The sequence below is a fragment of the Campylobacter sp. RM16704 genome, from assembly GCF_000816245.1.
Classification (GTDB): Bacteria; Campylobacterota; Campylobacteria; order Campylobacterales; family Campylobacteraceae; genus Campylobacter_D.
The window spans coordinates 1-57671 of the sequence record NZ_CP007769.1; the positions used below are offsets into that span (position 1 = coordinate 1).

Below are 57671 nucleotides of genomic sequence, written 5' to 3' on the forward strand. Positions count from 1 at the left end.
ATGAATATAAAAGATTTTTTACTTGAATTTAAAACAGAAATCAGCGATAATGAGTATAATGCTTATATTTCACATTTACAATTTAGTGAAAAATTAAGCAAAAATAATATTTTAATATTTATTGCACCTAATCATTTTTTAGCCAAATTTATACAAACAAAATATTCACAAAAATTAGCTTATTTTTATGAAATAAAAACAGGAATTAATCCCAAAATAAAAATAATTACTAATGATTCCAAAATAGAAAATAATAATTTTAATATAGATATTTCTCAAATTAAATTTCAAAGTACTATTTTAAATCCTTCTTTTACTTTTGAAAGTTTTGTTGTAGGGGATTCTAACCAATTTGCTTATGCAACTTGTAAGGCTATAACAGATAAAAATAAATTTGGAAAATTATATAATCCTATTTTTATATATGGTCCAACAGGACTTGGGAAAACTCATTTACTTCAAGCAGTTGGAAATATGTGTTTAGATAATGGATATAAAGTAATATATGCTACAAGTGATAATTTTATCAACGATTTTACTTCGCACTTAAATAATAAAACTATGAGTAAATTTCATGAAAAATATAAAAATTGTGATATTTTACTTATAGATGATGTACAATTTTTAGGTAAAACAGATAAAATCCAAGAAGAATTTTTCTTTACATTTAATGAAATTAAAGAAAAATTTGGACAAATTATTATGACAAGTGATAATCCCCCAAATATGTTAAAAGGTATAACAGAACGCTTAAAAAGTCGTTTTGCAAATGGAATTATTGCAGATATTACTCCACCTCAGCTTGACACAAAAATCGCAATTATCAAAAAAAAATGCGAATTTAATGCTATTTATCTTAAACCTGAAGTGATAAGTTATATTGCTACTTCAATGGGAGATAATATAAGAGAAATTGAAGGAATGATTACAAATTTAAATGCTCAAGCAAGATTATTTAACCAAGAAATCACTTTAGAAATAGTTAAAAGTTTTATGAAAGATCATATAAAAGAAACGAAAGAAAACATTAGTGTTGAAGACATATTAGCAGATGTTTCAAAAAGCTATAATCTTAAACCAAATGATATAAAATCAAATAAAAAAACACAAAATATCGTTATGGCAAGAAGAGTTGTAATATTTTTAGCAAGAGAACTTACAACTATGTCTATGCCACAACTTGCAAGATTTTTTAATATGAAAGATCATACTGCAATTTCACATAATATTAAAAAAATTCAAGAACTAATAAATAAAAATGATAATTTAAAGGTAATTATAGATGAAATAAGAAATAAAATTTTAGTAAAAATAAAAAATATGTGAATATATGTGAAAAATAAAAAAAATTATTCTATAAATAGAATTTTTATAAAAAAGGACTTTTAGAAAACATTTCACATTTTCACATTACCTATTATTATGATAAAATAAAATTTAAAAATAAAGGAAAAAAATGAAAATTAGCATTAATAAAAACACTTTAGAATCAGCCATAGTTTTAACTAACTCTTACGTAGATAAAAAAGACCCAAGTAATATAGCTTCTCACCTACTTTTTGAAGTAATAGAAGATAAATTAATTATAAGAGCAAGTGATTATGAAATAGGAATTAATTATAAAATTAAAAAAATTAAAGTTGAAAGCGAAGGTTTTGCAACTGCTAATGCTAAAAGTATTTTAGATATTATAAAAAATTTAAATAACGAAGATGTAGTTTTAGAAACTATAGAAAATTTTCTTTTTATTAGACAAAAAGGAACAAAATATAAACTTCCAATGTTTAATCACGAAGATTTTCCAAGTTTTCCAAGTACTGAAGGAAAAGATAAATTTGATATAGATTCAAGTGATTTAAGTAGATCTTTGAAAAAAATCCTACCTGCTATTGATACAAATAATCCAAAATACTCTTTAAATGGTGCATTACTTGATATAAAAACAACTCATATTAGTTTTGTAGGAACAGATACAAAGCGTTTAGCTATCTTTACACTAAATAAAACTAATGAAAAAGAATTTAATCTTTGTATTCCTAAAAAAGCTATTTTAGAAATGCAAAAAATCTTTTTTGAAAAAATTGAAATCTATTATGATGAAACTATACTTATCGCAAAAAATGATAATTTTGAATTTTTTACAAAACTTATTAATGACAAATTTCCTGATTATGAAAGAGTAATTCCAAAAAATATTACAAAAGAATTTATTTTTAAAACTGAAGAATTTATAGATGCACTTAAAAAAATTAATGTTATTACTGAAAAAATGAAATTAAATTTTTATAAAGATAGACTTGTTTTTGAAGGAATTAGTTTAGATAATATGGAAGCAAAAACTGAACTTGAAATAGAACTTAATATAGACGAAGAATTTAATCTTTGTGTAAAAAATAAATTTCTTACAGATTTTTTAAATTCTATTGAAAGTGAGACATTTAAACTTAGTATAAATGAGCCTCATATGGCATTTTTAGTTTCAAGTGAAGAATTACAAACTGTGATTATGCCAGTAATTTTATAAGGAAAATGAATGCAAAAAAATCAAAATTATAGTGCTGGAAATATTAAAGTTTTAAAAGGCTTAGAAGCTGTTAGAAAACGTCCTGGTATGTACATAGGTGATACCAATATAAATGGACTCCATCATATGATTTATGAAGTAGTAGATAATTCTATTGATGAAGCAATGGCAGGTTTTTGTGATACGATTAATATAGAAATCACTACAGAAGGTTCTTGTATAGTGAGTGATAATGGTCGTGGTATTCCAGTTGGAATTCATCCTACTGAAAATATTCCTACTTTAACAGTTGTTTTAACGGTTTTACATGCGGGTGGTAAATTTGATAAAGATACTTATAAAGTTAGTGGTGGTTTGCATGGGGTTGGTGTAAGTGTTGTAAATGCTTTATCAAAAAAGCTAGTTGCTACAGTGCATAGAGATGGAGAAATTTATAGACAAGAATTTTCAGAAGGAAAAGTAATAAGTAATTTTGAAACTATAGGAACTAGTAAAAAAACAGGAACAATCATAGAATTTTGGCCAGATGAACAAATTTTTGAAATAACTGAATTTGATTATGAAATTTTAGCTAAAAGATTTCGTGAACTTGCATATTTAAATCCAAAAATAACTATAAATTTTAAAGACAATCGTATAGGAAAATCAGAAAGCTTTCATTATGAAGGTGGTATAAGCCAATTTGTAATGGATATGAATAAAAAACAAGCTTTAACTAAAGCCATATTTTTTAATGTAGATGAAGAAGATGTAAATGTTGAAGTAGCATTGCTGTATAATGATGCTTATAATGAAAATTTACTTTCTTTTGTAAATAATATTAAAACTCCAGATGGTGGAACACATGAAGCTGGTTTTAGAATGGGCTTAACTCGTGTTATTAGTAATTATATTGAAGCAAATGCTAGTGCTAGAGAGAAAGATTCTAAAATAACAGGTGATGATGTAAGAGAAGGTTTGATAGCCGTTGTAAGTGTAAAAGTACCTGAACCTCAATTTGAAGGACAAACTAAAGGAAAATTAGGTTCAAGCTATGTTAGACCTATAGTTTCTAAAGCTTCTTTTGAATATTTGACAAAATATTTTGAAGAAAATCCTATTGAAGCAAAAGCTATTATGAATAAAGCTTTAATGGCAGCTCGTGGTAGAGAAGCGGCTAAAAAAGCTAGAGAATTAACCCGTAAAAAAGAAAGTTCAAGTGTAGGAACTTTGCCTGGAAAATTAGCTGATTGTCAAAGTAAAGATCCAAGTGAAAGTGAAATTTATTTAGTTGAGGGTGATAGTGCAGGAGGCTCTGCAAAACAAGGTAGAGAAAGGGCTTTTCAAGCAATTTTACCTTTAAGAGGTAAAATACTTAATGTTGAAAAAGCAAGACTTGATAAGATATTAAAAAGCGAACAAATTCAAAATATGATCACAGCTTTTGGTTGTGGGATAGGTGATGAGTTTGATATAGAAAAATTAAGATACCATAAAATCATCATTATGACAGATGCTGATGTAGATGGGTCTCATATACAAACTTTGCTTTTAACATTCTTCTTTCGCTTTATGAATGATCTTGTAACAAATGGACATATTTATTTAGCTCAACCACCTTTATACCGCTATAAAAAAGGTCAGAAAAAAGAAATTTATCTAAAAGATGAAAAAACTCTAAATGATTATTTAATTGAGACAGGTATAGAAAGTTCTACTTATGAGGGTATAGGATTAAATGATTTAAAAGATTTTCTAAAAATCGTTGCAGCTTATAGAAGTGTTTTAAAAGAATTAGAAAAAAGATTTAATGTAATTTCAGTAATTAGATATTTGATAGAAAATCCTGATTTGATAAAAGCTTCTAATGAAGAATTATTTAAAATTATAAAAGAATTTTTAGAAAAACAAAATCACAATATCTTAAATTCATATATCAATGAAAATGAAATTCGCGTATATGTACAAACTGAAAATGGTTTAGAAGAGCTTATCATAAATGATGATTTATTTACTAATCCTTTGTATGAAGAAGCAAATTATATTTATCAAAAAATTAAAGATAGAGATTTAAAATTTGATAAAGATATTTTAGAAATTTTAGATGAAGTAGAAAAAAACGCTAAAAAAGGTGCTTATATACAACGCTATAAAGGACTTGGTGAGATGAATCCTGAACAACTTTGGGAAACAACTATGGATCCAAACAATCGTCGTTTATTAAAAATCACCATAGAAGATGCCCAAAGAGCAAATGATACTTTTAACCTTTTCATGGGTGATGATGTAGAACCACGCCGTGAGTATATACAAGCTCATGCTAAAGATGTTAAGCATTTGGATGTTTAATCTTTTTAAATGATTTTTTTAATTGGAGGGCAAGGTCATAGTGGAAAGACCTTGCTTGCTCAAAAACTTCTTGAAAAATTTTCTTATCCTTATTTGAGTTTAGATCATCTAAAAATGGGCTTGATTAAAGGAATAAAAGATTTTCCTTTTAAAGTAGATGAGGATGAAAAAATAACTGAATTTTTATTTCCTATTGTAGATGGTATAATTCAAACTTGTATAGAAAATAGACAAAATTTAATCATTGAAGGAATTTATCTTACTCCAAAAAAACTACAAAAATTTCAAAATCATTCTAATATTAAAATACTTTATATCATTTTTTCAAAAGAATATATTTTGCAAAATTATGAATTAATTTATCAAAATGAAAATGTTATAGAAAAGCGTTTATTTAATGAAAAAGAAGAAATAAACATTCTTATTTTAAATCATCAAAAACTCAAAGCTCAATGTGAAAATTTAAATTTTTCTTTTATAGAAATTCAAAAAGACTATGAAATTGAAATTCAAAAAGCTTTTGATTTTTTTGTATAATTTTAATTTTAAATAGGAGAAATTGTATGAGATATGGTGAAAAAGAAATAAAAGAATTTAGCGTAGAAAATATGGAAGTTTGGCCAAATGATGCTAAAAATGATTATGTGATTAAAATCACTTTGCCTGAATTTATGTGTTGTTGTCCGCGTAGCGGATATCCTGATTTTGCTACTATTTACTTAGAGTATATTCCAAATAAATTAGTAGTAGAGCTTAAAGCTATAAAACTTTATATAAATACTTTCATGTATAAAAATATATCACATGAAGCAAGCATAAATGAAATTTATAATACTTTAAAAGAAAAATTAGATCCAAAATGGATAAAAGTTGTAGGTGATTTTAACCCTCGTGGTAATGTACATACTGTGATAGAATGTAGATCTGATTTAGTAGTGCCACAAAATTAAGTTTTATTAAAAAAATTAAGATATATATAGTCTTATAAAGGATAAAAATATGAGATTAAAATTATTATCTTTAGTAGCAAGTATGGCTTTGGTTTCAAATTTAGCTTTAGCTGATGAGAAATCAGGCTTATTTTTAGGAATTGATGCAGGATGGTTTCATACTCAAGTAAATAGTAGTATTAAACATATAGGTATATCCCAAGCAAATTTTAATGGCGATTTAAAAGGAAATATTCCTGTTTTTGGCTTAAAAGCAGGTTATCATTTTAATGATAATCATAGACTTTATGGTGCTTATAATTATTCAAGCGAATTTAGCGATGTAATTAATACAACAAGATTAAAAATTGATGGAGAATTTACTACACATAAATTCTTACTTGGTTATGATTTTACTCCAAAAATTTTTGAAAAAACAAGAGCAGTTTTAGGTATATATGGTGGTTATGCAAAGACAGATATTACTTTAAAGACAAGTTTTTTATCTTTATCTCAAAATTTTGATGGCTATACTTATGGGGCAAAAATAGGTGCTTTATATGAATTAACTCCATCAAATGAAATTGAGTTTGGTTTTAAAGCTGAACAAATTCATTATAATACAAGAAATTTTTATCAAAGTGCCGTAGGTTCGAATTTTTACGATCCTAAGCAAACAAATTATGGTTTATATTTAGGATATACTTATAAATTTTAAGGAGAAATGATGCCAAAAGATGCAAATGGAACTGAGCTTAACGCAGGTGATAATGTAAGCGTGATTAAAGATTTAAAAGTTAAAGGTGCAAGTACAACTTTAAAGCGTGGTACAACTATAAAAAATATCAAACTTACAAATAAAGATACTGAAATTGAAGCTAAGATTGATAAATTTGGTGTGATTGTTTTAAAAACTGAATTTCTTAAAAAGATATAAAATTCCCAATTAATCTTGGGAATTTTCTTCTTGATAAACACAATGTTTAAATATAAATTGATGTTCTTGAGGTAAATTTTTAAATAAAGCATTTGCTAAATTTCTTATCTCCCACAGAGCTGATTTTGAGCTTCTTAGAGTAATGAAATTTTGCAAACTTCTTGCATTAATCGTTAAAGTTAATTCTGTTTTATAGCTTTCTGGTAGGCAGTATTTTGCTATATCTAAACTAATGCTATTTTGTAAAATTAAACGCAGATTTTCTAAAGCTTTAATACTTGCATTATCTACTATTTCATTTCCAGTTAATACCAAATATCTTTTAGCATTTTCAAAGTCATTTTCTTTAAATTCGTTTTCATTTCTAAGTTCTTTTAGTGTATATCTTGTGCTCTTTACACTAGGACTGGTGTGACGGTGTCTTGCAACTTCTTGCAAACATGCCCTTGAAATACCTTGTATATAAAAAGTGTAATTTAAATGCTCTAAGGTTGAAGCATGTTTGAATTTATTTCCCACTCGATCGATTAATTCTTTATCTTTTTCGCCACCACAATCGCCTTTGTCAAAACTTTGCCAACATGTTCTTGTAGCGTGAGAACATATAGAAAGTGGAGTATGGTTTAATAATGTGATTTTCATTCAAAATTTCCTTCAAAAATAATTGAATTTTACACAAATGTTTATAAAAATAAAATTTTTTATTCGTTATAATTTCAAAAAAAGAAATTAAGGTTATTTTATGAAATTAAAACAAACTAAGTATATTTTTGTAACCGGTGGTGTTTTAAGCTCATTAGGAAAAGGTATAGCCGCAGCTTCCATTGCTACGATTTTAAAAAATTCAGGATTAAAAGTAAGTATTTTAAAAGCAGATCCTTATATAAATGTAGATCCTGGTACTATGAGTCCTTTAGAGCACGGGGAAGTGTTTGTTACAGATGATGGAGCTGAAACGGATTTAGATTTAGGACATTATGAGAGATTTTTAAATGAGAGCTTATCTCAAGATAACAATTTCACAACAGGTAGAGTTTATCAAAGTGTTATAGAAAAAGAAAGAAGAGGGGATTATTTAGGAAAAACTATACAAGTTATCCCACATATAGTAGATGAGATAAAAGATCGCATTAAAAAAGCTGGTATTGATAAAGACATTTTGATAGTAGAGATTGGAGGCACGGTAGGAGACATAGAAGGCTTACCATTTTTAGAAGCTATTAGAGCTTTAAAGCTTGAAGTAGGTAAATATAATGCTATTAATATCCACTTAACCTTAGTACCATTTATCAAAGCAGCAGGAGAACTTAAAACAAAACCAACTCAACATAGCGTTGGGGAATTACGCCGTATAGGTATTAGTCCTGATATGATTGTTTGTAGAAGTGAAAAGTCTTTAGACAGAGAATTAAAAGATAAAATTGCAATTTCATGTGGAGTTGAAAAAAACTGCGTTATAGAAAGCGTTGATGCGGCTAGTATTTATCAAATTCCACTTAATTTCTTAAAACAAGATATTTTAAATTCCATTGCAAATTTATTAGATCTTCAAAATTTAAAGCCAAATATGAATGAATGGGATTCTTTGGTAAAAAGAGTTATTGCACCAAGCAATGAGCTTAGCATAGCTTTTGTAGGAAAATATGTAGATTTAAAAGAAAGCTATAAAAGTTTAACAGAAGCTATTATCCATGCAGGTGCAGCACTTGATGCAAGAGTAAATTTAAAATGGTGTGATAGTGAAAAACTGGAAAATGCAAATATAGAAGAAGCTTTTAAAGATGTTAGCGGAATTTTAGTAGCAGGTGGTTTTGGATACCGAGGAGTAGAAGGAAAAATTAAAGCTATAAAATACGCAAGAGAAAATAAAATTCCGTTTTTAGGAATTTGTCTAGGTATGCAGCTTTCTTTGGTGGAATTTGCACGAAATGTTTTAAAACTTGAAGATGCAAATTCGAGTGAATTTGATAAAGGTTGTAAAAACCCTATCATTTTCTTAATTGATGAATTTATTGATGCAAACGGAGAAAAGCAAATTAGGACAAGTAAAACTCCACTTGGTGGAACAATGCGTCTTGGCGCTTATGAATGTCATATCAAACCAAATACGCTTTTAAGTAAGGTTTATCATAATCAAAAAAGTGTTAAAGAACGCCACCGCCACCGCTATGAAGCAAACCCAAAATACAAAGAAATGTTTGAAAAAAATGGACTTATCATAAGCGGAGAAAATGAAGGTTTGGTTGAAGCTATAGAGCTAAAAGATCATCCATTTTTCTTAGCAGTTCAATTTCATCCTGAATTTACTTCACGCTTAGTTAGGGTTAATCCTGCTATTTTTTCTTTTATTAAAGCATCTTTAGAAAATCATGTTAAATAAAGCCAAAATAAAAGAAATTCTACATCAGCGTTTTGTGAATGATACTCATGTAAAGCTTTGTGATTTGCCTATGCCATCTTGCTTAAAAGATGTCTATAAGGGTGCTTTACGTATTAAAGAAGCAATTGAAAAAAATCAAAAACTTGCTATCGTTGGAGATTATGATGTAGATGGTGTTATTTCTTGTGTGATTTTGTCTGAATTTTTTGATGATATTGGATTTGATTATATAGTAAAAATTCCAAATCGTTTTAAAGATGGATACGGCTTAAATGAAGAAATCATCAACGAGCTTGATGGAGTAGATTTAATCATTACTGTAGATAATGGCATAGCAGCATTTGATGCAGCAGAACTTTGCTTAAAAAAAGGAATTGATTTAATCATTACAGATCATCACATGCCTCCAGCTACTTTGCCAAAAGCTTATGCGATTATCAATCCTAAACAACAAGATTGTGAATTTCCTGATATTGAAATTTGTGGTGCTCAAGTGGCTTGGTATTTAGTTGCTGCGATAAAAGAAGTATGCAAGATTAATTACAATATGTGTAAATTTATAGAGCTTTTATCTGTTGCTATTATTGCAGATATGATGGAGCTTAGAGACTTAAATAGGGCTTTAGTTAGAAAAGGCATAGGATATATTAATGAATCTAAGCGAGTAGCATTTAAGGCAATTAAACAAAATTATGGAAAGGATAAATTTGGACTCGATGATATTAGTTTTTTAATTGCACCTTTGATTAATAGTGCTGGTAGAATGGATGATGCGATTATTTCTTATAAATTTTTACATTCTAAGAACTATGATGAAGTCAAAGGCTATTTAGAACAAATTATTACTTATAATAATAGTCGTAAAAATGAAGAACGCGAACTTTTTAAGCAATGCTTGGAGCAAGTCAATGAAAATGATCCTGTGGTTATTGTCAATGGACAAAACTGGCATGAAGGTGTTTTGGGTATAGTTGCAAGTCGTTTAGCAAAACATTTTAACAAACCTGCTTTTGTTTTTTCAGAATGTGAGCAAAAGGCTAAAGCTAGTGTTAGAAGTGTGGGTAAGATTGATATTTTAAATGTTATTGAGCAAGTAAAAGAATATGTTTTAAGTTATGGTGGGCATAAAGGTGCAGCTGGAGTTTTAGTAGAACTTGAACAATTTGATATATTTAAAAATAAACTCAATCAGATATGTAAAAATATTCCCAAAGAAGATTTTTACAATGCAGATGAAGTTTTAGGTAGTATTGACCCAAATGAAGTGGATTTTGAACTTTTAGAAATTTTAGAATTTTATGAACCTTTTGGACATAAAAATCCAAGACCATATTTTAAATTTAACAAACTTTTTGTTAAAAATAAAAAAATATTAGGAAAAGAAGAAAATCATATAAAACTTATTTTGACCCAAGGAAATAAAACTTTAGAAGCTTTGTTTTTCAACTTTGACTATGAACCTCAAATTGGTGAAAGTATAGATTTTATCGCGGGTGTTTTTAAAAATAATTTTAAAGGTTTAATCACACCACAACTTACAATCAAAGAAATTTTAAAATAAATTTATTTTTATAAAATATAATACACATATTAAAAGGAGAAAAATGATAAAAAAAATAATATTATTAGTTTTTTCTTTTAGCATTGCTTTTTCTTTTGAGACAAAAATTTTTATAGGAGATACTTATATACCTGAAAATTTTTACAAATATGATAAAGAATTTAAAGCAGCAGCAAGAAAATATAATATTCCTATGGCACTACTTAAAGCTATAGCTTTAACAGAAAATGCGGCATTTAATCATAATATTATTGGTAGAAATAAAAATCAAACTAAAGATTATGGTTTAATGCAAATAAATAGTATTCATTTAAAGCGATATAATATAAATAAAAATGATATTAAAAAACCTAGTGTAAACATTGATATAGCAGCTAAACTGCTTCATGAAATCATTCAAAAACATGGTTTTAGTTGGAATGCTATAGGGAGGTATCATTCAGTAAATGACAAATATAAAAACATATGGTTAAATAAAGTTACAAAGCATCTAATAGCTATTATTTTAAAAGATAGCAAAGAACTTTTTATAATGGAAAAATTTAGAGCTTTTAAACTTGTATCGCTATTGTTAAATGTTGATGAAAAACAATACAAACTTTTACTTGCCTATAAATATTAATTTTTTTGCAAAAATATAATAAAGCTATAAGAAATTTACAAAATAGTCTAATATTTTAGACTATTTTTTAACAGAAAATAAACTGATACCCCCCCCCCATTGCTATAATATTGGTATTTAGCACATATAAAAAATATTTAAGAAAAAATATTAGAATTTGCATAAAACAATAAAATTTTATGCAAAATAACTATATTGAAGGTAAAGTTATGTCAAAAAATAAATTATCAAATCAATTATTGTATTATAAAAAACTTACAAATCATATCTACCTTTCAGGTATAACAGTATCTTTACTTTTTTCTCCACTTATGGCAATTAATCCAAATCAATTACCAAGTGGAGGTAAATTTACTCATGGAACAACAGGTAGTATAAACATTAATGGTAATACTATGAATATTAATGGAACAACACCAAATAAAAATCATGTTATTCAATGGGGTGGTGGATTTAATATAGGTAAAGACGCACAAGTTCATTTTGGAAAAGGACAAAATGGGCATAATTATCTAAACATTGCTCATGGAACAAGTAAATCTACTATAGCTGGTTTATTAAATGCTAATGGTAATAATGTATTTTTAATCAATCCTAATGGAGTAATCATTACTAAAACAGGAACTATCAATGCTAATCGCTTTGTGGCTTCTACTTCATCTATGGATAGTGCAGCTATGCAAAACTTTGCTAATATGAATAATTTCAATGATGGTTTAAGCTTTTCACCTGTATTTAAACCTAATAAATTAGGTAATGTGGTTAATATGGGTAATATTAAAGCAGATAATATTACCCTACAAGGTAACAAGGTAGTATTAGGCTCTGAAAACTATAACAACATAAATAAAGTTATGGCTAAAAATATAAAACTAGAAGGTAATGAAGTTTATGTAGATGTAGCTAGTATAGATGGCAATACTTTACAAGGTCTAAATGTTGATGCAAAAACAAAAGGTAATGCATATTTAAATGCTAATGGATATTATTATAATCCATATTCTTTTAGTGTGTTTTCAAAGATTAGTGGAAATAATAACTTTAAAAAAGATGCATATGTAGGTATAGGTTCTGATGTAGATTGGTGGCATTTTGCTAAAGGGTGGAATGAAAACAAAGCAGGATTTAGAACTAGTGCTAGTGAATATAGACTTACTAAAGATATAGATTTTGGTGGTAATAACAATAAAAACTATGCTAATTATTGTATAGATGGTTTAGGTTGTACTTCTATGATAGTTGGCTATGATGCTTATAATGGTTTTACCAAGACCTTTGATGGACAAGGCTATACTTTAAAAAATATTAATATAGATACAAGCTCTTTAAGTAGTGAATCTGAATATGTTGGTATATTTGGTTATATTAATGATGCAACTATTAAAAATATTAATGTGGATTATATGGGTGGCGGGATAAGAACTAACACCTATGCTGGTGGTTTTGCTGGTAGTGCTAGTGGAACCTTTAGCAATATTTCTTTAAATAATATAGGTAATATTAGTGGTAATAGTAATGGTGATCAAAGCTTTGTTGCTGGTTTTGCTGGTTTTGCTGGTGGCACCTTTAGCAATATTTCTTTAAATAATATAGGGGATATTAGTGGTTATCATGCTGGTGGCTTTGCCGGTTGGCTTGCTGGAATTTTTACTAACATCTCTTTGCATGATATAGGAAATATTAGTGGTAATAAATCTCACGGCATTGCTGGTGGTTTTGCTGGTAGTTATGAAAATGATTCTACTTTTAAAAATATCTATATATTTTTTAATCCAAATGCAAAGATAAGTGGTAGAGCTCCTGGTAAATTTTTTGGTCAACCATTTTGGACTGCACACCTTAATAATATTCACATTTACCATAGCAGAAATGATTTAACTAATGCAATTACAGATAGAAATTACTGGGGTAATACCAATGATAAAATCCAAATTCACACTTACAATAACTCAAATCAACAAAGTTCATACCAAGACTTTTTATCTAAAGCAAATACTATAAGCAGACCTACCCCACCATCTAACCCAACTACCCCACCTAATCTTACAGATACTAATGTAAAATTAGATGAAAATGATTTACACCAAAACATAGTCAATGAAATCATAAATGATATTACCAATAATCATTATGAAATTAACATAGCTAATTTACTTAATATGCTTAAAGAAAAAACTAACTATACTAATATGAATGAGGAACAAAAAGCTAACTTTATAGCTAAATACTTTCTAAAAGGAAATACAACAAAAGCTTTAGAAGTAGTTCAAAGTTTAGACTTTCTTTTAGCTTATGAAAACAATGGCTTAAGTACTGCAAGTAATGATAAATTTGAAGCAAATGGTTTAAGTGTTAAAAACACTTTAGTAACTAATACTAAAAAAGTAATCAAAAACAAAAATGATTTATTTGATTTTTTAAGTGGTGATTTAAAAAATTTAGTTGTTGATTATAATCAAAACATAACAGATTTAAAAACAGCTCAAGAACAATTAAAAACAGCTATAGCTAAATATAATGACTATGTTAAAAAAGTCAATGAAAATCCTAGCTTAAAAAATGATGCAACTTTAAATTCTTTAAAAGCTGAAGTAGATAGATTAAACAATCTTAGTAAAGAACTTTTTGCTAGTATAAATGATAATCAAGAATTATTACAAACTTGGCAAAGCAAAACAAGCACTGATTCAAATAATCACTTTAAAATAAAAGGTGAGTTTAAAAACTTAGCCTTACTTACACCTAATTTAGATGAAGTAATAGTTAATGGTAATGAAAATGAAGACTATAAAAAAGTATCACGCCAAGTAGCTAATGCTCAAAAACAAACACCTACTTTTGAATATGAAGAAAACGAAAAAGAAGAAGTAGAAGAAACAGCCCTAATGCAAAAAGGAAAGATTTGTATAGTAAGTGATAATTTTAAAACTATGAATCCTTGCATAGTTAGAAGTTTTTAATATTTACACTGCTAATTTAGCAGTGTAAATCATACAAAATGTCTTTCTTTTAAAAGCAAAAACTATTTTCAAACTATGAAGTCAGTTTATTTTAAAATAAACAAAATAGATAGCATTTAATGTAAAATTCTAAACAGAAATTTATTTGATGATAACTATTTGATTGAAAATGATAAATTATAAATTTTCTTGTTTTAAAGCTTCAGCCTGATAGTAGGCAATCAAAGGTTCTATGATTTCATCAAAAAGCCCACCTTCTAAAATCGCATCAAGCCTATATAAGGTAAGGTTGATTCTGTGATCGCTAATTCGATTTTGTGGAAAATTATAAGTTCTTATGCGTTCGCTTCTATCGCCACTTCCAACTTGTGATTTTCTTGCCTCGCTTTCTTTAGCTAAGCGTTCTTGTTCTTGTATTTCAAAAAGTCTTGCTTTTAAGACTTTCATAGCACTTTCTTTGTTTTTGTGTTGGCTTTTACCATCTTGATTAACTACAACTAAACCTGTTGGTATGTGAGTGATTCTTACAGCACTATCTGTAGTATTTACACTTTGCCCACCATGTCCACTACTTCGCATTACATCAATTTTCAAATCATTTGGGTTGATTTGAATTTCTACATCATCAACTTCGGGCATAATAGCAACCGTTATAGCTGAAGTATGAACTCTACCTTGAGATTCTGTTTCAGGTACTCTTTGAACTCTATGTGTCCCACCCTCGTATTTTAGTCTCGAATAAGCCCCATTTCCTTTTATAAGAATGATAATTTCTTTAAATCCACCTACACTACCCTCGCTTGAGCTAACGATTTCGTATTTATAGTCACGATTTTCTGCATAGCGTATATAAGCTTTAACTAAATCTCCAACAAATAAAGAAGCTTCATCGCCACCTGTTCCTGCACGAATTTCTAAGAATATATTTTTATCATCGTTTGGATCTTTTGGTAGTAAAAGAATTTTTAATTCTTCTTCAAGTTGAGGTTTTAAAATTTCGAGATTTTTAAGTTCTTCTTTTGCTAACTCACCTAATTCTACATCAGATAATAGAAGTTTATTTTCCTCTATATCATCTAAAGTTTTAAGGTATTCTTGTGCTTTTGCTACTATAGGTTCTAAATTTTTTTGCTCTTTAGATAGAGCTGTCATTTTAGAAATATCATTAGAGATATTGACATCACTAAGAAGAGTGTTTAACTCATCAAAGCGTGTTAAAAAAGGTTTGAGTTTGTCAGCTAACATTAAATTATGCTAATTTATTTACCAGTAACGCTAGCCTGCTTACACGGCGTGATGCAGTTTGTTTTTTCAAAAATCCACGACTTACCATAGCGTGAATGCTTTTGTTGGCTACTTTTAGTGCATTTTGCGCAGCTTCTTTGTCGTTGTTTGCTGCTGCTTCACGAACTGCTTTTGTAATGTTTTTTAATCTTGTTCTATAAAATCTATTTCTTTCAGTTCTTTTGATAGTTTGTCTTGCTCTTTTTTCAGCAGATTTATGGTTTGCCATAATTTTCCTTTTTTATATAAATTAAATTGCTAATTATACAAAAATAAAATTAAATTTTAATTAATTTAAGTATTTCTAAAGTATTAATTAATACCTAATATCGTTTGTTTTTAAAAAATCACGCAATTTTTCATATTCTCCATTTTCTAGATAACGATACTTTCCCGCTTTTAACATACCAAGATCCAAAGCTCCAAAAGCTACGCGTTTAAGATCCATCACTTCCAAATCAAAATGTCCAAAAAAGCGTCTTAGCTCTCTATTTTTTCCTTCGTTAATGATAACTTTTAGTTTAGTATAACCTCCGCTTGAGCCAAAAATTTCAAAGCCTAAAAAAGGAGCAAAACTCATAGAAGTGATTTTTGTTTTAGCATGAGCTCCTTTTTTTTCGTTTTGAATTTCTAGGCCATTTTGCATTGCTTCGATAACATTTTTATCTATGTTGCCTTTTACTTTTAAGTAGTATTCTCTTTCTAAATCACTATGCATAAGTGCATCTGCTATCACAGGAGAATCAGTAAGTAAAAGCAAACCTTCGCTAGCAAAATCAAGTCTTCCTACGCTAAGCCATGTGCTAAATTGTTTTGGTAAAGAATGGTATATAGTTTTTCTACCTCTATCGTCTTTTTTGCTGACAATCTCGCCTTTTTGTTTATGGTAAATAATAACACTAAATTGTGTCTTTTTATGTAAAATTTTGCCCTTTATAAAGACTTTATCATCGAATTTAACTTCATCACTTAAAAGGGCTATTTTATTATTTATTTTAACCAATCCTTGTTTGACAAGCTCATCCGCTTCACGACGGGAGTATTTGCTATTATGTGAGATGAATTTATTAATTCTCATTTATTTTGCCTTGGTTTATTTAGAATTTAATCCATAATTGTAGCATTTTTATTATTTGCATTTGCTTTTTATAAGAAATTAAAAACATGAAAAGTATCAAAGAAATAATACAATTGAAATATATTCCATTAGAAAAAATATTGATTATGGTATTGATATTTTTTATATTATTTTGAGAAAAATAATATGGTAAATATATTAATGTATTTACCATAATGCTTATTAAAAATGTAAATTTAAAAAGTCCTAATGCATAAAAAATACACTTTATACTATAGCTTAAATGAAAAATAATATAAGCAAGATAAAGAGATTTTATAATGTTGGAGATTTGGTTATTTAAATTTAATCCTACTAAATTTGCTATGATATCGATATAAAAATAGCTTGTGATAAATAAAAATACAAAAATGTTATTTGTCAAAAATACAAAAATCAATTTATTTTTAAAAGAAATTTTATCTTTTCCTGCAATAATTTTTTGAATAATATTGCCAAAACTTAAAATCAAAGCAAGCATAATTCCCCAAAAATAAGCCATAGCTGTAAAGTATTCACTATTTTTGTGTATTAGATTTAAACCTGTTAAAATTACAACTATATAAGATGTGTTATCTAAGAGTTGTTCTATAGCTGGATACATATGTTCTTTTGAAAAGAATTGCTTTTTAATATACATACAGTAGATTTTGTAATTTTTTATTAAAGACTTATATATAAAAATTTTTGTTTGTACACAATAATATATACTACTTACTATTAATACTAAATTAGAAAAAATAGAGCTTGTATTTACAGAATACACGCCAAAAATTGTGTATTTTAACAAAATAAAATCTATTAAAAAAGCAATAATAAATTTAAGAAAACAAATAAAAATTAACATCTTTATATTTTCTTTAATCAAAAATAAAGTAATAAAAAATAATACAAGAAATTCTAAGCAACCGTTAAGCCATTGAAAATATAGAAATAAATAATGTGAATTTATATCATAATTAACAATTTTTGCAATTACCCAAATACCCCCCCCCCAGCCTATGCAGACAAATAATAAGCTAAAAAATGAAACAAAATAAAATGTTTTTAATGCATTTTCGTTTTTTTGTTCCAAAAGATAAAATAAAGGTGCAATTAAAAAAGCTTGTAATATTTCTAATGTAGCTTGAAGCCAAGTTATTTGAGAAAGAATATCTAGCTGGTTTATATCACTTTGTATGAAATGAATTCTAATCAATTCATTAATTTTTGGTAAAAAATATATAAGTATAAAAATTAAAAAATAAAATACATTGTTTCTTAATAAAATTAAAAAATCATTTTTTAAATTTTTTATCATTTTTAATCCTTTAAGAATCTTTCAAAGCTTTTTAAAAAAGCTTTGAAATTTCTACATCACAAAAATAGTTGGAACTATGGTTGGGTATTTTTTGATTTTTCTAAAAATATGCTTTCTTAGTACCTGTCTAATTTGGGCTTCTAAAACTTTTGGATTATCTAAAATTTCATCCTTTACATTTGGAAAAAATTGACTTAAAACATCACTCATTTCTTTTGAGAATGCCCCATCTTGTTTGTCAGCTACTAAACCATAGCTAAACACTCGTGGTTTGTTAATAAGCGTTTTGCTTGCTTTATCTAGTTGAGCGATAATCACTACTATACCGCTATCTGCTAGTTTTTGTCTATCAATTACCACATCATCTGCGATTTGTTTGTTGATTTGATTATCTACAAAAACCTTTCCTGTTTTAACTGTTTTTACGCGTTTGATGTATTTTTGACAAAGTTCTATTTGATCTCCATCGCTCATTAGGTAGATATTTCTTTCAGGTATGCCACATTTTAGTGCAGTTTCTTTGTGTTTGTTGATATGATTATACTCTCCATGCACTGGTAAGAAGAATTTAGGTTTTATTAAAGTTAGCATTAACTTTTGTTCTTCTATGCTAGCATGTCCGCTTACGTGAATTTCACTAAATTCTTGATAAGCAACCTTAGCTCCTGCTTTTAAAAGGAAATCAAGCACAGCAGAAACATTTGCTTCATTTCCTGGTATGGCTTTAGCTGAGATGATGACTTGATCGCTAGGCTTGATTTTTATAAATTTATGTTCATCTGTAGCCATTCTATATAAAGCACTCATAGTCTCGCCTTGACTTCCTGTGGTAACAATTAGTACTTCATTGTCTTTATATTTGCTAACTTCATCTGCATCAATGAAAATTTTTCTATCAAGTTTTATATAACCAAGTTCCATAGTAGTATAAAGGTTTCTTTCCATAGAACGCCCTATAACACATACTTTTCTACCATATTTTAAACCATAAGTTATAGCTTGATATACACGGTGGATATTAGAGCTAAAGGTACTCATAATCACCCTGCCTTTAGTTTTTGCAAAAATTTGATCAAAAGTAGGTCCAACTGAACTTTCGCTTTTTGTATAGCCTTCTTTATATGAGTTTGTGCTATCACTTAAAAGACAAAGAACACCTTCTTCACCATAATGAGCCAAGCGGTTTAAGTCGGTTGGGTAACCATCGATCGGTGTTTGATCTATCTTAAAATCACCGGTGTGAATGATTGTTCCCGCTTTAGTTTTTATAGCTAATGCTGAAGCATCAATGATGGAATGGGTAATATGAATCCACTCTAAATCAAAATCCCCTATTTCATAGACTTGTCTTTTTGTTATAGGTCTAAACCATTTGCGTTCGGCCTTTAACCCATGTTCTTCAAATTTATTTGAAATCATACCTAGTGCTAAAGGTGTTGCATAGATAGGAAATTGAAATTCTTTGAAAAAATATGGTACAGCACCAATGTGATCTTCATGTGCGTGTGTAATAATGATAGCACGAATTTTGTTTTTAATCTTTCTTACATAGTCAAAATCAGGTATGATTATATCAACTCCGTGCATAGTTCCATCTGGAAAACTCATTCCTATATCGACAATAATCGCATCGTTGTTGGTTTCAAATATAGTAATATTTCCACCAATTTCTCCAAGCCCACCTAAAGGTGTAATACGAATTTTATGCTCGCTTGAGTTGTTGTGTTTTAAAGGGTGAAGTCTTAGCTCGTGCATGATTTTATTAGCTTCTATGCTTTTAGAAATTTCTACTTGCCATTCTTCATTACCACTTAGTTTAGAAGGTAAATTTCTATTTTTTTTCTTTTTCTTTTTTTCTTCGTTAGCTTCAGTTTGAATATTTTCTATTTTTGCTTCATTTTTTATTTCTTTGTTTTGCTCTTGATTTTGCAAATCTTTTCTTTTTTTATTTCTAAATTTATTAAATCTTTTAGCTTTGTTTTGTTCTTGAGTTTTGTTCTCTTCGCTCATAGTCATCCTTTAAATAATCATAAATTTTAAGGTATAAATCAACGCTAACTTCATGAGCTCTTGAGGTGGTAGGAATGTTTAGTGCTTCAAATGCTTTTAAAATTGTTTCTTTTTTATTTTTAAAATTCGATAAGAGTTGTTTTCTAGGGTTTTGAAAACAAGCTCTAAGAAAATCTTTAAAAGCTTCTATATTTTCACATTTTTGCTGATAATGACTAGTTTTAATCAGTTTCATTACAGCTGAAGTAATTTTTGGCGGTGGATTAAAACTTTCTGGGTTTATATCAAAAAGCATTTGTCTTTTGCATATTAATGCACAAAGTACTCCTAAAGCCGAAAAACTACTTTCTTTTTCATTTGCACAAAATTTTTGTGCTACTTCTTTTTGCACCATTACTATAAGCCCAAGGCAGTTTTGATCTTCTAGGGCTTTTAAAATCAAATTTGTAGCAATATAATATGGTAAATTTGCTACTAAAAAGTACTCTTTATCGCTTAAACTTCCTTGATCAAAAGCATTGCTTGCGTTTTGATGAATAAGCTCAAAATTTCCACCTTCAATCTCGTTTTGAAATTTTTTATTTAAAATAGGAATCAAATCTTTATCAATCTCATAAGCTCTAATGTGAGCTTGTGGGATTTTCAAAAGTTCTTGCGTTAAATCACCTAAGCCAGGCCCAATCTCAACTATATTTTTAGTATCTTTGGGTATGGCTTGGATGATTTTATCTACCACGCTTTTATCACATAAAAAATTTTGCCCAAAATGTTTTTTTGCTTTTACCATAAATTTATTTTATCTAAAAAATATTAATTATAGCATTATTTTAAGCGCTAATTAGATAAAATTTGAATTATTTTTTACAAAGGTTATTTTTTTGAAAAATCTTATAGTATGTGCAGGGGGAAATGAAGATTTTAAATTTGCACAAAGTATAGGCATAGGTTTGGTTAATTCTGCTTTTTCTTTAGGTAAAATTTTAAGTCAAGTAAAAGTAGATAGAGTGATTTTTATAGGTACATGTGGAATTTATCAAGAAGGAAAAATTTTAGATCTTTATGAAAGTTCTAATGCTGCAAATTTAGAATACGCAGATTTATTTGATAGTTTTTATACACCTATAGCAAATGAGATTATATTAAATGTTTCACATGAAACTATGATTAATTCTTCAAATTATATTTGTAAAGATGAAAATATTGCTAAAGAATTTTTTAAAAAAGGTATGCATATAGAAAATATGGAAGCATATGCGGTGCTTTCTTGTGCTAAAATGCAAGGGATAGAAGGAATTTGTTATTTATGTGCGACAAATTTTTGTAATGAATTTGCACATGAGAATTTTTTAAAAAACCACCAAAACGCAAAAGAATTATTAAAAGATTTTTTGTTAGATAAAAAACTTATATAGGAAAAAAATTGAATGAATTAAAAAATATATTAGATTTTACTAAGGAAGAGTTAGAAAATTTAGTCCAACCAAAATTCAGAGCAAAACAAATTTTTGAATGGGTATATAAAAAATATGTAGATGATTTTTTGCAAATGTCGTCATTACCAAAAGATTTTAGAGTATATTTACAAGAAAATTTTCATTTTTCACCTTTAAAATGTGTTAAAGATGAAAAAAGCAAAGATGGGAGCATTAAATATCTTTTTGAGCTTTTAGATGGTAAAAAAATAGAAGCCGTTTTGCTTCCTATGAAAGAAGAGCTTATGGATGAAAATGGTAAAATCATTAAACATGCAAGATATACCATTTGTGTTTCTTCTCAAGTAGGGTGTAAAAGCGGGTGTAGTTTTTGTTTAACAGCAAAAGGTGGTCTAAAAAGAAATCTAAGCGCAGGGGAGATAGTAGGGCAAATTTTATGGATCAAAAAGCACAATAATATACCTTACGAAAGAAGGGTTAATATAGTTTATATGGGTATGGGTGAGCCTTTGGATAATCTTAAAAATGTTTCTAAGGCAATTAAAATTTTAGCTGATAATGATGCTTTGGCGATAAGCCCTAGAAGACAAACTATAAGCACAAGTGGTTTGGCAAAACAGATTAAAGAGCTTGGAGAGATGAATTTAGGTGTGCTTTTAGCTATTTCGCTCCATGCTGTAAATGATGAGCTTAGAAGTGAATTAATGCCTATTAATAAAGCTTATAATATAGCAAGCATTATGGAAGCAGTGAGAAATTTTCCTATAGATCAGCGTAAAAGAGTGATGTTTGAATACCTTTTAATCGATGGAGTAAATGATAAAATAGAACATGCAAAAGAACTAGTCAAGCTTTTAAATGGTATAAAAGCTAAAGTAAATTTAATACTTTTTAATCCACATGAGGGAAGTTTATATAAAAGACCAAGTGTTGAAGCAGCGATTAAATTTCAAGATTATTTAAGCACTAAGGGCGTTACTTGCACGATAAGAGAAAGCAAAGGACTTGATATTTCAGCAGCATGCGGACAGCTTAAGGAAAGGCAGAACAAACAATGACTTTTTTAGATATAGCCCAACTTATTTTTATAAGCATAGTGGTAGTTATAGGACTTGGTGGGATTATTTATGTATTAAAAAATGAAGGGAAAAATAATGATAGATAAAAAACAATTATTAGAAAATCAATTATTTCAAAATAGATATATAAAGCAAAATATTTCTTGGTATTTTTCTCATTTAAATGGTAAAAGAGGGATTGCTAGAATTTTTAAAGTTCCTTATGCTGCTTTGATGAAAAAATTTTACTTGAAAAAATACTTTGAAAAAAGGGTTTTAGAAGGCAAGGTGGATATTCCTTATTTAGAATTAGTTTTAACTACAAGATGTACTTTGCGCTGTGAATCTTGTAATAATTTGATGCAGTATTTTTCACCATCAAATCAATATACTTGCACTTTAGAGGGTATTATAGAATCATTAGAGCTACTTTTATCTAAGGTAGATTCTATTGCAAGGATTAGAATCATAGGTGGAGAGCCTTTGTTATTTAAGGATTTGCCACAATTGATTGATTATTTAGATGCTCAAAAGAAAATACTAACTTTTTCTTTGGTTACTAATGCAACTATTGATTTTAAAGATGAATTGGTGAAAAAGCTAAAAAATTCTAATAAAGTTAGAAAAATTACAATTTCAGATTATAAAAGATCGCCAAATTTAAAAATTCCACTAAAACAAGAAAGTATTTTAAGAAAATTAAGAGAAAATAAAATTCCATTTTCTATGGATTCTAGTAGTGAAAATTCTACTTGGAGTGATCCTGAAAAAATTTACAAACGCGGCAGAAGTAAAGAAGATATAATTAAAAATTATTACAATTGTCAAATGCCATGTGTAAGCTTGATGACTTCTGAAGGTTTGGAAAATAAAAAATTAGCACCTAAAGGAGCTATTTTTGTTTGTCCTATATCAAGCTCTTTATCACGCTTAAAAGGACTTGAGGAATTTGATGGTGATTTTTTAAATTTAGAGGATTCTAAAGAAAGATTTTTTGAATTTTATTCTCAAGATTTTTATAAATCTTGTGATTATTGTAGAGACTTTAGCCAGCCTATCAAAAAAATTCCAATTGCAATCCAAACTGATAAAGTTTTAAAGTTACAAAAAGATTAAATATATTTTTTTAATTTTTTTGTAATTTTTTCAATAAACTCTTGTTTTTCGTCTTCTCTTAAATCATTTTGAGTTTTTGTTATGATTATGTAGTCCTTGTTGTATGTAGGCCAAAATATTTCATCTTTTGGCGGATAAAGTGCAATGCTAGGAATTTTTAAATTTGTAGCGATATGAATTGCACCAGTGCTAGGACTAATAATACATTTTGATTGAGATATAAGTTCAGCTAAATTTAAAATATCATTGTTATTTTTAAAAACAATAATTTCTTCAAGTAAATTTTTATCATACTTATGAATTTCATCTATAAAATTATCATGTACTAGTTCATAAGTAGGTATAACAATACTAATATTTTGATAATTTTTCTTGATATTTTTAGCTAATTTTAAAAAAGAAATAATATCTAAAGTATGCTTTGAAGTAATACTAAAAGGATTAAGTATAATAAAATTCTTAATTTCATTTTTTCTTAAAAAATCATTTATTAAAATTTTATGTATCACATTAGTTTGAATTTGTGTTTTAAATTCTAAATTTTTAATTTTTTTATCAAAAATATTAGAATTTATCTTTCTAGCATAAAACAATAATCTATCTCTTTCTGTTTTTTTACCATAAAAACATCTAATTAATCTTATCCAAACACATTTGCACTTTATAGAGAAAAAGCTTTTGATTTTTAATCTAGTGATAATTTTTTTGACATTGCTTTCAATAAAAAGTTCAATTAAAAATGTGTTAGCCTTGTAAGAAATAATATAATCTAGATTATACCAATTGATTTTTTCTAATTTTTCTTGTTTTGTTTGATTTTCCAAAATTTCAATGTAATCGACAAATTTTAAATTTTTTAAAAGACTAAAAGTGTTATTTCTAGCAAAAACGACAATTTTTGCTTTATAAATATGTTTTAATGCATAAAGCATGTCTAAACTCGCAATCATATCACCTAAAGCATCTGGACAATAATAACCTATTTTAAGAGAATACCCCCCCCCTATTATTTAAGTCGCATTTTAGATTATATTTTGAATACATTTTCGATATCCTATATCTGATACAAAGTCATCTTTTATGTTTTTTTGAGATTGTATCAAAAATTTTTGATTTTTATATGTAAATTCTAAGCTAAAAGAGTGTAAAAGCAATCTTTTAGCACCTGTAATTTGAATTCTTTCAAGCTCACTCATTTTTCCATCAAGTATTTGCTCTATCTGTATTTTTTCTAAACCATACAAAGGATCGCCCAAAATTTTATGTTTCACATGAAACAAATGTAATCTTATTTGGTGTTGTCTTCCTGTTAGAGGCTTAGCTAAAACTAAGCTAGCATCTAAATTTTCAAAATATTTCAAAGTGTGAAATTGCGTTAAAGCCTCTTTGCCATTTTCACAAATACACATTCTAGTTTTGATTGTATCATAATTTTTGGCTAAATCCATTTTTTTATCTACTATGAATTCTTTTTCAGTTTTTCCTTCTACTAGTGCAAGATAGCTTTTTTGTACTAATCTTTTTTCAAACATAGTTTTTAACTCAATTTGCGTATTTTTGTGTTTGGCTATGAGTAAAAGTCCGCTTGTTTCTTTATCTAACCTGTGGGCCACACAAGCTTTTTCGCCCCATAAATGCCAAATTTCATCGCAAAGACTATAAGTGCAATTTCTTCCATTTGGATGAGTTAGCACTCCGCTTGGCTTTTCTACAACTGCAAAGTCATCATTTTCAAAAACTATTTCTAATCCTTTAGGATTATTTTCATATATGATTAGCTCTACTAAGCCATCTAAAAATTGATTTTTTTCATTTACTAGTTTTCCATTGCAAAAAAGGCGTTTTTTGTCAATAATTTTTTGAGCTTGACTCATAGAAATTTTTAATTCATCTATAAGTAATCTAAAAGCCTTTTTTTCGTTATTTGATAGTTTTATTTTTATATAAGGCAAGTTTAATCCTAGTGTAAAATATTTTTAGATAAAATAAATATTTTTTATTATTATATCCAAAAAGGTCTTGAAAATGGTTGAAAGATATAGTAGAGAAATTATGGCTAAAAAATGGAATATGCAAGCAAAATATGATGCGTGGTTAAAAGTAGAATTAGCTGCTGTAAAGGCATGGAATAAACTTGGTCTGATTAAAGATGATGATTGTGAAAAGATTGTAAAAAATGCTAAATTTGATATAGCAAGAATAGACGAGATAGAAAAAACTACTAAACATGATGTTATTGCCTTTTTAACTAGTGTAAGTGAAAGTTTGGGTGAAGAAAGTCGTTTTGTGCATTATGCGATGACAAGTTCAGATTGTATTGATACTGCAGTTGCTTTGCAGATTAAGGATAGTTTGGAATTAATCTTGCAAGATTTAGATCAAGTTTTAGCAGTGATTAAAACAAGGGCTTATGAGCATAAAAATACCTTAATGGTAGGAAGAAGTCATGGAATTCATGGAGAGCCTATAACTTTTGGCTTAGTTTTGGCTATTTGGTATGATTCACTAGTTCATGCAAAAGATTTAATCATTCATGCAAAAGAAGTAATTAGCTATGGAAAAATTAGTGGAGCAATGGGAAATTTTGCGCATGCACCACTTGAATTTGAAGAAGAAGTTTGTAAGAATTTAGACCTTAAACCAGCACCAGTTTCAAACCAAGTCATACAAAGAGATCGTTACGCACAAGTTATCTCAGCTTTGGCTATTTTAGCTTCAAGTTGTGAACAAATTGCTGTTGCGATCCGCCATTTTCAAAGAACAGAAGTGTATGAAGCTGAAGAGTATTTTTCTCAAGGACAAAAAGGAAGTTCAGCTATGCCTCATAAAAGAAATCCTGTTTTGAGTGAAAATATCACTGGACTTTGTAGAATGATAAGAGCTTATGTAACTCCAGCTTTAGAAAATGTAGCTTTATGGCATGAAAGAGATATATCACATTCTAGTGTAGAAAGATTTGTGTTACCTGATGCTTTTATCACGACTGATTTTATGCTTTCAAGATTATGTGGAGTTATAGAAAAACTTTTGGTATATCCAGAAAATATGATGAAAAATTTAAACTTAACTGGTGGGCTTGTATTTTCCCAAAGAGTGTTACTCGAGCTTCCATTTAAGGGTATAAGCAGGGAGGAAGCTTACAAGATCGTTCAAAGAAATGCTATGAAAGTTTGGGCTGATTTACAAAATGGTAAAGCTGCTTTAAACGAAAAGGGAGAAAGCTTGTTTTTGTTAGCCTTGCTTGCTGATGAAGATTTGAAAAAGTCTTTAAACGAAACAGATATTAGAAATTGTTTTGATTATAGCTACTATACAAAAAATGTAGATAAAATTTTTACAAGAACATTTAAATAATAAAATATTAGGGGTTATGAGTGAAAGTATTAAAAAGAAATGGAAGAACTGAAGAGTTAGATGTTTCTAAAATTAAAAAATACACCACAGATGCGGTTGCAAATTTAGAAAATGTCAGTCAAAGTGAGCTTGAAGTAGATGCGAAAATCCAATTTCGTGATGGCATAACAACAGAAGAAATTCAACAAACTCTTATAAAAACAGCAGTTGATAAAATTGATATTGATAGACCTAATTGGACTTTTGTTGCCGCGAGATTATTTTTATATGATTTATATAAAAAAGTGAGTGGTTATAATGGCTATAGACATTTAAAAGAATACCTTGAAAAAGGTGAAAAAGAAGGTAGAATCTTAATAGGCTTAAAAGAAAAATACGATTTAGATGATTTGAATGCTTATATAAAACCAGAGCGTGATTTACAATTTACTTATCTTGGTATAAAAACTTTATATGATAGGTATTTGATTAAAGATTCTAAAGGTATGCCTATAGAATTACCGCAGCAAATGTTTATGGCTATTGCTATGTTTTTAGCACAAAATGAGTTAGATTCTCAAACTTGGGCTAAGAAATTTTATGATTTAATCTCAACTTTTGAAGTTATGCTTGCAACTCCAACTCTTTCAAATGCAAGAACAACAAGACACCAATTAAGTTCGTGTTACATAGGAAGCACACCTGATAATATAGAAGGAATTTTTGATTCGTATCAAGAAATGGCACTTTTGTCTAAATTTGGCGGTGGTATAGGTTGGGATTGGTCTAAGGTGCGTGCTATGGGTGGAAGTATAGATGGACATAAAAACGCAGCAGGTGGGATTATACCTTTCTTAAAAATTACCAATGATATAGCAGTAGCAGTAGATCAACTTGGTACAAGAAAGGGTGCAATTGCAGTTTATATAGAACCATGGCATATGGATATTAATGACTTTTTAGACTTGCGTAAAAATTCAGGCGAAGAAAGAAGAAGAGCACATGAACTTTTTCCTGCTTTATGGATAAATGATTTATTTATGAAAAGAGTTAGAGCAAATGAAAAATGGACGCTTTTTGATCCAGCTGATACTTCTAGTTTGTGTGACTTATATGGTGAAGAATTTGAAAGAAAATATGAAGAATATGAAAAAAATGAAAATATAGCTAAAGAGATAGTCGATGCAAAAGAGCTTTGGAAGAAAATCTTGCTTTCTTATTTTGAAACAGGTATGCCATTTTTATGTTTTAAAGATAGTGCTAATAAAACTAATCCAAATTCACATGTAGGTCTTATAAGAAGTTCTAATCTATGCACAGAGATTTTTCAAAATACGGAGCCAAATTATTATCAGGTTAAAATTACATTTGATGATAAAACAGAACTTCATTTAGATGAAGAAGAAGAAATTACCATAGATGGAGGCTATAAAAAACTTGCTAAAAAAATTTCTACTTTAGATAGTATTAATGGTAAAAAAGTTTATATTGCAGAAAAATACAAAAATGAGGGCAAAACAGCCGTTTGTAATCTAGCTAGCATTAATCTAAGCAAAATTAATACAAAAAAAGATATCCAAAGAGTTGTGCCAACTGCTATAAGAATGCTTGATAATGTGATTGATTTAAATTTTTATCCTCATATAAAGGTAAAAAATACAAATTTAAGATCTCGTGCCATAGGTCTTGGTATAATGGGTGAAGCACAAATGCTTGCAGAAGCACAAATTTATTGGGGTTCTAATGAGCATTTTGAGAAAATCGATCACATTATGGAAATGATTAGCTATGAAGCAATACAAGCTAGTTCAAATTTGGCTTTAGAAAAAGGATCTTATCCTGATTTTGAAGGATCAAATTGGAGTAAAGGTATAGTACCTATTGATGTAGCAAATGAAAATGCTAAAAAGCTTACAGCAAGTGATGGGTTATTTGATCAAAGTGAATGTGATTGGGAAAAATTAAGAGAAAAACTAAAAAAAGATGGAATAAGAAATGGTTATTTAATGGCTATAGCACCAACTTCTTCTATTTCTATTTTGGTAGGAACTACCCAAACTATAGAACCAGTTTATAAAAGAAAATGGTTTGAACAAAATTTAAGTGGTATGATACCAACTGTAGTGCCAAATTTAAGTGCTAATACTTGGCAGTATTATACCCCTGCTTATGAGCTTGATCAAAAAATCTTAGTAAAAGCCGCAGCAATTCGTGGTAAATGGATTGATCAAGGTCAATCATTAAATATATTTGTTTCTTTAGATAAAGCAAGTGGTGGCTATTTAAATGAAATTTATCAACTTGCTTGGGAGTTGGGTATTAAATCAACTTATTATTTAAGAAGTGAAAGTCCTGATAGTCAAAAAGTTAATGATGATGTGGTTGATAGAACTATAGAATGCGAAGGTTGTCAATAAAAATGGAGAAATAAAATGCATGTAAAAAAATCACTACCAGAACTTACATTTAGAGGCATAATACTAGGAAGCGTTTTAACAGTTATTTTTACTGCCTCAAATGTTTATTTGGGACTTAAAGTAGGTCTTACTTTTTCTACTTCTATTCCCGCTGTTGTGATCGCAATGGCTGTTTTGAAAATTTTTAAAGACTCTAATATTTTAGAAAACAATATGGTGCAAACTCAAGTTTCAGCCGCAGGTACGCTTTCGGCTGTGATTTTTGTTATACCTGGTCTTTTTATGTGTGGATATTGGTTTGAATTTCCACTATGGCTTACTTTTATGCTTTGTCTTTGTGGTGGTGGTTTAGGTGTGCTTTTTACCATACCTTTGCGTAGAGCTATGGTAGTAGAGAGTAAATTAGCCTATCCTGAAGGAAGAGCTGCTGCTGAAATTTTAAAAGTGGCTAATAAAGATCAAGCTGATAAAAAAGGAAAAGTAGGACTAAAAGAAATTACCCTTGGTGTTGCACTAGCTTCTATCATAAGTCTTTTTTCAAGTGGTTTTAAACTACTTTCAAGCGGAAGTAGTTTTGCATTCATTTGGCAAAAAATGGCTTTTGGTTTTTCTATGGGATATTCAGTGGCACTTTTGGGTGCTGGATACTTAGTAGGCATAGCTGGTGGTGTTGCATTGCTTGTGGGTATGGTGCTTGCATGGATGATTTTTGTGCCATATTTTTCTGCTAAAGAAAGCTTTGATGTGAGTTTAAATGCACTTGATATAGCTAATCAGATTTGGGCTCAAAAAGTACGTTTAATAGGTACAGGAGCTATTGCTATAGCAGCATTATGGACTTTAATAGAACTTGCAAAACCTGTATATGATGGTATGAAAAATATGCTTAAAAAAACCTCATTAAATCTCTCGCAAGATCCTAAAGATATGGATTTATCTTTAAAAGCTATGCTGTGTTTATTTGTGCTTATGTGTACTGGGTTGTTTATCTCATTTTATGTCTTTGTGGCTGATTCAAATTTAGCAAGTGGTTATCAGATTCTTTTTGCTTTAGTGGGAACTTTAGTGGCTATTTTCATAGGCTTTTTTGTAGCTTCTGCTTGTGGCTATATGGCAGGTTTAGTGGGTTCATCATCTTCTCCTATTTCAGGTATAGGACTTATTGGGATTATGATTTCTTCTTTGATTATTTTACTTTTGGGTTATCAAGTAGATTTATTTAGTGATCCTTTGATGTCTAAATTTGCTATTGCTTTTGCTATTTTTACTACTAGTGTTATTTTAGCAACTGCTGCTATTTCTAATGATAATTTACAGGATTTAAAAACTGGTTATTTAGTTGGTGCAACTCCATGGAAACAACAGGTTTCATTGCTTATAGGTTGTGTGTTTGGGGCTTTAGCTATAGCACCTGTATTAAATTTATTATATCAAGCTTATGGCTTTGTGGGTGCTTTGCCAAGAGAAGGAATGGATGAGGCAAATGCATTAGCCGCACCGCAAGCAAATTTAATGAGTACTATAGCACAAGGTATTTTTAATGCTGATATTGACTGGAGTTATATTATAGTGGGTGCTTTTGTGGGTGTTGGCATAATCATCATTGATCGTTTATTAAGAAAGAAAAATATGTCTTTACCGCCTTTAGCTGTGGGCATAGGTATATATTTACCACCTGCTGTAAATATGCCTTTATTTATAGGTGGATTATTAGCATATTTAATCAAAAAGCGTTTAGAGCAAAGATATACTAAAAATGCTCATAAAAAAGAACTTATTCAAGAACACGAGCAAAAAGGGACTTTGTTTGCATCAGGTTTGATAGTAGGTGAGAGTATTTTTGGAGTACTGATAGCTGGTTTAACAGTGCTTTCTATTAGCAAAGGTGGTACTGAAGATCCGCTTGCTATAGTAAGTTCATTTAAAGATGATGGAATTGTCGGGTTTATAGTATTTGTAATAATTATGCTAGTTTTTGCAAGAAGAGTACTTAAAAAATGATTTTGGATTATTATCATGCTTTGATTTTGGGAATTATCGAAGGTTTAACGGAATTTTTACCTATCTCATCAACAGGACATATGATATTAGGCGCTGAAATTTTAGGTTTAAATATAGATGATTTTTGGAGAAGTTTTTTCATCATCATTCAACTTGGATCTATACTAGCAGTAATTTTTATTTTCAAAGATAAGCTTACTCAAAAATTTGATATTTGGTTAAAACTTGCTGTAGGTTTTTTGCCTGCAGGCGGAGTAGGCTTTATAGCATATAAATTTTTAAAAGAGATTTTTAATGGTTATACGGTAGCTACTATGCTAATAATTGGTGGAATTATTTTTATCATTATAGAACTTAAACATAGAAAAAAAGACTATGTAATACATTCTTTAGATGAGGTAAGTTATAAACAAGCTTTTTTGATAGGTTTAACACAAGCTCTTGCTATCATACCAGGAACTTCAAGAAGCGGGGCGAGTATTATAGGTGGGTTATTGCTTGGACTTGATCGTAAAATAGCTTCTGAATTTTCATTTTTACTTGCAATTCCTACTATGATTATTGCAACAGCTTATAGTATTTATAAAGAACCACAAGTTTTAAGCAATATGAGTAATTTTATTCCTTTGGTTATAGGCTTTGTAACAGCTTTTGTGGTAGCTTTTGTGGTGATAAAAATATTTTTAAAATTAATTAGTAAGATAAATTTCATACCTTTTGGAATTTATAGGATAATTTTAGGTTTTGTGTTTTTATATCTTTTTATGAGTGGAATGTTAGATATATCAAAAACAAGTGTTTGAAATATAAAAATATCCTTTATTTAAAAAAAGTTTAAGTTTTTCATAGCTAAAATTAGCCTTATATTTTAATTTAAGCTCATAAAGTCAGTGAGTGTTAAGGGTAGAAATGACAAATGATATAATTGCATATGCAAATAATGAAACTTTGATAGATACTCAAAGTTTTAACAATGATACAAATTTAACTCCGATTTATTTTGATAACTCTAAAGAAGGTTTAGAAGTTATCCGCCACTCTTGTGCGCATTTAATGGCTCAAGCAATTAAAAGTCTATATCCAGAGGCTAAATTTTTCGTAGGGCCTGTGATAGAAGATGGGTTTTACTATGATTTTAGGGTTGATAGTAAGATTTCAGAAGAAGACTTAAGCAAAATCGAAAAGAAAATGAAAGAACTAGCAGAGGCAAAGCTAGACATCACAAAATACGAACTCTCAAAGACTGAGGTTAAAGAAAAATTTGCTAATGATGATTTAAAACAAGAAGTTTTACTAAGAATTCCTGATGGAAAAGTAAGTATTTATAAGCAAGGCGAATTTGAAGATTTATGCCGTGGGCCTCATGTACCAAATACAAAATACTTAAGATTTTTCAAACTTACTCGTGTAGCAGGAGCGTATTTGGGTGGTAATGAAAAAAGAGAAATGCTTACAAGAATTTATGGTACTGCTTTTGCAGATAAAGAAAGTTTAAATGAATACTTAAAAATCATTGAAGAAGCTAAAAAAAGAGATCATAGAAAACTTGGTAATGAAATGAAACTTTTTGCCTTTGATGATGAGATAGGCAGTGGACTTCCTATATGGCTTAGCAATGGTGCAAAATTAAGAAGTAAATTAGAGCATTTGCTATATAAAGCACATAGATTAAGAGGTTATGAACCTGTGCGTGGGCCTGAGCTTTTAAAAGCTGATGCGTGGAAAATTAGTGGGCATTATGCAAACTATAAAGAAAATATGTATTTTACGCAAATTGATGAGCAAGAATATGGCATTAAGCCGATGAATTGTGTAGGGCATATTAAAATTTATCAAAGTGATGTTAGAAGTTATCGTGATCTGCCTTTGAAATTTTTTGAATACGGCGTGGTGCACCGCCATGAAAAAAGTGGCGTTTTGCACGGACTTTTTAGGGTGAGAGAATTTACTCAAGATGATGCGCATATTTTTTGTATGCCAAGTCAGATAAAAGAACAAGTTTTAGAAATTTTAAGTTTTGTTGATACTTTAATGAAAGCTTTTGAATTTGACTATGAAATGGAAATTTCAACACGCCCAGTAAAAGCAATAGGTGATGATGAAATTTGGGATATAGCTACAAAGGCTTTAAAAGAGGCTTTAGATGAACAAGGTTTAAAATATGGCATTGATGAGGGCGGTGGAGCTTTTTATGGCCCAAAAATCGATATAAAAATTACTGATGCTTTAAAAAGAAAATGGCAATGTGGAACCATACAAGTAGATTTTAACTTGCCAAGTCGTTTTAAACTTGAATACACAGATGCAGATAATGAGAAAAAACAACCTGTAATGCTTCACCGTGCTATTTTGGGTTCTTTTGAGAGATTTATAGGAATTTTAGTAGAGCATTGTGCTGGTGAATTACCATTTTTCATAGCTCCAACTCAAGTGGCTATAGTGCCAATTTCGCAAAATCATCATAATTATGCAAAAGAAATAGCAAGAAAACTTTTGGAGCTTGGTGTTGATAGTGAAGTATATAACAAAAATGAAAGTTTAAATAAAAAAATCCGCACTGCTGAAAAAGCACATGTACCTATGATACTTGTTTTAGGTGATGAAGAAGTAGCAAATCAAAGTGTGGCATTAAGAGATAGAAGAGCAAAAGAACAAAAAACATTAACTTTAGATGAATTTATAACCCTAACAAAGGAGAAATTAAGTGAGGTACGCTTTTGAGTAAAGAAAAAGAAGTATTGCTAAATGAAGAAATTCAAGCAGATGAGATCAGATGTATAGGTGATGATGGTAAGGTTTATGGCATTATTAGTAGTGATGAAGCACTAGATATAGCAAATAGATTAGGACTTGATTTGGTGATGATAGCTCCTGAAGCCAAACCACCTGTATGCAAGATAATGGATTATGGAAAATTCCGTTATCAGCAAGAAAAGAAACAAAAAGAAGCAAAGAAAAAACAAAAAGTGATTGATATAAAAGAAATCAAGCTTTCTGTGAAAATTGCTCAAAATGACATTAATTATAAAGTCAAACATGCAAGTGAGTTTTTAGAGCAAGGTAAGCATGTTAAATTTAGAGTTTTTCTAAAAGGTCGTGAGATGGGCTCTCCTGAAGCTGGAATGGCTTTGCTTGAAAAAATTTGGCAAATGGTTGAAGATATAGCAGATAGAGACAAAGAGCCTTTACTCGAAGGACGCTATGTAAATATGCTAGTAACTCCTAAAAAGAAAAAATAATCACAAGCCTTTTAAGGCTTGTATTTTAAACTTATGATAGAAGAAAATCCACATTTTTTAAAAGAGCAAATCATAACTTATCTTGGAAATAAAAGATCTTTGCTTGATTTTTTAAACCAAGGCTTTAAATTCGCACAAAATGAGCTAAAAAAAGACAAATTTAGCTTTTGTGATGTATTTAGTGGCTCTGGGGTAGTTTCGCGTTTTGTGAGGCCTTATGCGAGTTTTATCATAGCAAATGATTTGGAAGATTATTCTAAAATCATTAATGAGTGCTATTTGACCAATCAAAATACAGATTTTTTACAAGAATTACAAAAACATTATACATTTTTAACTTCTGATTTAAAACTCAAAAAAGGCTTTATAAGCAAGCTTTATGCACCAAATGATGATGAGAGTATTAAAAAAGAAGAAAGGGTATTTTATACACTTAAAAATGCGATGTATTTAGATACCATGAGACAAAATATCTCAAAATTACCTTGTGATATGCAAAAATATTTCATCGCACCGCTTATCTATGAAGCAAGCGTACATGCAAACACAAGCGGGGTTTTTAAAGGTTTTTATAAAGATAAAAATGGCATTGGTAAATTCGGGGGAAATGGGGCAAATGCACTAAGTCGTATAAAGGGTGATATAGCTTTGAAAATGCCTGTTTTTTCAAATTTTACTTGTGAGTATGAAGTTTTTCAAAAAGACGCAAATATTTTAGCTAAAGAGCTTGATAGTTTTGATGTGGCGTATTTAGACCCACCTTATAATCAACACCCTTATGGATCAAATTATTTTATGTTAAATTTGATTGCTAATTATAAAAAACCAAAAGAAATTTCAAAAATTTCTGGCATACCAAAAGATTGGAACCGCAGTGCTTTTAACAAAGAAAAAAAAGCTGAAGAAGCTTTATTTGATTTAATAAATGATTTAAAAGCTAAGATTATTTTGCTTTCTTATAATTGTGAGGGTTTTGTAAAAAAAGATAGTTTTTTAAAGCGTTTGCAAAGTCTTGGAAAATGCGAAATTTTAGAGCAAAAATACAATGCCTTTAGAGCTAGTAGAAACCTCTCTAAACGCTCTATGTATATACAAGAACAACTTTATGTGATTAAAAAATATAAATAAATTTAATTTTTCTAAAGCATAGTTATAGTAAAATGATAGCTTTCTTTATATGAAAAAATTGATCCAAAGGATACACATGCCAAAAATGAAAAGCGTTAAAAGTGCTGTTAAACGCTTCAAAGTAGGTAAAAACAAAATCAAAAGAGGTTCAGCTTTTAGAAGCCACATTTTGACTAAAAAACCTGCTAAAAGAATGCGTGATCTTCGCACTGCTAAGTATGTTCATTCGACCAATGTTAAAGCGGTTGAAAAAATGTTAGGAATTTAAGCTTACTTAAATTTAGTTTTTGACAAAAGTCATTCAAACTCCCCTTATTAAAGGGCAAGATTCGTTTAACGAACGCCAATTTGTGAAAGGATAAATATGGCAAGAGTAAAAACAGGTGTTGTAAGACGCCGCAGACATAAAAAAGTTTTAAAACTTGCACGTGGTTTTTATAGTGGTCGCCGCAAACACTTTAGAAAAGCTAAAGAACAATTAGAAAGAAGTTTGGTTTATGCGTATCGTGACAGACGCCGTAAAAAATGCGATTTCCGTCGTCTTTGGATAGTGCGTATCAATGCAGCTTGCAGACTAAATGATATTAGTTATTCAAGATTTATAAATGGCCTTAAAAAAGCAGGCATTGAGCTTGATAGAAAAATTTTAGCTGATTTAGCTATGAATGATGCAACTGCTTTTGCTAAAATTGCAGATGCTGCTAAAAAAGCACTTTAATCTTATAGCAAGGCTTTTTATAAGCCTTGTTCTTCTTTACTCACTCCCCTTAAATTCTCTTTTTGCAAAAGATATTTTACTTTTTAAAGTTTATGATGAAAATATATTTAAAGATAGAAATTTAAGTCAGTATGTAATGAGTGAAAAACTCGATGGTATAAGAGGTATTTGGGATGGTAAAGCTATGCAAACAAGAGCAAAAAATCCTATAAAACTTCCTAAATTTTTTACAAAAAATTTTCCAAATTTTGAACTCGATGGTGAGCTTTGGATTAAAAGAAATTCTTTTGAAGAAATCTCATCTTTGGTTCGCCAAGAAAATCCTGATGAAAAACTTTGGCAAAAAGCAAGTTATAATGTCTTTGATATTCCAAATGCTTGTGAAGAATTTAAGCTTAATCCTTGTACTTTAGAAGCAAGATTAGAAATTTTAAAAGAGTATTTAGTAAAAAATCCAAATGATTTTATAAAAATAATCCCTCAAATTCCTATAAAAGATAAAAAACATCTAGAACAATTTTATCAGGATATTATTTCCAATAAAGGCGAGGGTGTGATTATAAGAAAAAATGATATGGAGTATGAGAGAAAAAGATCAGACAGTGCTTTTAAACTAAAACCTTTTGATGATACAGAATGTGTGGTAAAAAAACATTTTGAAGGTAAGGGAAAATTTGAAGGTAAAATGGGCTCCTTGCTTTGTGAAGCTAATATCCAAGGTAAAAAAGTAAGCTTTAAAATCGGCTCAGGCTTTAAAGAAAAAGATCGTTTAAATCCTCCACCAATTGGTGCTATAATTACTTTTAAATACAATGGTTTAACCAAAAATGGCAAACCAAAATTTGCTAGTTTTTTAAGAGTGTATGAAAATAGCTCTTTGCAATAAGACTTAGGCTTTTTTAAAAAAAGCACTAAAACAAAGATAAAATACAAAAGCCATACAAGCACTTGCTATAATGCAAGCTCCACTTGCAAGATTATAATAAAAACTTATAAAAAGCCCTATTAAACAAAAACTTATGCTCAAAAGTGTAGAAATTATCATCATTTGTCCAAGTTTTTTTGAAAAACTTTCAGCTATAAATGCAGGTATGCTAAGTAAAGCTATAACCAGTACAAGCCCTACTACTTTGATACTTATAATGATACAAAAAGCCATCATTGCAATTAAAAGATAGTGAAAAAGATTTGTTCTAACACCTCTTAAACTTGCAAATTCTTTATCAAAGCTTAGAATTTCAAATTGCCTATAAAAGAGCAAAACTAATACAATAAAAATTATATCTATAATTGCAAATAAAATTATATCTTGCGTGGGTACAGATAAAATACTACCAAATAAATATCCCATTAAATCATTATTATATCCTGGACTTAAGTCTATGAGTATGATACCAACAGCCATTCCAAAAGCCCATATAACCCCGACGATATTATCGCTTCTAAAAGGGTATTTTTGCACTAAAAATGCTACAAGCAAGGCTAAAAAAAGAGTAAATAAACTCGTACTAACTAGTACTGGCAAGCCAAAATAAAACGCTATGCCGATGCCCCCAAAAGCTCCATGGGTAATGCCTCCTGCCATGGAGCTTAAGCGGTTAATCATAATTAAAGTCCCCATAATCCCACATGCAATGCTAGTTAAAAAAGCAGCTAAAAAAGCATTTTGTATAAAAGAACTAGATAAAAGTTCAAGCATGATTTTCTCCTTTACAACAACACTGCTCCAAGCTAAGCTCCACATCGCAAAAATGTGTGTGATTTTGGCTTAAATGTGCCAGTAAATGTGCTTTTTTTTCAGGGGTATTTTCATGCAAGAATAATTCTTTATTTAAATAAGCTATTTTGTTTGCATAAGCTAAGCTCACATTTAAATCATGGCATATTACTATCACGCCAACCCCACTTTCATGTAATTTTTTTAAAAGTTCAAAAATTTGTACCGAGCCTTTGGTATCTATGCTTGCAGTAGGTTCATCAAGAATTAAAAGCTTGCATTCACTTGCTAGAGCTCTTGCTATATAAACTCTTTGTCTTTGACCTCCGCTTAGTTCGTTGATTTTTTTATCCCAAAAATTTCTCATACCTACTTTTTCCAAGGCTATTAAGGCTTGTTCTTGATCTTTTTTGGTATAAAAACCAAAGAATTTTTTATCCACTCTCCCCATCATCACCACTTCTAGCACGCGTACTGGAAAGTTTGGATTAGCTAAAGTATTTTGTGGGACATAACCTATATCTTTTAAATTTAATCCTTCAAAGCTTATGTTTTTTTGACTATTCAATAAGCCTAGTATGAGTTTTAAAAGCGTGGATTTACCCCCGCCATTTGGCCCTACTATAGCTAAAAAATCTTTGTTTTCATAGTTTAGGTTGATATTTTTTAAAACCTCATCTTGATTATAGGAAAAGTTTAAATTTTTAATATTGATTTTTATCATTGTAAAACGCTTGCTATGTTTTTTGCATCTTTTAAAAGCTCATTTTTATAATCATTTGGCAAATGATCAAGTTCTATGATTTTAAGATTATAATTACTCGACATAGCTTTAATGGTGTTGTTATTAGCTCCTTTAGGTACAAAAATAGCTTTGATTTGCTCTTTTTGTATGAGTTTTGCAAGCTTGGCTAAGTCTTTTGGTTTAGGTTCTTTTCCTTCTATTTCTACAGGAATTTGGCTTAGATGATACCTTTTAGCAAAATACCCCCAAGATGGATGATAGACTAAAAAATATTTATTTTTTGTGTGTTTAAACAAGGCTTGTATTTGTAGATTTAATTCATCAAGTTCTTTTAAAAAACTTTCTAGATTTTGCTCGTAAAATACTTTATTTTGTGGGTATTGCTCTATAAGCACTAGAGTGATATTTTCAGCATGAGTTTTTGCTAAAAGTGGATCAAGCCATGTGTGAGGATCATTTCCATGGTGATGGTGTCCTTCATGTGTATGCTCTTGCAAAGGTAAAAAATTAATACCATTTTGAGTAGAGACGATTTTGGTATTTTTAAGATTATCTTTAAGTTTTAAAATCCAAATTTTTTCAAATTCTAAATTGGCTGTGAAGTAAATATCACTTTTTTCAAGCTTTAAAATACCACTTGGTTTAAATTCGAAAGTATGCTCATTTGCATTAGGTGGTATGACTATGTTAATATCTAAAGTGTCTTTAGCGATTTGCTTTAGAAAATAAGCTTGTGGGGCTATGCTAACGCTTACTAAATTTTTAGCATATATACTTAAAAATGAAATCAAACACAAAAACAATACACGCATAATTTTCCTTTCTAAAAACAAAAAAATATTATACTATATTAGAAAAAATAAGGAGTGAAGATGAATTTATGGAATAAAAAAGCAAAAAGCTATGCAAGGTATAATTCTAGTTTAAACGAAATTCAAAAAGCTACTTTTGTAAAACTTGGATCCTTGCAAGGTAAAAGCGTGGTGGATATAGGTTGTGGGAGTGGTGTTTGGACTTTACATTTAGCACAAAAGGCAAAAAGTATTTTGGGTGTAGACAGCTCTAGTGCTATGCTTGAAATTTTGCAAGAAGATGCAAAAACTCATGCTATATCAAATATAAAAACCCTAAATTTAGACTTTGAAAACTTTTATAAAAACAATAATACAAAATTTGACTTAGCCTTTTTGAGTATGTCGCCTGCTTTGCAAAATGAAAAAGACTATAAAGCTTTTTTAAGCTTAGCTTCTAAAAAAGTGTATTTAGGCTGGGCAAGTAGGCGTAAAAGTAGCTTTTTAGATCCTATATTTGCGCATTTTAATACGCATTTTAAGGGTTTTTATGAGGAGGATTTGCAAGGTTTTTTAAATGCACAAAATATCCCTTATGAGGTTGAAATTTTTAACGAAACTAGAGTGGTAAAAAGAGACAAAGAAAGTGCGATAGAAAATGTTTTGTGGCATTTGAGTATGAATGGCATTAATGCAAACAAACAAGAGTTAGAAAGCTTTGTAAAAGATGATGTAGAAGAGATTATAGAGGCAAAAATTAAAATTTTATTTATAAAATAAATATATTATTTCATAAAATAAACATAAAGGAAATATAATGGATACAAATTCTGTATTTTTATCTCTTAAAGATAAAACCCCATCAGACAAATGGAGTGAATTACAGCAAAAACTATCTAATGCATCAGAGGAAGCTTTATCTCAAATTGCTTTAATGCCTTTAAAAAGTAATATAGTTGCTTTGGTTATAGGTATTTTCTTTGGATGGTGTGGTGCGGATAGATTTTATATTGGCGATAAAAAAATTGCTTTTGCTAAGATTGCTTTATTTGTTTTTATTGTTGTGGTTGTAACAGTAACGCAAATTGATACTTTAAGATTGATTATTACTCTATATGTTTTGGTAGATTTATATTTTGTATGGAAAGAAACCAAAAAGAGAAACTTATCAAAAATTTATAGTATTTTGGATTGATAATTAAGATGTTTTTGCTTTATCTTAAAGATAAAATTCCTGCAAATAAACTATCTTTTGTTGAAGAACAATTAAAGCACATTTCGGAAGATAAGCTTCAAAAACTTAATTTAGTTAAGTTAAAAAATGCCGAGCTTGGATTAATGTTGAGTATTATTCTTGGTTCTTGCGGGGTTGATAGATTTTATAAAGGCGATTGGCTTCTTGGCTGTGTCAAATTGTTGCTTTTATTTTTGTATGTTATATTTAATACCCCTATAGATGTTATTTGTGTATTTGTAGTTTTATTTTGGTATATTGCTGATATTTTTTTGGTGTTTTTTGGTATAAAAAAAGATAATTTTAAAAAGATTATTGGTTTTATGAAAGAATCATAAAACCAATATTTTTTCCTGCCATAAATGGCACTACATCGCCGTATTTTTGCGCTACTTGCCATTCTTGTTTTTCTAAAGTGATGATTTTATCTTTTTCAAATTTAAGATTATGGATTTTACAAGCATTATCTGAAATAAATTTTTGTAAATTTGCTTCATTTGAATGTTTTTTAAAAAGTTCAGCTAAAACAGGCAATATAACAGGTGCGCTAAATACTCCAGCTGCGCAACCACAGCATTCTTTAGTGTGTAATGGATGAGGTGCGCTATCGCTTCCAAACATAGCTTTTTCATAGCCACTAAAAGCAAGCTCACATAAAGCGTCTTTATCTTCATAGCGTTTTGCAATAGGTTTGCAGAATAAATGTGGGTCCATCTTGCCACCTACTACATCATCTAAGGTTATCATTAAATGGTGCAAAGTGATAGTTGCATATAAATTTTCATAATCTTTTAATAAATCACACAAAACCTTAGTGGTAATATGCTCCATTACAATTTTTAATTTTGGAAAGTTTTTAGCTAATTTTTCATAGACTTTGGCAAAATTTGCTTCTCTATCCATGACAAAATCATTTGTTTCTCCATGCACAAGCAAAGGTATGTTTAATTCGCTCATAGCGTTTAGTGTAGGTTTTAACTTTTCTATATCAAAACTTGAAATTCCATTATCTGAGTTGGTAGTGATACCTGCAGGATAAAGTTTGATAGCAAAAAGCTCATCTTTAGCTTTTTCTAAAAATTTCTCATCATAGTCTTTAAAAAATAGAGTCATCAAAGGTGTAAAATCTTCATTTTTACATGCTTTTAAAATGCGTTCCTTATAAGCTTTGAGTGTAGTTATTTCAGTAAGTGGGGTAATTAAATTTGGCATGATAACCCCTGCTTTAAAGTCTTTTGCGCTAAATGGGGCTACAAGTTCAAGCATACTTTCATCACGTAAATGTAAATGCATATCCAAAGGGTTTTTAAGTGTCATTTTATCTCCTATTTGAGTTTATATAAGCCGTTTTTGAGTTTTTCAAGTAAAGCCTTTTCTTCTAAAAATTTAAAAGTAGAAATGATGGTTGGTTTGCTGATATTTAACCTTTTAGAAAGTTCTTCTATGTTTGCAAAGACAAAACCATCTTCATTGGCATGAAGGGCTAAAAATTCTAAAATTTCAAAGCGTTTTTTACCAAATATTTTTATGCATAGTGTTTTTACTTTATCATCCATTCTCTAACCAAATCAAAAAGAATAAAACTCCAAGTAATTATAGCTAAAACCACGCTAAAAAACACCCCAGCACTCGCACAATCTTTTGCTTTTTTAGCTAAGATGTGAAATTCACTCGTGCAAAGATCCACACAAGCTTCTATAGCAGAATTTAGTGCCTCTATAAGTAAAATCAACACCAAAACAAACACTAGCACAAAATGTTCTAAAAAACTCACAGGTAAAAATAGGCTTGCAAAAATCAAAGGTAAGATAATAGCAAATTCTATCCTAAAAGCTATCTCGTCTTTGAGTAAAAATTTAATTCCACTTAAAGCATAACTTGCATTTTTAAATAAAGAATACTTCGGTTTCATTGCGAATTTTCCTTTAAATTTTTGCTAAATATATCATAACTTGCTTCGTATTCTTTGCTATTTACACCAAAATACCCCAATAAGCTTGAAAAAAGATTATCTTGAGAAAGTTTATAGTCTTTTTTGCTTTGTAAATCTTGACTTAATTTACCATCTTTACTCCAAAATATCATTGGTATGTGTTTTTGATCTTTTGGTGCTATTAAATAAGGCATTCCATGTAGATAAAGTCCATTTTCACCTAAACTTTCACCATGATCTGATAAATAAAGCAAAGAAGTTTCTTGATTTGGATTTTCTTTAAGTAAATCTATAAGATTTTTGATGATAAAATCTGTATAAAGTAAAGTATTATCATAGGTGTTTATGATTTGTTCTTGGGAGCAGGTATTAAGTTCATTTGTATCACAAGTTGGGGTAAATTTTTTAAATGCATTTGGGTAGCGTTTGTAATAAGTTGGCCCATGTGAGCCTTGTAAATGTACAACGATGATTTTGTTTGAATTTGCATTTTCAAGCTCTTGTTTTACAAGTTCAAGCAAGCTCTCATCATAATCTTTTGCAATGAGTTTGTGTTTTATACGATCACAATTTCCTTTGCATCCCCCTGAGTTATTGCCAAACCAAACACTTTGTACTCCAACCTTTTGTAATATATCTAAAACATTTTCTTCAAATAAATTATTATTGAAACTTTCTCTTTTGTGTCTTGAAAACATACAAGATAGGCTTATTGCAGTTGCTGTTCCGCATGAGCTTACTTCATTAAAATATACTAGATTTGGTATATTTTTAGTATAAAAATTTGTATCATTTATGCTGTATCCACCTAAAGAATAATTACTCGCTCTAGCAGTTTCTCCTATGACTAAAATCATTAATTTAGAAGTATTTGTATCTTTTAATTTAGCATCATCTGAAATAATGGTAAGTTCTTTTTTACCTGCTAGTTTTTTCTTAGTAAATTCTATACTTGAATATATAGGATAAAATGGTAGATTATACATTCTAATGATATTATGCGATCTTAAAAAAGGTAAAAGTGTTTTTGAGCTAAGAGCTACTAAAGCAAAGCAAAATACTAAAGAACCCAAAAACAATACACTTTTTTTGAAAAAGTATTTTTGATAATCAATCTTAGTAAAAATTACAAGCAAACTAGGAAAAACCACAAAGGATAAAATATACAAAGTAAAGGAAAAATTAAAATAAGAAAAAAATTCTCTATTGTCTGTTTCAACGGCATTTTGTATCATATGATCATCAATTAAAACTCCATAATTACTGACAAAATAGCTACAAATAGCACAAGTGCTAAGCAAAAATATACTTAAAATTTTGGTGATATAGGGAAAATACACCAAGGATAAAACACTCAAAATCAATAAAAAATAAATGCCAAAAAATACACTAAAAAGCATAGTGTTTTGATCTATCTTTTCATATATAAATTTAAACAATGGAAGATTAAACGCCATGATAAAAATCGCATTAAGTAGAGTAAATTTTGTCCATGAAAGTTTTAAATGCATTTTTTTCCTTTGGAATAAAATAAAAACTTAAGTCTATTTGAATAAAATTAATAAATCACATATAAAATAGCAACAAAAGAAAATTAATAAAGGGATTTTATGAAATTATTATCATGGAATATAAATGGCCTAAGGGCAATTTGTGATAAAAATGCACTTGATTGGATAGAAAAAGAAGAAATCGATTTTATAGGTTTTCAAGAAATCAAAGCATGCGAGGATAAATTTCCAAAAAGAATTTATGAGTATCCTTTTAAATATATGTATTCAAATAGTGCCAAAAGAGCAGGATATTCAGGTGTAATGAGCTTGTGTAATTTTGATTGTGAAGTAAAAAAATGTGAATTTTTTGATGATGATGAGGGTAGGGTTTTAGAGCATAGCTTTAAAAATGTAGTTTTGTTTAATATCTACTTTCCAAATGGTCAAAAAGATGAAGAGCGTTTGAACTTTAAAATGAAATTTTATAATGATTTTTTAGTGTATTTAGATAAGCTTTTAAAAGAAGGTAAAGAAATTATCATTTGTGGAGATGTAAATACTGCTCACTGTGAGATAGACTTAACCCACCCAAAAGCTAATGAAAAAACTTCAGGTTTTTTGCCGATTGAGCGTGCTTGGATAGATGATTTGTTAAAATTAGGCTTTATAGATACTTTTAGGCATATAAATGGCAATATTAAAGAAAAGTATTCGTGGTGGAGCTATAGAATGAAAGCAAGAGAAAGAAATGTAGGCTGGAGGATTGATTATTTTTTTATTTCTAATGGTTTAAAAGATAAACTTAAAAATGCTTTTATAAGAGATGATATTTTTGGTTCAGATCATGCACCTGTAGGGATAGAAATAGATATTTAAAAAAATAAATGTTCAATTAAAATTTTAAATCCCAGCATAATTAAAATAGCACCACCTAAAAATTCGGCTTTACTTTTAAGATAAGTACCGAATTTATTGCCTATTTTTAAAGCTAAAACGCACATTATAAAGGTGATAAATCCTATAAGAAGCGAAGCTACAATAAGATTAACTTTTAAAAAGGCAAAACTTACTCCAACTGCAAGCGCGTCGATACTAGTTGCAATTGCAAGTGCTAACATAGTTTTAAAATCAAATAAATTTGAATTTTCTTTACAATTTTCATTTTCTAAAGATTCTTTAATCATTTTTATACCTATGAAACCAAGAAGAAAAAAAGCAATCCAATGATCAATTTTTTCCACAAAAGAGTTAAAATAAATTCCTATAATATAACCAATAGCAGGCATTAGTGCTTGAAAGCTACCAAAATAAAGTCCTACTATTAAGTAATGTTTTAATTTTATTTTTTTAGCACTAAAACCCTTACATAGTGAAACCGCAAAAGCATCTGCAGCTAAAGCAAAAGATAAAACAACTAAACTTGAAATATCCATTTTTTTCCTTGAACATTTAAATAGAGTGAGATTATATATTTTTAAATAAAATAATAAATTAATTATTTATTAAGTAAAACATAGTTATAATTCTGTCTTTTATACTACAATAAAGTGGCCCATTCGTCTAGCGGTTAGGACATCGCCCTTTCACGGCGGTAACACGAGTTCGAGTCTCGTATGGGTCACCATGTTTTTTTAACAATCATCATTTTTAAAAGCTTACATCATTCTAAAATAAGTGTCTTGTGCTAATGGAGTAGATTATAAATATAATCCAAGTAGAGATTCTAAAGGTTGTTATGATTTATTCATTATGGTAATGTTGTTTGTGTCAACCACAAAAGTAATGATTTAATAAGCATAAAATTATAGTTTATGGCAAATACGATACAAGAAAATAGAATAAAAAAATGTGAAAATCGTGGAGCAATTGCTGATATGGCCGAATAAAATAACAATTGATTAAAATACAATATAATTTTTCTAGGATTTGAGTAGATAAAAAAGTGTTTATCAGTAAATTAAAGTAAAGCAATGGAAAAAACTAAACTAGAAATCGCAGAAAACATTTTAAAAGAATGCTACTGGGATAATACAAATATGACCGCTGAATATATAGCTGAAAATGTTAATAAAGATGAAAGCTTAGCAAAGCAAATCTTTAGTGCTATTTTTCAAAATTCGCTTATAATGTTTGATGATTTAAAAATCTTTGATGATCAAGAAATGGTAAAAGAATTTATCATTTCTCAAAATCAAAGATTAGGTTATCATAAAAGATTTTATTACGAAGAAAGACTTGATGAACTCATTGCACATTATGGGATAAAAGATGCAGGAAAAAGAAGAGAGATATGAAAGCCATATCAATCTATCACGCCACATAAGTAAGAAGACGTAAGATCAGCTGTGATGTTATATAGAGCAATGAACAAACAACTATAGTATATGCAAAAATTTTACTAGGTAAAATGATTTTTTAGTATAAATAAAAACATTCAACTTTTGATTAATCAAAAGTTGCTTAGAAATGATTGAAACACTAAAATAATCTATAATAGTACCAAAATACTTGTTGATCTTTTGATTATTTGTAATTTATTATTTTATTAGTATTTATAATACAAAATTTTTTTAGCGAATATATTGTTTAAATATAAGTGTCAAACTAAAACGCATAAATTAATGATTGTTTTTTACAATTATAAAAATTTATACAACATTTGGATAATATGGGTACTAAAATAGCCTACAATGTTTGACAATATTTGGAAATTATGGTTTGATAAAATATACAAAAATTATACGAATTTTTCTTTTATTTTTTAAGTTTTTCATCAAGTTTTTGTAATAAACTTACCTTATTCAAATTACTATTTTTTAGTATTTAGAGATTATTTTATAGGAAAATTTCCATGAAGATAAAATTTATTATAAAAAGGGATAAAAGTCAAGTTGCATTTGATATTTATAAAATAAAAAATGCTATTTTTAAAGCTAATATAAATTCCACAGATAAAAAATTAGATAATGAAAATTTAGATAAGCTTTGTGATGAGGTTGTAGCTTTGCTTGATGAAAATCATACTCATGTAGAGCAAATTCAAGATAAAGTAGAAGAAATTTTGATTAAAAATTCTTTAGTAAATACTGCAAAATCATATATTTTATACCGCCAAAAAAGAACGCAAATTCGCAATGCAAGCTACGATTTGCTAAATTTATATGATGATTTAACCTTTAAAGATTCTAAAGATGCAGATTTAAAAAGAGAAAATGCTAATATTAATTCAGATAGTGCTATGGGCATGATGTTAAAATATGGTTCAGAAGGTGCAAAATACTATGTAGATGAGTGTATTTTGCCAAAACACATAGCAAACGCACATAAAAATGGCGATATACATATACATGATAAAGACTTTTATATGCTAACGCAAACTTGTTGTCAGATTGATTTAGTAAAACTTTTTGAAAATGGTTTTAGCACAGGACATGGGAGTTTGAGAGAACCAAACGATATAAGATCATATGCTTCTTTAGCTTGCATTGCCTTACAAGCAAATCAAAATGAAATGCATGGAGGTCAGTCTATACCAAATTTTGATTTTGCTATGGCAAAAGGAGTTGCAAAAACTTTCCAAAAAGAGTATAAAAAGGCTATAAAAGCTTTTTTTGAGATAAAACTAGAGCAAAGTTTAGATGAGCAATGCTTTGAAAATGCTAAGTTTCAAGCTTCAAACGAAAAAGAATGCCTTAAAGAGCTTTTAAAACTTGGTCTAAATAATGATAAAAAATTTTTAGAAAATGCAAATGCTTATGCTTATAAAAGAGCGTTAAATCAAACTCAAAATGCTACTTTTCAAGCTATGGAAGCTTTAGTGCATAATCTTAATACTATGAACTCAAGAGCAGGAGCACAAGTGCCTTTTAGTACATTAAATTATGGCACTGATACCTCATTTGAAGGTCAAATAGTGATAGAAAATTTACTAAAAGCTACGATGAAAGGTTTAGGAAATGGTGAAACACCAATTTTTCCTGTGCAAATTTTTAAAGTAAAAGAAGGTATTAATTATAACGAAGAAGATCCAAACTATAAGCTTTTTAAACTTGCCATAGAGTGTGCTTCTAAAAGACTTTTTCCAAATTTTAGCTTTTTAGATGCAAGTTTTAACGCAAAATATTATAAAAAAGGAGATTATAATAGTGAAGTAGCTTATATGGGTTGTAGAACTAGAGTTATGGCAAATGTGTATGATGAAAGCAAAGAAATCACATGTGGTAGGGGGAATTTAAGTTTTACTAGTATAAACCTTGTGCGTTTGGCTATAGAAGCCAAAGGAAATTTAGAGCTTTTTTATATACTCTTAAAAGAAAAATTGGAACTTGTGTATGAACAATTACTTCATAGATATAAAATTCAGTGTTTAAAAAAGGTAAAAAATTTTCCGTTTTTAATGGGTGAAGGTATTTGGATAGATTCAGGTGCTTTAAGAGAAAACGATAGTGTAGAAAAGGTTATAGCTCATGGAACTTTAGCTATAGGTTATATAGGACTTTGTGAGAGTTTGGTAGCTTTAATTGGTTCTCATCATGGACAAAGTCAAGAAGCAAGAGATTTGGGCTTGCAAATCGTGCGTTTTATGCGTGATTTTGTTGATGAAAAAGCATTTAAAGACAAACTCAATTTTTCACTCATAGCTACCCCAGCTGAGGGTTTAAGTGGGAGATTTTTAAAGCTAGATCAAAAAAAATATGGTATTTTAAAAGGCATAACTGATAAAGAATTTTACACTAATTCTTTTCATATTCCTGTAGATTTTCCTATCAGCATATATGAAAAAATTCAAATAGAAGCCCCATATCATGAGTTGAACAATGGTGGGCATATTACTTATGTAGAATTAAATGGTGATGTGAGTAAAAATTTAGAAAGTTTTAAACGCATTATAAAATGCATGAAAGAAAGCAATGTAGGCTATGGCTCTATTAATTTCCCACTAGATAGAGATCCAGTTTGTGGTTATAGTGGTGTTATAGATGAGTTTTGTCCAAAATGTCACAGAAAAGAAGATGATATTAAATTTGAACGTATAAGAAGAATTACAGGATATTTAGTAGGAACGCTTGATCGTTTTAATGATGCCAAAAAAGCAGAAGTTCATGCAAGAGTTAAGCACGATTTTTCTTAGATTAGCCGGTGTTGAAAAAGAATCTGTAGTAGATGGTTATGGATTGCGTTATGCGATTTTTACCCAAGGTTGCCCCCATCATTGTAAAGGCTGTCATAACCCACAAACTCATGATTTTCACAAAGGATATTTACAAGATTTAGCAAGTTTATATAATGATATTTGTAAAAATCCTTTGTTGCAAGGTGTTACCTTTAGTGGCGGAGAGCCTTTTATGCAGGCAAAAAATTTAAGCATTTTGGCAAAATATATCAAGACTTTGGGGCTTGATATTACTATATATACTGGTTTTACTTATGAAGAGTTACTTCAAAACAAACAAATGAAAGAATTACTTTTTTTATGTAATATTTTGATAGATGGTAAGTTTATCCTAGAACAAAAAGATTTATCATTAAAATTTAAAGGTAGTAAAAATCAACGCATTATTGATATAGCAAAAAGCTTAGAGCAAGATAAAATAATACTTCTTGAAGAATAAAGAGTTATTTAGTCTTTTTTAATTTAACTATGATAGAATATTCATAAATTTAAAACAAGGAGAATATATGTTTAAATTAAGACAATTACCTTATGAAACAGATACTTTTGGAGATTTCTTAAGTGCAGAAACTTTTGCATTTCATCATGGAAAACACCATCAAACTTATGTAAATAACCTAAATAACCTTATCAAAGATACTGAATTTACAGGAAAAGATTTAGTTTATATCATACAAAACTCAAGTGGTGGAGTTTTTAACAATGCTGCTCAAGTATATAATCATGACTTTTATTTTGATTGCATTAAACCAAAAACATGCTGTGGTTGTGGCTGTTCTTTAAGTGCTGAATTTAAAGTAGCAGTAGAAAAAGACTTTGGTTCTATGGAAAATTTAAAAGAAGAATTTATTAAAGGTGCTACAGGAGTGTTTGGTTCAGGTTGGTTTTGGCTAGTTTATAACACTCAAAATCAAAAATTAGAACTAGTAGCTACAAGCAATGCTGCTACACCTATCACCGAAGGTAAAATTCCACTTTTAGTTGTAGATGTATGGGAGCATGCTTACTATGTAGATCATCGCAATGCACGTCCTATGTATTTAGAAAAATTCTACACACACATTAACTGGGAATTTGTAGCAAAAGCTTATGAATGGGCTATCAAAGAAGGTATGAATTCAGTAAGATTTTATGCAAATGAACTTCACCCACTAAGTTAATCAAGATTTTTTTAAGAAAAACCCCGTAAAATAAACTAATATAAAAAATTAGGAGATTTTATGGAGGTTTTTCTTTCTGTTTTAGCTACTTTATTTTGTGTATTTTTGGTAGCCTATTTTATTCTTAAAAAATATAATCCTATTTTTACTTTTTTTCTTTCAGGTATTATTGTTTTGATTGTTATTTCTATTATTACTGGTGAGTCTGTATTAAAACAAAGCATGGGAAATCCTATTTTTGATGTATTTGGTCTTGTAACTCAAACTTTTAAGACAAATATGGCCGGTGTAGGACTTATTATAATGTCTGTTGCTGGTTTTGCGGCCTATATGAAGCACATTAATGCTTCAGCAAAGTTAGCTTTTGTAGCAAATAAACCACTAGGCAAGATTAAAAATAAATACTTAGTTTTAAGTGGAACTTTTGTGGTGGGTATGGCTTTAAAAATAGTTATCTCAAGTTATACAGGATTATTACTTTTATTACTTGCTTCGATTTATCCTGTTTTAATCGCTATCGGAATTCGCCCTATAACTGCTGTATCGGTTTTATCATTAATCACACTTGATTATGGTCCTAAAGATGGAAATTCTATAAATTTAGCAGATATGGTGGGTATTGAAAATGTTGTTGCTATGTTTTTTGAATACCAAATTTATCCCGTTATAGCTTATGTTGTTATGATAGCTTTACTTATTCCATTTTACTATAGTTACATGGATAAAAAAGATTTAGCAAAAGGCGTTGCGGATAATATCGAACACATGGAAATTAAAAATCCAAATTGTCCTTTATTTTATATTTTCTTACCTTGGCTTCCTATAGTGTTTTTATTTGGTGTTTATTTTGCAAATTTATATGGATATAAAGTTAAGTTAGATGTGGTGAGTGCAAATTTTTTAAGTATAAGTTTGGTTTTTATTTTAGAGTATGCTAGACATAAAGATGCAAAAAAACTTGCAGATGATTTGATGGTAATACTAAAAGCTATGGCAGAAATTTTTATAAGTGTTGTTTGTATTATCATAGCAGCTTCTATTTTCGCAGAAGGCATTAAAGCATTAAAAGGCATTGAACATTTGGCTTTAGCTGTTTCTTCTTTGGGGGCTTCTGCTGTGTTGTTTACTATTATAGTTTTAAGCTTTATTGTGTATTTTGCAAGTGTGATTATGGGTAGTGGGATTGCTGCTTTTAATGCTTTTGGAAGACTAGCACCTGATATTGCTCAAAAGCTAGGTATAAACCCTATCTCTTTGGCTTTACCATTAGAGATCGCTTCGTGTTTAGGGCGTGCTGCTTCGCCAATATCGGGTGGAATTTTAGCTTTGGCAGGCTTCGCAAAATTAGATCCTATAGCCATTGTTAAAAGATCCACTCCTATGTTGCTTGTAGGAATGGCTTTAAATATCTTAATAGCTTGGTATTTTGCATAAAAATTTAGAGTAATAGTTTCAGACTATTACTCTAAAACAACCCCTTCATTTAATACAACTTCACCTATTACATAAGCGTCTGAATTTTCTAAAACTTTACTCACATTAGATGGATCTACTACCATAACTAAACCCACGCCCATATTAAAGCTTCTATACATTTGGGCTTCTTCTACGCTTTGGCCTATTTGGTAGAAAATTTCAGGAGTTTTTAGATGGTGTTTTCTAATGATAGCACCGATTCCTCTTGGGAAAACTCTAGGTAAATTTTCTACCAAACCACCACCGGTGATGTGAGCTAGTGCATTGATGAAAGGTTTTAATTTTAAAAAGTCTTTTACATAAATTCTTGTAGGCTCAAGTAAGATATCAATTAAATTCTTGTTGTCTATTTTATCATCGAACTTAAGCTTTTGTACTTCAAATAATACTTTTCTAGCTAAAGAATATCCATTAGAATGAAGTCCGCTGCTAGGTAGGGCTAGTAAAATGTCTCCATTTTTTACAAAATTTCTTCTATCTATCTCGTCTTTTTCAGCTATACCCACTGAAAAACCAGCTAAATCAAAATCACTGTTATGGTACATTCCAGGCATTTCAGCAGTCTCCCCACCTATTAAAGCACAATTTGCTTTTTTACAGCCATTTGTAATTCCTACTACAACTTTTTTAGCTACTTCTACATCTAGCTTTGCAGTTGCATAATAGTCTAAAAAAAACAAAGGCATAGCAAAATTACAAATTAAATCATTCACACACATTGCTACCAAATCTTCGCCTATGGTGTCAAATTTTTGACTATCAATAGCAAGACGTAGCTTTGTACCCACTCCATCCGTTGCTGCTAGTATAACAGGATTTTTAAAACCACTTGGTATAGCAAAAGCACCAGAAAAAGAGCCTATACCGCCTAAAACATTTTCATTAAAAGTTTCTTTTACTAAAGGCTTGATTGCTTCTACAAAAGCATTACCATTATCTATACTTACGCCCGCATCTTCATAGCTTATATTCATTTATCTTCCTTTAAGAATTTAAAAGGTATTTTAACTAAAAATGTTTTAAGGCTAAATTATGCAAAATGCTTATTTTGTAACTTCAAGTATAGCAGGTGGAAAGTCAAGCTTTATAAAAATAGTTCAAAATTTGGGTTTTGATACTTTAAGTGCAGATGTGATAGCTCATGAGCTTTTAAATGAAAATGCAAACTCTATAACTAAGCTTTTTAATAACGATGATTTAATCATAGCAGGAAAAATAGATAGAAAAAAACTTGGTGCTATTGTATTTAATGATTTAAAAGCCAAAAAAAAGCTAGAAAATTTTTTACATCCTAAAGTCAAAGAAGTAATTTTACAAAAAGCCCAAATTATAGATAAAAAAAACAAGGCCTTTTTTATAGAATTACCTTTATTTTTTGAAAATAATCATTATCAAAATTTAGGAAAAAGTATATTGATTTATGCTCCAAAAGAACTTTTGCTTCAAAGACTTATGCAAAGAGATGATTTAGATAAAGATGAAGCTTTAAAAAGAATTCATCTACAACTTAATATAGAAGAAAAACTAAAAAAAGCAAATTTTGTAATAAAAAATGATTCTAGTTATGAAATATTTGAAAAAAATGTGCTAAAGTTCCTAAAAAATACTTTAAAGGTAATAAATGAAAATTTATAAGTACTGTGCTAGTGGAAATGATTTTGTGATATTTGCAGATAAAGAAAAAAAAGATCGCAGTGAATTAACTAGAATTCTTTGCAATCGTTATGAGGGTATAGGTGCTGATGGACTTATAGTGGTAGTGCCTCATGATAGATATGATTTTGAATGGGAATTTTATAATTGCGATGGAAGCAAGGCAAATATGTGTGGCAATGGTTCGCGTGCAGTAGCACATTTTGCTCATCATTATTTAAAAAAATCTCAATATTTAAATTTCTTAACTGGTGCAGGACTTATAAAATCTTTTGTTGATGATGATATAGTTGAAATCAAACTTAGTGGAGTAAAGGATATCAAAGAAGCTTTTGAATATAAAGGCAGAATTTGGCAAGGCTGCAATACCGGAGTTCCACATATAGTAACCTTTGTTGATGATTTAAATGAGTTTGATATAAATTTATGCAAAGAGGTACGTAAAAAATATAATGCAAATGTTAATTTTGCTAAAGTGGAAGATGATGAGTTTATAAGAGTTAGAACTTATGAGCGAGGGGTGGAAGATGAAACCTTAGCTTGTGGTACGGGCATGGGGGCTTGTTTTTACTTAGCGTATTTAAATCAAAAAGTAAAAGATGATATTTTAGTAAAGCCAAAAAGTAATGAAGATCTATATTTTAGAGTAGAAGATGAACAAATATTTTTTAAGGGAAAGGTAAAGTGTTGTTTTGAAGCTGATTATAATTTTACTTAGTAGTATTTTATTTGTGAAAGCTGAATTTATAGCAGGTTTTGATGAGCAATACTATGCTTTAAGCATAAAAGAAAAACGCGAAGTTTTCATACAAAAAATCAACGCTTTGCTAGATATTTCCTTTAAAGAGGTAGAATCAGAAAGGAAATTCATAGAGTCTTTTTTTAAAGAAGCCATAAAAAAGAATTTTAGAAATTTAAATTCTAAGGCTATGGAAAAATTATGGTCTTTAAAAGAAAAATATCGTGTTAAAAATTTATACGATCGCAAAGAATACCAAATGCGTATCCAAAAGGTACCAAAATCTTTAGCCATAGCTCAAGCTATTATAGAGAGTGCAACTGGTACAAGTCGCTTTGCTAAAGAAGCAAATAATTTATTTGGAGAATGGACTTGGGGTGAGAAAGGTTTGGTGCCAAAAGAAAGAGGCAAGGGTAAAACCCATAAAATTCGTATATTTGACACTTTGCAAGAAAGTGTAGATTCTTATATGCTTAACTTAAACCGGCATGATGCTTATAAAGAATTTAGAACTTGGCGGTGGGATACTATAAGTAAAAATGAAAAACTTGATGGTAAAGAAGCAGCAAATCATTTAGAAAAATATTCAGAAATTAAAAGTAATTACACTAAACTTATTATTTCTATTATCAATCAACATGAGCTTGATAAATTAGATTAATTTCCTAAAGCCCATTCATCAAAAGGTAAAATCATCACACGAATTCCTTCTATAAAAAATTCATCTCTTTGCGAAAGCGTGATGATGAAAATAGTTGAAAGTGGAAGCTGATTTTTGCTAAGAATTTTTTTTACTTTTAATGTTAGCAAGTCTTTATCTTTGAAAGGTGAGCATAAAAATGCATTTTTAAAGCTCGGTAAGTAAAAATCAAAATACTTAGTGTAAAAAATTTCTTGCTTGAATTTAAACAGCTCACTTAAAACCAAATTTTCAAATAAAGCACTAAAATCCTTTTGCACACTAAGAGAATTTTTCAAGGAAAAATCCCAAAAATACACTTTTTTTAGATTTTTTTCATAATTTTTTACAAAATACAAAGTATAGTTTGCTTCTAAATTTTCTATATTTTTATATAAAGTATCTTTAGAAATTTTGATGGTTTTTTTTAAAGTTTTAAATAATTCATTAACGCTAAATTCATTTCCTAACTCTAGGGAAATTTGTTTGAGTATATTAAGCTCTAAGGGGCTATAAAAGCTTTTTAGATAAGATGAGCCGGTGTTTAAATTGTGATTTAAGATAATATTACGACCAGTATGTAAAAAATAACTCATCATAGTTTTAGTATCTATGTATTTTTTATTTAAGCTTAAAAATTCTTCAAAATCTAAATAATCAAGATGAATTTCTTCAAAATGATCTAAATGTAAATTCGAATTATATGTACTTAGTATGATTTGTAAATTTAAATGTTTTAAACTATTAAAATCAAATTTATGATTAAAATTACAAAGTATTAGAAATTTAATTTGTAGATTGTAAGTTAGAAAAGAATTTAAATAAGTTAAATCATTAACGTTAAATCTTAAATCATCACAATCTATAAAAAGTATATTTTCACTTTTATATAAAGATAAAAAATTTAAAATAAAATTTTTTTTACCACTTGCAAAACCACCTTTTATAATGATGTTTTTATGAGTTTGAATTTGAAGTTTTCTTTCATCAAATTTTTGAATTTTTGGGTAATTATCATAAAAAAATTGTAGAGTTTTCATATTGTTCTTTAATTGTGGTGGAGCATAGCGGGTTCGAACCGCTGACCCCAACGCTGCCAGCGTTGTGCTCTCCCAGCTGAGCTAATGCCCCTTGATTTTTTGTAATAATACTATATTTTTTCTTAGACTTTCTTAATGAAATAAAATAATTAAAATTCTATAAAAACCAATTTTTATCCTTATAATAAGGAAAATAATTTAAAAAAATATATAAATTTCTTGACATAGTAAAAACTCTTTTTATATAATCTCGAAATCATTTTATATGGTAGTTAGATTTTATGTGTCTAACAAGTTCTTTACAAAGGAAAAAATATGGAAAGAATTAGGCTTAAGCTAAAAGCTTATGACCATAGAGTTCTAGATCGCACAGTTGCAGCAATTGTAGAAGCTGTTAAAAGAACAGGTGCTGACATTAGAGGTCCAGTGCCAATGCCTACAAAAATAAAAAGATATACAGTTTTGAAATCTCCACATATCAATAAAGATTCACGTGAGCAATTTGAGATGAGAATTCATGCTCGTATGCTTGATATAGTAGCAGCTACTCCAGATACAGTAGATTCACTTACTAAGCTTGACTTGGCTCCAGAGGTCAATGTTGAAGTAAGAGCTATGGGTAAATAAGGATAGAATATGGAATACATTGTAGAAAAAATTGGTATGAGTAGAACAATCAGTACACCAAGCATTCCTGTAACCTTACTTAAACTTGTTCAAACTAAAGTATGTGAAGTAGAAAATGGAAAAGCTTTGGTTGCTTATGTAAAAGGTAAAGCAAATAATAAATGCGTTGCTGGTCAGCAAAAAAAATACAATCTTTCAGCTGAATATAATAGATTTGCTTCTTTAGAAGTAGCAAATACACAAGCAGGTGATATTGATCTTAATCCTTTAAAAGAAGCTTCAGTTTTAAAAGTAAGCTTTAATTCTAAAGGTAGAGGTTATAGTGGGGTTGTTAAAAGACATGGATTTGCCGGAGGTCCTGCAAGTCATGGTTCAAGATTCCACAGACGTCACGGATCTATAGGTAACCGCGAATGGCCAGGTCGTGTTCAACCAGGTATGAAAATGGCAGGTCATTATGGTAATGTAAAAGTTACTGTTAAAAATGAAGTAGTTTCATTTGATGAAGAAAATGGCATCTTAGTAGTAAAAGGTGCAGTACCAGGGTTTAATGGTGCTATGGGTAAAATAAGGATTGCAAAATGAGTAAAGTAACTGTTTTAAATGATAAATTTGAAAAAGCTAGTGAACTCGATCTTCCAGCAAAATATGCAGAAGTTAATCCTCACAACCTTTATTTATATGTAAAATCTTATCTTGCTAGCCTTAGAGCAAACACAGCTCATACTAAAGGTAGAAGTGATGTAAGCGGTGGTGGTAAAAAACCATGGAGACAAAAAGGTCGTGGTGGTGCAAGAGCAGGTTCAACAAGAACGA

At 29.1% G+C, this 57671-nt stretch carries 59 protein-coding genes and 2 tRNA genes (1 of these 61 running past the window's edge); 41 read left to right on the top strand and 20 right to left on the bottom strand.

The window, feature by feature from the left end:
• From dnaA to CAQ16704_RS00035, 7 genes are all read left to right on the top strand, one after another.
• Window positions 1–1326, top strand: coding sequence for a chromosomal replication initiator protein DnaA (gene dnaA, locus CAQ16704_RS00005; protein WP_039666331.1), 1326 nt, complete (start codon window positions 1–3; stop codon window positions 1324–1326).
• A 130-nt stretch (window positions 1327–1456) separates the two neighbouring features.
• Window positions 1457–2524, top strand: coding sequence for a DNA polymerase III subunit beta (gene dnaN / locus CAQ16704_RS00010; protein WP_039666332.1), 1068 nt, complete (start codon window positions 1457–1459; stop codon window positions 2522–2524).
• A gap of 9 nt (window positions 2525–2533) precedes the next feature.
• Window positions 2534–4852, top strand: a complete 2319-nt coding sequence (gyrB, locus tag CAQ16704_RS00015; protein WP_039666333.1) for a DNA topoisomerase (ATP-hydrolyzing) subunit B — start codon at window positions 2534–2536, stop codon at window positions 4850–4852.
• Between the two features lie 9 nt (window positions 4853–4861).
• The gene (locus tag CAQ16704_RS00020) at window positions 4862–5389 is read left to right on the top strand and encodes a zeta toxin family protein (RefSeq protein WP_039666334.1); all 528 of its coding nucleotides are present in this window, start codon (window positions 4862–4864) and stop codon (window positions 5387–5389) included.
• A gap of 26 nt (window positions 5390–5415) precedes the next feature.
• Complete coding sequence (gene queF, locus CAQ16704_RS00025) at window positions 5416–5802, top strand: preQ(1) synthase (protein WP_039666335.1); 387 nt, start codon at window positions 5416–5418, stop codon at window positions 5800–5802.
• Between the two features lie 49 nt (window positions 5803–5851).
• Window positions 5852–6499 (top strand): outer membrane beta-barrel protein, encoded by a 648-nt coding sequence (locus CAQ16704_RS00030; protein WP_039666336.1) that lies wholly within the window; start codon window positions 5852–5854, stop codon window positions 6497–6499.
• A gap of 9 nt (window positions 6500–6508) precedes the next feature.
• Window positions 6509–6718, top strand: a complete 210-nt coding sequence (locus CAQ16704_RS00035) for an alkylphosphonate utilization protein (protein WP_039666337.1) — start codon at window positions 6509–6511, stop codon at window positions 6716–6718.
• A gap of 9 nt (window positions 6719–6727) precedes the next feature.
• Here the strand turns inward: CAQ16704_RS00035 and thyX are convergent, their stop codons facing one another.
• Window positions 6728–7360 (bottom strand): FAD-dependent thymidylate synthase, encoded by a 633-nt coding sequence (thyX, locus tag CAQ16704_RS00040; RefSeq protein WP_039666338.1) that lies wholly within the window; start codon window positions 7358–7360, stop codon window positions 6728–6730.
• A 100-nt stretch (window positions 7361–7460) separates the two neighbouring features.
• Here thyX and CAQ16704_RS00045 point away from each other — a divergent pair, with 100 nt between their 5' ends.
• The 4 genes from CAQ16704_RS00045 (at window position 7461) to CAQ16704_RS07905 (ending at window position 14241) form a co-directional block, all read left to right on the top strand.
• Complete coding sequence (locus CAQ16704_RS00045) at window positions 7461–9098, top strand: CTP synthase (protein WP_039666339.1); 1638 nt, start codon at window positions 7461–7463, stop codon at window positions 9096–9098.
• Entirely contained in the window at window positions 9088–10659 is a 1572-nt protein-coding gene (gene recJ / locus CAQ16704_RS00050) for a single-stranded-DNA-specific exonuclease RecJ (RefSeq protein WP_039666340.1), read from the top strand. Before CAQ16704_RS00045 ends, recJ begins: the two co-directional genes overlap by 11 nt.
• A 43-nt stretch (window positions 10660–10702) precedes the next feature.
• Window positions 10703–11281, top strand: coding sequence for a lytic transglycosylase domain-containing protein (locus tag CAQ16704_RS07900; RefSeq protein ID WP_052244943.1), 579 nt, complete (start codon window positions 10703–10705; stop codon window positions 11279–11281).
• A 209-nt stretch (window positions 11282–11490) separates the two neighbouring features.
• Window positions 11491–14241, top strand: coding sequence for a two-partner secretion domain-containing protein (locus CAQ16704_RS07905; RefSeq protein ID WP_052244944.1), 2751 nt, complete (start codon window positions 11491–11493; stop codon window positions 14239–14241).
• A 177-nt stretch (window positions 14242–14418) separates the two neighbouring features.
• Here the strand turns inward: CAQ16704_RS07905 and prfA are convergent, their stop codons facing one another.
• The 6 genes from prfA to rsmA form a co-directional block, all read right to left on the bottom strand.
• The gene (gene prfA, locus CAQ16704_RS00065) at window positions 14419–15486 is read right to left on the bottom strand and encodes a peptide chain release factor 1 (RefSeq protein WP_039666341.1); all 1068 of its coding nucleotides are present in this window, start codon (window positions 15484–15486) and stop codon (window positions 14419–14421) included.
• Between the two features lie 4 nt (window positions 15487–15490).
• On the bottom strand, window positions 15491–15754 hold the full coding sequence (gene rpsT / locus CAQ16704_RS00070) for a 30S ribosomal protein S20 (protein ID WP_039617063.1): 264 nt from the start codon (window positions 15752–15754) through the stop codon (window positions 15491–15493).
• 87 nt (window positions 15755–15841) lie between these two features.
• Window positions 15842–16603 carry a pseudouridine synthase gene (locus tag CAQ16704_RS00075; protein ID WP_039666342.1) on the bottom strand — a complete coding sequence of 254 codons (762 nt, stop codon included), beginning with the start codon at window positions 16601–16603 and terminating at the stop codon, window positions 15842–15844.
• A gap of 19 nt (window positions 16604–16622) precedes the next feature.
• Entirely contained in the window at window positions 16623–17942 is a 1320-nt protein-coding gene (locus tag CAQ16704_RS00080; protein ID WP_039666343.1) for a hypothetical protein, read from the bottom strand.
• A 51-nt stretch (window positions 17943–17993) separates the two neighbouring features.
• Window positions 17994–19952 (bottom strand): ribonuclease J, encoded by a 1959-nt coding sequence (locus tag CAQ16704_RS00085; protein WP_148308458.1) that lies wholly within the window; start codon window positions 19950–19952, stop codon window positions 17994–17996.
• Entirely contained in the window at window positions 19912–20739 is an 828-nt protein-coding gene (rsmA, locus tag CAQ16704_RS00090; RefSeq protein WP_039666345.1) for a 16S rRNA (adenine(1518)-N(6)/adenine(1519)-N(6))-dimethyltransferase RsmA, read from the bottom strand. The genes CAQ16704_RS00085 and rsmA overlap by 41 nt, the downstream gene beginning before the upstream one ends.
• A 91-nt stretch (window positions 20740–20830) precedes the next feature.
• On the opposite strand from rsmA, the gene CAQ16704_RS00095 reads away from it, so the two are divergent.
• The 4 genes from CAQ16704_RS00095 to CAQ16704_RS00105 are packed head-to-tail and all read left to right on the top strand — an operon-like array spanning window position 20831 to window position 23559.
• Window positions 20831–21364 carry a phosphorylase family protein gene (locus CAQ16704_RS00095; RefSeq protein ID WP_039666346.1) on the top strand — a complete coding sequence of 178 codons (534 nt, stop codon included), beginning with the start codon at window positions 20831–20833 and terminating at the stop codon, window positions 21362–21364.
• A gap of 8 nt (window positions 21365–21372) precedes the next feature.
• A complete protein-coding gene (gene rlmN / locus CAQ16704_RS00100) occupies window positions 21373–22443 on the top strand; it encodes a 23S rRNA (adenine(2503)-C(2))-methyltransferase RlmN (protein ID WP_039666347.1) in 1071 nt (356 codons plus the stop codon).
• Complete coding sequence (locus CAQ16704_RS08385) at window positions 22440–22550, top strand: hypothetical protein (RefSeq protein WP_235361602.1); 111 nt, start codon at window positions 22440–22442, stop codon at window positions 22548–22550. Before rlmN ends, CAQ16704_RS08385 begins: the two co-directional genes overlap by 4 nt.
• Window positions 22540–23559, top strand: coding sequence for a radical SAM domain-containing protein (locus CAQ16704_RS00105; RefSeq protein ID WP_039666348.1), 1020 nt, complete (start codon window positions 22540–22542; stop codon window positions 23557–23559). The genes CAQ16704_RS08385 and CAQ16704_RS00105 overlap by 11 nt, the downstream gene beginning before the upstream one ends.
• Here CAQ16704_RS00105 and CAQ16704_RS00110 read toward each other — a convergent pair.
• Entirely contained in the window at window positions 23556–24509 is a 954-nt protein-coding gene (locus tag CAQ16704_RS00110) for a glycosyltransferase family 9 protein (RefSeq protein WP_039666349.1), read from the bottom strand. The genes CAQ16704_RS00105 and CAQ16704_RS00110 overlap by 4 nt on opposite strands.
• Window positions 24510–24581: 72 nt before the next feature.
• A complete protein-coding gene (locus CAQ16704_RS00115; RefSeq protein ID WP_039666350.1) occupies window positions 24582–25511 on the bottom strand; it encodes an RluA family pseudouridine synthase in 930 nt (309 codons plus the stop codon).
• A 73-nt stretch (window positions 25512–25584) separates the two neighbouring features.
• Between CAQ16704_RS00115 and purB the strand changes: the two genes are divergently transcribed.
• The 10 genes from purB to CAQ16704_RS00165 all read left to right on the top strand — a co-directional run bounded on the left by purB (window position 25585) and on the right by CAQ16704_RS00165 (window position 37281).
• A complete protein-coding gene (gene purB / locus CAQ16704_RS00120) occupies window positions 25585–26913 on the top strand; it encodes an adenylosuccinate lyase (RefSeq protein ID WP_039666351.1) in 1329 nt (442 codons plus the stop codon).
• Window positions 26914–26933: 20 nt separating this feature from the next.
• On the top strand, window positions 26934–29309 hold the full coding sequence (locus CAQ16704_RS00125) for an aerobic ribonucleoside-diphosphate reductase Ia, B1 protein subunit NrdA (protein WP_039666352.1): 2376 nt from the start codon (window positions 26934–26936) through the stop codon (window positions 29307–29309).
• Between the two features lie 15 nt (window positions 29310–29324).
• Window positions 29325–31310: an OPT family oligopeptide transporter gene (locus tag CAQ16704_RS00130; RefSeq protein ID WP_039666353.1), complete on the top strand. Its 1986-nt coding sequence runs from the start codon at window positions 29325–29327 to the stop codon at window positions 31308–31310.
• On the top strand, window positions 31307–32113 hold the full coding sequence (locus CAQ16704_RS00135; protein ID WP_442856705.1) for an undecaprenyl-diphosphate phosphatase: 807 nt from the start codon (window positions 31307–31309) through the stop codon (window positions 32111–32113). The genes CAQ16704_RS00130 and CAQ16704_RS00135 overlap by 4 nt, the downstream gene beginning before the upstream one ends.
• 106 nt (window positions 32114–32219) lie before the next feature.
• On the top strand, window positions 32220–34031 hold the full coding sequence (gene thrS / locus CAQ16704_RS00140; RefSeq protein ID WP_039666354.1) for a threonine--tRNA ligase: 1812 nt from the start codon (window positions 32220–32222) through the stop codon (window positions 34029–34031).
• Window positions 34028–34549 carry a translation initiation factor IF-3 gene (gene infC / locus CAQ16704_RS00145; RefSeq protein ID WP_039666355.1) on the top strand — a complete coding sequence of 174 codons (522 nt, stop codon included), beginning with the start codon at window positions 34028–34030 and terminating at the stop codon, window positions 34547–34549. Before thrS ends, infC begins: the two co-directional genes overlap by 4 nt.
• Before the next feature lie 36 nt (window positions 34550–34585).
• Window positions 34586–35677, top strand: a complete 1092-nt coding sequence (locus tag CAQ16704_RS00150; protein ID WP_039667654.1) for a DNA adenine methylase — start codon at window positions 34586–34588, stop codon at window positions 35675–35677.
• A gap of 76 nt (window positions 35678–35753) precedes the next feature.
• A complete protein-coding gene (gene rpmI / locus CAQ16704_RS00155) occupies window positions 35754–35945 on the top strand; it encodes a 50S ribosomal protein L35 (protein WP_002777995.1) in 192 nt (63 codons plus the stop codon).
• Between the two features lie 96 nt (window positions 35946–36041).
• The gene (rplT, locus tag CAQ16704_RS00160) at window positions 36042–36395 is read left to right on the top strand and encodes a 50S ribosomal protein L20 (RefSeq protein WP_039666356.1); all 354 of its coding nucleotides are present in this window, start codon (window positions 36042–36044) and stop codon (window positions 36393–36395) included.
• Window positions 36373–37281, top strand: coding sequence for a DNA ligase (locus CAQ16704_RS00165; RefSeq protein ID WP_235361604.1), 909 nt, complete (start codon window positions 36373–36375; stop codon window positions 37279–37281). Before rplT ends, CAQ16704_RS00165 begins: the two co-directional genes overlap by 23 nt.
• 3 nt (window positions 37282–37284) lie before the next feature.
• On the opposite strand, the gene CAQ16704_RS00170 is transcribed toward CAQ16704_RS00165, so the two are convergent.
• The 3 genes from CAQ16704_RS00170 to CAQ16704_RS00180 are packed head-to-tail and all read right to left on the bottom strand — an operon-like array spanning window position 37285 to window position 39669.
• On the bottom strand, window positions 37285–38094 hold the full coding sequence (locus CAQ16704_RS00170) for a zinc ABC transporter, integral membrane protein (protein WP_039666357.1): 810 nt from the start codon (window positions 38092–38094) through the stop codon (window positions 37285–37287).
• A complete protein-coding gene (locus tag CAQ16704_RS00175; RefSeq protein WP_039666358.1) occupies window positions 38087–38836 on the bottom strand; it encodes a metal ABC transporter ATP-binding protein in 750 nt (249 codons plus the stop codon). The genes CAQ16704_RS00170 and CAQ16704_RS00175 overlap by 8 nt, the downstream gene beginning before the upstream one ends.
• Entirely contained in the window at window positions 38833–39669 is an 837-nt protein-coding gene (locus CAQ16704_RS00180) for a zinc ABC transporter, periplasmic solute binding protein (RefSeq protein ID WP_039666359.1), read from the bottom strand. The genes CAQ16704_RS00175 and CAQ16704_RS00180 overlap by 4 nt, the downstream gene beginning before the upstream one ends.
• Window positions 39670–39729: 60 nt before the next feature.
• Here CAQ16704_RS00180 and CAQ16704_RS00185 point away from each other — a divergent pair, with 60 nt between their 5' ends.
• From CAQ16704_RS00185 to CAQ16704_RS00195, 3 genes are read left to right on the top strand one after another with little or no spacing between them, the layout of a single operon-like run.
• Window positions 39730–40428 carry a class I SAM-dependent methyltransferase gene (locus CAQ16704_RS00185; protein ID WP_039666360.1) on the top strand — a complete coding sequence of 233 codons (699 nt, stop codon included), beginning with the start codon at window positions 39730–39732 and terminating at the stop codon, window positions 40426–40428.
• 37 nt (window positions 40429–40465) lie between these two features.
• Window positions 40466–40843, top strand: a complete 378-nt coding sequence (locus tag CAQ16704_RS00190; RefSeq protein WP_039666361.1) for a TM2 domain-containing protein — start codon at window positions 40466–40468, stop codon at window positions 40841–40843.
• Window positions 40844–40851: 8 nt separating this feature from the next.
• Window positions 40852–41220: a hypothetical protein gene (locus CAQ16704_RS00195; protein WP_039666362.1), complete on the top strand. Its 369-nt coding sequence runs from the start codon at window positions 40852–40854 to the stop codon at window positions 41218–41220.
• Here the strand turns inward: CAQ16704_RS00195 and pyrC are convergent.
• Genes pyrC through CAQ16704_RS00215 form a run of 4 tightly spaced genes read right to left on the bottom strand, consistent with a single transcriptional unit; the run spans window position 41204 to window position 44326 of the window.
• A complete protein-coding gene (pyrC, locus tag CAQ16704_RS00200) occupies window positions 41204–42199 on the bottom strand; it encodes a dihydroorotase (RefSeq protein WP_039666363.1) in 996 nt (331 codons plus the stop codon). The genes CAQ16704_RS00195 and pyrC overlap by 17 nt on opposite strands.
• Before the next feature lie 8 nt (window positions 42200–42207).
• Window positions 42208–42438 (bottom strand): helix-turn-helix domain-containing protein, encoded by a 231-nt coding sequence (locus CAQ16704_RS00205; RefSeq protein WP_039666364.1) that lies wholly within the window; start codon window positions 42436–42438, stop codon window positions 42208–42210.
• On the bottom strand, window positions 42423–42794 hold the full coding sequence (locus tag CAQ16704_RS00210) for a diacylglycerol kinase (protein ID WP_039666365.1): 372 nt from the start codon (window positions 42792–42794) through the stop codon (window positions 42423–42425). Before CAQ16704_RS00210 ends, CAQ16704_RS00205 begins: the two co-directional genes overlap by 16 nt.
• On the bottom strand, window positions 42791–44326 hold the full coding sequence (locus tag CAQ16704_RS00215) for a phosphoethanolamine transferase (RefSeq protein WP_039666366.1): 1536 nt from the start codon (window positions 44324–44326) through the stop codon (window positions 42791–42793). The genes CAQ16704_RS00210 and CAQ16704_RS00215 overlap by 4 nt, the downstream gene beginning before the upstream one ends.
• Before the next feature lie 99 nt (window positions 44327–44425).
• Here CAQ16704_RS00215 and CAQ16704_RS00220 point away from each other — a divergent pair, with 99 nt between their 5' ends.
• Entirely contained in the window at window positions 44426–45184 is a 759-nt protein-coding gene (locus CAQ16704_RS00220; protein WP_039666367.1) for an exodeoxyribonuclease III, read from the top strand.
• Here the strand turns inward: CAQ16704_RS00220 and CAQ16704_RS00225 are convergent.
• The gene (locus CAQ16704_RS00225) at window positions 45181–45741 is read right to left on the bottom strand and encodes a manganese efflux pump MntP (protein ID WP_039666368.1); all 561 of its coding nucleotides are present in this window, start codon (window positions 45739–45741) and stop codon (window positions 45181–45183) included. The two genes, CAQ16704_RS00220 and CAQ16704_RS00225, sit on opposite strands and share 4 nt — an antisense overlap.
• A gap of 116 nt (window positions 45742–45857) precedes the next feature.
• On the opposite strand from CAQ16704_RS00225, the gene CAQ16704_RS00230 reads away from it, so the two are divergent.
• The 6 genes from CAQ16704_RS00230 (at window position 45858) to dcuC (ending at window position 52075) form a co-directional block, all read left to right on the top strand.
• Window positions 45858–45932, top strand: a tRNA-Glu gene (locus tag CAQ16704_RS00230).
• 346 nt (window positions 45933–46278) lie between these two features.
• The gene (locus CAQ16704_RS00235) at window positions 46279–46602 is read left to right on the top strand and encodes a hypothetical protein (RefSeq protein WP_235361606.1); all 324 of its coding nucleotides are present in this window, start codon (window positions 46279–46281) and stop codon (window positions 46600–46602) included.
• Between the two features lie 557 nt (window positions 46603–47159).
• Entirely contained in the window at window positions 47160–49439 is a 2280-nt protein-coding gene (locus CAQ16704_RS00240; protein WP_039666369.1) for an anaerobic ribonucleoside triphosphate reductase, read from the top strand.
• Entirely contained in the window at window positions 49411–49920 is a 510-nt protein-coding gene (nrdG, locus tag CAQ16704_RS00245; RefSeq protein WP_039666370.1) for an anaerobic ribonucleoside-triphosphate reductase activating protein, read from the top strand. The genes CAQ16704_RS00240 and nrdG overlap by 29 nt, the downstream gene beginning before the upstream one ends.
• A gap of 67 nt (window positions 49921–49987) precedes the next feature.
• Complete coding sequence (gene sodB, locus CAQ16704_RS00250; protein ID WP_039666371.1) at window positions 49988–50641, top strand: superoxide dismutase [Fe]; 654 nt, start codon at window positions 49988–49990, stop codon at window positions 50639–50641.
• A gap of 60 nt (window positions 50642–50701) precedes the next feature.
• The gene (gene dcuC / locus CAQ16704_RS00255; RefSeq protein WP_039666372.1) at window positions 50702–52075 is read left to right on the top strand and encodes a C4-dicarboxylate transporter DcuC; all 1374 of its coding nucleotides are present in this window, start codon (window positions 50702–50704) and stop codon (window positions 52073–52075) included.
• 26 nt (window positions 52076–52101) lie between these two features.
• On the opposite strand, the gene purM is transcribed toward dcuC, so the two are convergent.
• On the bottom strand, window positions 52102–53091 hold the full coding sequence (gene purM, locus CAQ16704_RS00260; protein WP_039666373.1) for a phosphoribosylformylglycinamidine cyclo-ligase: 990 nt from the start codon (window positions 53089–53091) through the stop codon (window positions 52102–52104).
• 58 nt (window positions 53092–53149) lie between these two features.
• Here purM and coaE point away from each other — a divergent pair, with 58 nt between their 5' ends.
• From coaE to CAQ16704_RS00275, 3 genes are read left to right on the top strand one after another with little or no spacing between them, the layout of a single operon-like run.
• Window positions 53150–53752, top strand: coding sequence for a dephospho-CoA kinase (coaE, locus tag CAQ16704_RS00265; RefSeq protein WP_039666374.1), 603 nt, complete (start codon window positions 53150–53152; stop codon window positions 53750–53752).
• The gene (gene dapF, locus CAQ16704_RS00270; RefSeq protein WP_039666375.1) at window positions 53739–54488 is read left to right on the top strand and encodes a diaminopimelate epimerase; all 750 of its coding nucleotides are present in this window, start codon (window positions 53739–53741) and stop codon (window positions 54486–54488) included. The genes coaE and dapF overlap by 14 nt, the downstream gene beginning before the upstream one ends.
• Window positions 54463–55170, top strand: a complete 708-nt coding sequence (locus CAQ16704_RS00275) for a glucosaminidase domain-containing protein (protein ID WP_039666376.1) — start codon at window positions 54463–54465, stop codon at window positions 55168–55170. The genes dapF and CAQ16704_RS00275 overlap by 26 nt, the downstream gene beginning before the upstream one ends.
• On the opposite strand, the gene CAQ16704_RS08060 is transcribed toward CAQ16704_RS00275, so the two are convergent.
• Window positions 55167–56228 carry an ATP-binding protein gene (locus CAQ16704_RS08060; RefSeq protein ID WP_039667657.1) on the bottom strand — a complete coding sequence of 354 codons (1062 nt, stop codon included), beginning with the start codon at window positions 56226–56228 and terminating at the stop codon, window positions 55167–55169. The two genes, CAQ16704_RS00275 and CAQ16704_RS08060, sit on opposite strands and share 4 nt — an antisense overlap.
• Before the next feature lie 15 nt (window positions 56229–56243).
• A tRNA-Ala gene (locus CAQ16704_RS00285) sits at window positions 56244–56319 on the bottom strand.
• 224 nt (window positions 56320–56543) lie between these two features.
• On the opposite strand from CAQ16704_RS00285, the gene rpsJ reads away from it, so the two are divergent.
• The 3 genes in view from rpsJ to rplD are tightly spaced (at most 9 nt apart) and all read left to right on the top strand, a layout consistent with a single transcriptional unit that may run on beyond the window.
• Window positions 56544–56855 carry a 30S ribosomal protein S10 gene (gene rpsJ / locus CAQ16704_RS00290; RefSeq protein WP_012660810.1) on the top strand — a complete coding sequence of 104 codons (312 nt, stop codon included), beginning with the start codon at window positions 56544–56546 and terminating at the stop codon, window positions 56853–56855.
• 9 nt (window positions 56856–56864) lie between these two features.
• Window positions 56865–57440 carry a 50S ribosomal protein L3 gene (rplC, locus tag CAQ16704_RS00295; RefSeq protein WP_039666377.1) on the top strand — a complete coding sequence of 192 codons (576 nt, stop codon included), beginning with the start codon at window positions 56865–56867 and terminating at the stop codon, window positions 57438–57440.
• Window positions 57437–57671 carry the beginning of a 50S ribosomal protein L4 gene (gene rplD / locus CAQ16704_RS00300; RefSeq protein WP_039617137.1) on the top strand. 380 nt of this gene lie beyond the right edge of the window, so the window shows 235 of its 615 coding nt (coding positions 1–235); its start codon is at window positions 57437–57439; its stop codon lies off the right edge, out of view. The genes rplC and rplD overlap by 4 nt, the downstream gene beginning before the upstream one ends.

Bases quoted from the DNA above. Each gene is read 5' to 3' on its own strand.
- dnaA (WP_039666331.1), top strand. From the start codon at position 1: ATGAATATAAAAGATTTTTTACTTGAATTTAAAACAGAAATCAGCGAT.
- dnaN (WP_039666332.1), top strand. From the start codon at position 1,457: ATGAAAATTAGCATTAATAAAAACACTTTAGAATCAGCCATAGTTTTA.
- gyrB (WP_039666333.1), top strand. From the start codon at position 2,534: ATGCAAAAAAATCAAAATTATAGTGCTGGAAATATTAAAGTTTTAAAA.
- CAQ16704_RS00020 (WP_039666334.1), top strand. From the start codon at position 4,862: ATGATTTTTTTAATTGGAGGGCAAGGTCATAGTGGAAAGACCTTGCTT.
- queF (WP_039666335.1), top strand. From the start codon at position 5,416: ATGAGATATGGTGAAAAAGAAATAAAAGAATTTAGCGTAGAAAATATG.
- CAQ16704_RS00030 (WP_039666336.1), top strand. From the start codon at position 5,852: ATGAGATTAAAATTATTATCTTTAGTAGCAAGTATGGCTTTGGTTTCA.
- CAQ16704_RS00035 (WP_039666337.1), top strand. From the start codon at position 6,509: ATGCCAAAAGATGCAAATGGAACTGAGCTTAACGCAGGTGATAATGTA.
- thyX (WP_039666338.1), bottom strand. From the start codon at position 7,360: ATGAAAATCACATTATTAAACCATACTCCACTTTCTATATGTTCTCAC.
- CAQ16704_RS00045 (WP_039666339.1), top strand. From the start codon at position 7,461: ATGAAATTAAAACAAACTAAGTATATTTTTGTAACCGGTGGTGTTTTA.
- recJ (WP_039666340.1), top strand. From the start codon at position 9,088: ATGTTAAATAAAGCCAAAATAAAAGAAATTCTACATCAGCGTTTTGTG.
- CAQ16704_RS07900 (WP_052244943.1), top strand. From the start codon at position 10,703: ATGATAAAAAAAATAATATTATTAGTTTTTTCTTTTAGCATTGCTTTT.
- CAQ16704_RS07905 (WP_052244944.1), top strand. From the start codon at position 11,491: ATGTCAAAAAATAAATTATCAAATCAATTATTGTATTATAAAAAACTT.
- prfA (WP_039666341.1), bottom strand. From the start codon at position 15,486: ATGTTAGCTGACAAACTCAAACCTTTTTTAACACGCTTTGATGAGTTA.
- rpsT (WP_039617063.1), bottom strand. From the start codon at position 15,754: ATGGCAAACCATAAATCTGCTGAAAAAAGAGCAAGACAAACTATCAAA.
- CAQ16704_RS00075 (WP_039666342.1), bottom strand. From the start codon at position 16,603: ATGAGAATTAATAAATTCATCTCACATAATAGCAAATACTCCCGTCGT.
- CAQ16704_RS00080 (WP_039666343.1), bottom strand. From the start codon at position 17,942: ATGATAAAAAATTTAAAAAATGATTTTTTAATTTTATTAAGAAACAAT.
- CAQ16704_RS00085 (WP_148308458.1), bottom strand. From the start codon at position 19,952: ATGAGCGAAGAGAACAAAACTCAAGAACAAAACAAAGCTAAAAGATTT.
- rsmA (WP_039666345.1), bottom strand. From the start codon at position 20,739: ATGGTAAAAGCAAAAAAACATTTTGGGCAAAATTTTTTATGTGATAAA.
- CAQ16704_RS08385 (WP_235361602.1), top strand. From the start codon at position 22,440: ATGACTTTTTTAGATATAGCCCAACTTATTTTTATAAGCATAGTGGTA.
- CAQ16704_RS00105 (WP_039666348.1), top strand. From the start codon at position 22,540: ATGATAGATAAAAAACAATTATTAGAAAATCAATTATTTCAAAATAGA.
- CAQ16704_RS00110 (WP_039666349.1), bottom strand. From the start codon at position 24,509: ATGATTGCGAGTTTAGACATGCTTTATGCATTAAAACATATTTATAAA.
- purB (WP_039666351.1), top strand. From the start codon at position 25,585: ATGGTTGAAAGATATAGTAGAGAAATTATGGCTAAAAAATGGAATATG.
- CAQ16704_RS00130 (WP_039666353.1), top strand. From the start codon at position 29,325: ATGCATGTAAAAAAATCACTACCAGAACTTACATTTAGAGGCATAATA.
- CAQ16704_RS00135 (WP_442856705.1), top strand. From the start codon at position 31,307: ATGATTTTGGATTATTATCATGCTTTGATTTTGGGAATTATCGAAGGT.
- thrS (WP_039666354.1), top strand. From the start codon at position 32,220: ATGACAAATGATATAATTGCATATGCAAATAATGAAACTTTGATAGAT.
- rpmI (WP_002777995.1), top strand. From the start codon at position 35,754: ATGCCAAAAATGAAAAGCGTTAAAAGTGCTGTTAAACGCTTCAAAGTA.
- rplT (WP_039666356.1), top strand. From the start codon at position 36,042: ATGGCAAGAGTAAAAACAGGTGTTGTAAGACGCCGCAGACATAAAAAA.
- CAQ16704_RS00165 (WP_235361604.1), top strand. From the start codon at position 36,373: ATGCTGCTAAAAAAGCACTTTAATCTTATAGCAAGGCTTTTTATAAGC.
- CAQ16704_RS00170 (WP_039666357.1), bottom strand. From the start codon at position 38,094: ATGCTTGAACTTTTATCTAGTTCTTTTATACAAAATGCTTTTTTAGCT.
- CAQ16704_RS00175 (WP_039666358.1), bottom strand. From the start codon at position 38,836: ATGATAAAAATCAATATTAAAAATTTAAACTTTTCCTATAATCAAGAT.
- CAQ16704_RS00180 (WP_039666359.1), bottom strand. From the start codon at position 39,669: ATGCGTGTATTGTTTTTGTGTTTGATTTCATTTTTAAGTATATATGCT.
- CAQ16704_RS00185 (WP_039666360.1), top strand. From the start codon at position 39,730: ATGAATTTATGGAATAAAAAAGCAAAAAGCTATGCAAGGTATAATTCT.
- CAQ16704_RS00190 (WP_039666361.1), top strand. From the start codon at position 40,466: ATGGATACAAATTCTGTATTTTTATCTCTTAAAGATAAAACCCCATCA.
- CAQ16704_RS00195 (WP_039666362.1), top strand. From the start codon at position 40,852: ATGTTTTTGCTTTATCTTAAAGATAAAATTCCTGCAAATAAACTATCT.
- pyrC (WP_039666363.1), bottom strand. From the start codon at position 42,199: ATGACACTTAAAAACCCTTTGGATATGCATTTACATTTACGTGATGAA.
- CAQ16704_RS00205 (WP_039666364.1), bottom strand. From the start codon at position 42,438: ATGGATGATAAAGTAAAAACACTATGCATAAAAATATTTGGTAAAAAA.
- CAQ16704_RS00210 (WP_039666365.1), bottom strand. From the start codon at position 42,794: ATGAAACCGAAGTATTCTTTATTTAAAAATGCAAGTTATGCTTTAAGT.
- CAQ16704_RS00215 (WP_039666366.1), bottom strand. From the start codon at position 44,326: ATGCATTTAAAACTTTCATGGACAAAATTTACTCTACTTAATGCGATT.
- CAQ16704_RS00220 (WP_039666367.1), top strand. From the start codon at position 44,426: ATGAAATTATTATCATGGAATATAAATGGCCTAAGGGCAATTTGTGAT.
- CAQ16704_RS00225 (WP_039666368.1), bottom strand. From the start codon at position 45,741: ATGGATATTTCAAGTTTAGTTGTTTTATCTTTTGCTTTAGCTGCAGAT.
- CAQ16704_RS00235 (WP_235361606.1), top strand. From the start codon at position 46,279: ATGGAAAAAACTAAACTAGAAATCGCAGAAAACATTTTAAAAGAATGC.
- CAQ16704_RS00240 (WP_039666369.1), top strand. From the start codon at position 47,160: ATGAAGATAAAATTTATTATAAAAAGGGATAAAAGTCAAGTTGCATTT.
- nrdG (WP_039666370.1), top strand. From the start codon at position 49,411: ATGCAAGAGTTAAGCACGATTTTTCTTAGATTAGCCGGTGTTGAAAAA.
- sodB (WP_039666371.1), top strand. From the start codon at position 49,988: ATGTTTAAATTAAGACAATTACCTTATGAAACAGATACTTTTGGAGAT.
- dcuC (WP_039666372.1), top strand. From the start codon at position 50,702: ATGGAGGTTTTTCTTTCTGTTTTAGCTACTTTATTTTGTGTATTTTTG.
- purM (WP_039666373.1), bottom strand. From the start codon at position 53,091: ATGAATATAAGCTATGAAGATGCGGGCGTAAGTATAGATAATGGTAAT.
- coaE (WP_039666374.1), top strand. From the start codon at position 53,150: ATGCAAAATGCTTATTTTGTAACTTCAAGTATAGCAGGTGGAAAGTCA.
- dapF (WP_039666375.1), top strand. From the start codon at position 53,739: ATGAAAATTTATAAGTACTGTGCTAGTGGAAATGATTTTGTGATATTT.
- CAQ16704_RS08060 (WP_039667657.1), bottom strand. From the start codon at position 56,228: ATGAAAACTCTACAATTTTTTTATGATAATTACCCAAAAATTCAAAAA.
- rpsJ (WP_012660810.1), top strand. From the start codon at position 56,544: ATGGAAAGAATTAGGCTTAAGCTAAAAGCTTATGACCATAGAGTTCTA.
- rplC (WP_039666377.1), top strand. From the start codon at position 56,865: ATGGAATACATTGTAGAAAAAATTGGTATGAGTAGAACAATCAGTACA.